This is a genomic window from Streptomyces mauvecolor (assembly GCF_039532965.1).
In the GTDB taxonomy this organism is placed as follows: domain Bacteria; phylum Actinomycetota; class Actinomycetes; order Streptomycetales; family Streptomycetaceae; genus Streptomyces; species Streptomyces violascens.
In genome coordinates this window covers 1-57506 of record NZ_BAAASQ010000028.1, presented here as the reverse complement: position 1 = coordinate 57506, position 57506 = coordinate 1, and the positions used below count along the sequence as shown (strand labels likewise).

Annotated in this window: 46 protein-coding genes, 1 tRNA gene and 2 pseudogenes (1 of these 49 running past the window's edge); 19 read left to right on the top strand and 30 right to left on the bottom strand. The window is 70.7% G+C overall.

Annotated features, from left to right (window positions below; genetic code table 11):
* A protein-coding gene (locus ABD346_RS31335; RefSeq protein WP_344379452.1) for a diaminobutyrate--2-oxoglutarate transaminase family protein crosses the window boundary here: on the bottom strand, nt 1-287 show its beginning. Its footprint begins 1123 nt before the window's first position; 287 of the gene's 1410 nt are visible here — the first part of the coding sequence; its start codon is at nt 285-287; the stop codon falls past the left edge of the window.
* A 356-nt stretch (nt 288-643) separates the two neighbouring features.
* On the opposite strand from ABD346_RS31335, the gene ABD346_RS31330 reads away from it, so the two are divergent.
* Together ABD346_RS31330 and ABD346_RS31325 are read left to right on the top strand one after the other, a co-directional pair.
* Nucleotides 644-1864: a trypsin-like serine peptidase gene (locus ABD346_RS31330; protein WP_344379450.1), complete on the top strand. Its 1221-nt coding sequence runs from the start codon at nt 644-646 to the stop codon at nt 1862-1864.
* Nucleotides 1865-2038: 174 nt separating this feature from the next.
* Nucleotides 2039-3208: a trypsin-like serine peptidase gene (locus ABD346_RS31325; RefSeq protein WP_344379449.1), complete on the top strand. Its 1170-nt coding sequence runs from the start codon at nt 2039-2041 to the stop codon at nt 3206-3208.
* A 130-nt stretch (nt 3209-3338) separates the two neighbouring features.
* Here ABD346_RS31325 and hflX read toward each other — a convergent pair whose 3' ends face one another.
* The 6 genes from hflX to miaA form a co-directional block, all read right to left on the bottom strand.
* Nucleotides 3339-4841, bottom strand: coding sequence for a GTPase HflX (hflX, locus tag ABD346_RS31320; RefSeq protein ID WP_344379448.1), 1503 nt, complete (start codon nt 4839-4841; stop codon nt 3339-3341).
* Between the two features lie 215 nt (nt 4842-5056).
* Nucleotides 5057-6526: a M1 family metallopeptidase gene (locus ABD346_RS31315; RefSeq protein WP_344379447.1), complete on the bottom strand. Its 1470-nt coding sequence runs from the start codon at nt 6524-6526 to the stop codon at nt 5057-5059.
* Nucleotides 6527-6601: 75 nt separating this feature from the next.
* The gene (locus ABD346_RS31310) at nt 6602-8686 is read right to left on the bottom strand and encodes a RelA/SpoT family protein (RefSeq protein WP_344379446.1); all 2085 of its coding nucleotides are present in this window, start codon (nt 8684-8686) and stop codon (nt 6602-6604) included.
* A 207-nt stretch (nt 8687-8893) separates the two neighbouring features.
* A complete protein-coding gene (gene dapF / locus ABD346_RS31305) occupies nt 8894-9757 on the bottom strand; it encodes a diaminopimelate epimerase (RefSeq protein ID WP_344379445.1) in 864 nt (287 codons plus the stop codon).
* A 77-nt stretch (nt 9758-9834) separates the two neighbouring features.
* Nucleotides 9835-10413: a hypothetical protein gene (locus tag ABD346_RS31300; protein ID WP_381229757.1), complete on the bottom strand. Its 579-nt coding sequence runs from the start codon at nt 10411-10413 to the stop codon at nt 9835-9837.
* Between the two features lie 107 nt (nt 10414-10520).
* Nucleotides 10521-11459: a tRNA (adenosine(37)-N6)-dimethylallyltransferase MiaA gene (miaA, locus tag ABD346_RS31295; protein WP_344379443.1), complete on the bottom strand. Its 939-nt coding sequence runs from the start codon at nt 11457-11459 to the stop codon at nt 10521-10523.
* Nucleotides 11460-11641: 182 nt separating this feature from the next.
* Between miaA and ABD346_RS31290 the strand changes: the two genes are divergently transcribed.
* The 3 genes from ABD346_RS31290 to ABD346_RS31280 all read left to right on the top strand — a co-directional run bounded on the left by ABD346_RS31290 (nt 11642) and on the right by ABD346_RS31280 (nt 13489).
* Nucleotides 11642-11926 carry a hypothetical protein gene (locus tag ABD346_RS31290; RefSeq protein ID WP_344379441.1) on the top strand — a complete coding sequence of 95 codons (285 nt, stop codon included), beginning with the start codon at nt 11642-11644 and terminating at the stop codon, nt 11924-11926.
* Nucleotides 11927-11946: 20 nt separating this feature from the next.
* Complete coding sequence (locus ABD346_RS31285) at nt 11947-12189, top strand: antitoxin (RefSeq protein ID WP_189969398.1); 243 nt, start codon at nt 11947-11949, stop codon at nt 12187-12189.
* Between the two features lie 76 nt (nt 12190-12265).
* The gene (locus tag ABD346_RS31280) at nt 12266-13489 is read left to right on the top strand and encodes an IS30 family transposase (protein ID WP_344379439.1); all 1224 of its coding nucleotides are present in this window, start codon (nt 12266-12268) and stop codon (nt 13487-13489) included.
* A 172-nt stretch (nt 13490-13661) separates the two neighbouring features.
* Here ABD346_RS31280 and ABD346_RS31275 read toward each other — a convergent pair whose 3' ends face one another.
* Nucleotides 13662-14363, bottom strand: coding sequence for a class III extradiol dioxygenase subunit B-like domain-containing protein (locus ABD346_RS31275; RefSeq protein WP_344379438.1), 702 nt, complete (start codon nt 14361-14363; stop codon nt 13662-13664).
* 72 nt (nt 14364-14435) lie between these two features.
* The gene (gene miaB, locus ABD346_RS31270) at nt 14436-15923 is read right to left on the bottom strand and encodes a tRNA (N6-isopentenyl adenosine(37)-C2)-methylthiotransferase MiaB (RefSeq protein WP_344379437.1); all 1488 of its coding nucleotides are present in this window, start codon (nt 15921-15923) and stop codon (nt 14436-14438) included.
* A gap of 69 nt (nt 15924-15992) precedes the next feature.
* On the opposite strand from miaB, the gene ABD346_RS31265 reads away from it, so the two are divergent.
* On the top strand, nt 15993-16988 hold the full coding sequence (locus ABD346_RS31265; protein WP_344379436.1) for a TAXI family TRAP transporter solute-binding subunit: 996 nt from the start codon (nt 15993-15995) through the stop codon (nt 16986-16988).
* A 93-nt stretch (nt 16989-17081) separates the two neighbouring features.
* On the opposite strand, the gene ABD346_RS31260 is transcribed toward ABD346_RS31265, so the two are convergent.
* Together ABD346_RS31260 and ABD346_RS31255 are read right to left on the bottom strand one after the other, a co-directional pair.
* Nucleotides 17082-18485 (bottom strand): sensor histidine kinase, encoded by a 1404-nt coding sequence (locus ABD346_RS31260; protein WP_344379435.1) that lies wholly within the window; start codon nt 18483-18485, stop codon nt 17082-17084.
* 15 nt (nt 18486-18500) lie between these two features.
* The gene (locus tag ABD346_RS31255; RefSeq protein ID WP_189969386.1) at nt 18501-19202 is read right to left on the bottom strand and encodes a response regulator transcription factor; all 702 of its coding nucleotides are present in this window, start codon (nt 19200-19202) and stop codon (nt 18501-18503) included.
* A gap of 294 nt (nt 19203-19496) precedes the next feature.
* Between ABD346_RS31255 and ABD346_RS31250 the strand changes: the two genes are divergently transcribed.
* The 8 genes from ABD346_RS31250 to ABD346_RS31220 all read left to right on the top strand — a co-directional run bounded on the left by ABD346_RS31250 (nt 19497) and on the right by ABD346_RS31220 (nt 26161).
* Complete coding sequence (locus tag ABD346_RS31250) at nt 19497-20282, top strand: amino acid ABC transporter ATP-binding protein (RefSeq protein WP_189969384.1); 786 nt, start codon at nt 19497-19499, stop codon at nt 20280-20282.
* 112 nt (nt 20283-20394) lie between these two features.
* Nucleotides 20395-21315, top strand: a complete 921-nt coding sequence (locus ABD346_RS31245; RefSeq protein WP_344379434.1) for a glutamate ABC transporter substrate-binding protein — start codon at nt 20395-20397, stop codon at nt 21313-21315.
* Nucleotides 21316-21408: 93 nt separating this feature from the next.
* Complete coding sequence (locus ABD346_RS31240; protein ID WP_344379433.1) at nt 21409-22056, top strand: amino acid ABC transporter permease; 648 nt, start codon at nt 21409-21411, stop codon at nt 22054-22056.
* Nucleotides 22053-22967: an amino acid ABC transporter permease gene (locus tag ABD346_RS31235; RefSeq protein WP_344379432.1), complete on the top strand. Its 915-nt coding sequence runs from the start codon at nt 22053-22055 to the stop codon at nt 22965-22967. The genes ABD346_RS31240 and ABD346_RS31235 overlap by 4 nt, the downstream gene beginning before the upstream one ends.
* A 143-nt stretch (nt 22968-23110) precedes the next feature.
* A complete protein-coding gene (locus ABD346_RS31230) occupies nt 23111-24787 on the top strand; it encodes an FAD-dependent monooxygenase (protein WP_344379431.1) in 1677 nt (558 codons plus the stop codon).
* Nucleotides 24788-25016: 229 nt separating this feature from the next.
* Entirely contained in the window at nt 25017-25103 is an 87-nt protein-coding gene (locus ABD346_RS38685) for a putative leader peptide (RefSeq protein ID WP_319285218.1), read from the top strand.
* A 126-nt stretch (nt 25104-25229) separates the two neighbouring features.
* Nucleotides 25230-25757, top strand: coding sequence for a cupin domain-containing protein (locus tag ABD346_RS31225; RefSeq protein WP_344379430.1), 528 nt, complete (start codon nt 25230-25232; stop codon nt 25755-25757).
* Nucleotides 25754-26161: a rhodanese-like domain-containing protein gene (locus ABD346_RS31220; RefSeq protein WP_344379429.1), complete on the top strand. Its 408-nt coding sequence runs from the start codon at nt 25754-25756 to the stop codon at nt 26159-26161. Before ABD346_RS31225 ends, ABD346_RS31220 begins: the two co-directional genes overlap by 4 nt.
* A gap of 8 nt (nt 26162-26169) precedes the next feature.
* On the opposite strand, the pseudogene recX reads toward ABD346_RS31220, so the two are convergent.
* The 4 genes and pseudogenes from recX to ABD346_RS31200 all read right to left on the bottom strand — a co-directional run.
* A pseudogene (gene recX, locus ABD346_RS31215) lies at nt 26170-26841 on the bottom strand (recombination regulator RecX); the annotation flags it as partial.
* Entirely contained in the window at nt 26796-27917 is a 1122-nt protein-coding gene (recA, locus tag ABD346_RS31210; RefSeq protein WP_189969370.1) for a recombinase RecA, read from the bottom strand. The pseudogene recX and the gene recA, both read right to left, overlap by 46 nt.
* A gap of 246 nt (nt 27918-28163) precedes the next feature.
* The gene (locus tag ABD346_RS31205) at nt 28164-29411 is read right to left on the bottom strand and encodes an AI-2E family transporter (RefSeq protein ID WP_344379428.1); all 1248 of its coding nucleotides are present in this window, start codon (nt 29409-29411) and stop codon (nt 28164-28166) included.
* A gap of 135 nt (nt 29412-29546) precedes the next feature.
* Nucleotides 29547-29741 carry a DUF3046 domain-containing protein gene (locus ABD346_RS31200; RefSeq protein ID WP_053726402.1) on the bottom strand — a complete coding sequence of 65 codons (195 nt, stop codon included), beginning with the start codon at nt 29739-29741 and terminating at the stop codon, nt 29547-29549.
* Nucleotides 29742-29821: 80 nt separating this feature from the next.
* Between ABD346_RS31200 and ABD346_RS31195 the strand changes: the two genes are divergently transcribed.
* Complete coding sequence (locus ABD346_RS31195) at nt 29822-30754, top strand: hypothetical protein (RefSeq protein ID WP_344379427.1); 933 nt, start codon at nt 29822-29824, stop codon at nt 30752-30754.
* Nucleotides 30755-30867: 113 nt separating this feature from the next.
* Here the strand turns inward: ABD346_RS31195 and ABD346_RS31190 are convergent, their stop codons facing one another.
* From ABD346_RS31190 to ABD346_RS31180, 3 genes are all read right to left on the bottom strand, one after another.
* Nucleotides 30868-31176, bottom strand: coding sequence for an AzlD domain-containing protein (locus ABD346_RS31190; RefSeq protein WP_344379426.1), 309 nt, complete (start codon nt 31174-31176; stop codon nt 30868-30870).
* Complete coding sequence (locus ABD346_RS31185; protein ID WP_344379425.1) at nt 31173-31982, bottom strand: AzlC family ABC transporter permease; 810 nt, start codon at nt 31980-31982, stop codon at nt 31173-31175. The genes ABD346_RS31190 and ABD346_RS31185 overlap by 4 nt, the downstream gene beginning before the upstream one ends.
* 189 nt (nt 31983-32171) lie before the next feature.
* Nucleotides 32172-32999 carry a helix-turn-helix transcriptional regulator gene (locus tag ABD346_RS31180; RefSeq protein ID WP_344379424.1) on the bottom strand — a complete coding sequence of 276 codons (828 nt, stop codon included), beginning with the start codon at nt 32997-32999 and terminating at the stop codon, nt 32172-32174.
* A gap of 56 nt (nt 33000-33055) precedes the next feature.
* Here ABD346_RS31180 and ABD346_RS31175 point away from each other — a divergent pair, with 56 nt between their 5' ends.
* From ABD346_RS31175 to ABD346_RS31165, 3 genes are all read left to right on the top strand, one after another.
* Nucleotides 33056-37681 (top strand): ATP-dependent helicase, encoded by a 4626-nt coding sequence (locus tag ABD346_RS31175; RefSeq protein WP_344379423.1) that lies wholly within the window; start codon nt 33056-33058, stop codon nt 37679-37681.
* Nucleotides 37682-37767: 86 nt separating this feature from the next.
* Nucleotides 37768-38535, top strand: a complete 768-nt coding sequence (locus ABD346_RS31170) for a DNA-formamidopyrimidine glycosylase family protein (protein ID WP_344379421.1) — start codon at nt 37768-37770, stop codon at nt 38533-38535.
* 63 nt (nt 38536-38598) lie between these two features.
* Nucleotides 38599-39363, top strand: coding sequence for an SDR family NAD(P)-dependent oxidoreductase (locus ABD346_RS31165; protein WP_344379420.1), 765 nt, complete (start codon nt 38599-38601; stop codon nt 39361-39363).
* Here the strand turns inward: ABD346_RS31165 and ABD346_RS31160 are convergent.
* The 10 genes and pseudogenes from ABD346_RS31160 to ABD346_RS31115 all read right to left on the bottom strand — a co-directional run bounded on the left by ABD346_RS31160 (nt 39311) and on the right by ABD346_RS31115 (nt 53339).
* Nucleotides 39311-39541, bottom strand: coding sequence for a hypothetical protein (locus ABD346_RS31160; protein ID WP_344379485.1), 231 nt, complete (start codon nt 39539-39541; stop codon nt 39311-39313). The genes ABD346_RS31165 and ABD346_RS31160 overlap by 53 nt on opposite strands.
* 166 nt (nt 39542-39707) lie before the next feature.
* A complete protein-coding gene (locus ABD346_RS31155) occupies nt 39708-40178 on the bottom strand; it encodes a Dps family protein (RefSeq protein WP_189969353.1) in 471 nt (156 codons plus the stop codon).
* Between the two features lie 197 nt (nt 40179-40375).
* The gene (locus ABD346_RS31150; protein WP_053726410.1) at nt 40376-40765 is read right to left on the bottom strand and encodes a helix-turn-helix domain-containing protein; all 390 of its coding nucleotides are present in this window, start codon (nt 40763-40765) and stop codon (nt 40376-40378) included.
* Between the two features lie 109 nt (nt 40766-40874).
* The gene (locus ABD346_RS31145) at nt 40875-41384 is read right to left on the bottom strand and encodes a CinA family protein (RefSeq protein WP_344379418.1); all 510 of its coding nucleotides are present in this window, start codon (nt 41382-41384) and stop codon (nt 40875-40877) included.
* The gene (gene pgsA, locus ABD346_RS31140; RefSeq protein ID WP_344379417.1) at nt 41381-42049 is read right to left on the bottom strand and encodes a CDP-diacylglycerol--glycerol-3-phosphate 3-phosphatidyltransferase; all 669 of its coding nucleotides are present in this window, start codon (nt 42047-42049) and stop codon (nt 41381-41383) included. Before pgsA ends, ABD346_RS31145 begins: the two co-directional genes overlap by 4 nt.
* On the bottom strand, nt 42046-43515 hold the full coding sequence (gene rimO / locus ABD346_RS31135; RefSeq protein ID WP_344379416.1) for a 30S ribosomal protein S12 methylthiotransferase RimO: 1470 nt from the start codon (nt 43513-43515) through the stop codon (nt 42046-42048). Before rimO ends, pgsA begins: the two co-directional genes overlap by 4 nt.
* Before the next feature lie 60 nt (nt 43516-43575).
* Nucleotides 43576-44406 (bottom strand): helix-turn-helix domain-containing protein, encoded by an 831-nt coding sequence (locus tag ABD346_RS31130; protein WP_344379415.1) that lies wholly within the window; start codon nt 44404-44406, stop codon nt 43576-43578.
* A gap of 289 nt (nt 44407-44695) precedes the next feature.
* On the bottom strand, nt 44696-47458 hold the full coding sequence (locus tag ABD346_RS31125) for a DNA translocase FtsK (RefSeq protein ID WP_344379414.1): 2763 nt from the start codon (nt 47456-47458) through the stop codon (nt 44696-44698).
* A 125-nt stretch (nt 47459-47583) separates the two neighbouring features.
* The gene (locus ABD346_RS31120) at nt 47584-48258 is read right to left on the bottom strand and encodes a response regulator (protein ID WP_344379412.1); all 675 of its coding nucleotides are present in this window, start codon (nt 48256-48258) and stop codon (nt 47584-47586) included.
* A 244-nt stretch (nt 48259-48502) separates the two neighbouring features.
* A pseudogene (locus ABD346_RS31115) lies at nt 48503-53339 on the bottom strand (HAMP domain-containing protein).
* Nucleotides 53340-53752: 413 nt separating this feature from the next.
* Between ABD346_RS31115 and ABD346_RS31110 the strand changes: the two are divergent.
* The gene (locus tag ABD346_RS31110; RefSeq protein ID WP_344379411.1) at nt 53753-56455 is read left to right on the top strand and encodes a SpoIIE family protein phosphatase; all 2703 of its coding nucleotides are present in this window, start codon (nt 53753-53755) and stop codon (nt 56453-56455) included.
* A 56-nt stretch (nt 56456-56511) separates the two neighbouring features.
* Here the strand turns inward: ABD346_RS31110 and ABD346_RS31105 are convergent.
* Nucleotides 56512-56584: transfer RNA gene (locus ABD346_RS31105), tRNA-Thr, on the bottom strand.
* Nucleotides 56585-56673: 89 nt separating this feature from the next.
* Nucleotides 56674-57351 carry a DegT/DnrJ/EryC1/StrS family aminotransferase gene (locus ABD346_RS31100; RefSeq protein WP_344379410.1) on the bottom strand — a complete coding sequence of 226 codons (678 nt, stop codon included), beginning with the start codon at nt 57349-57351 and terminating at the stop codon, nt 56674-56676.
* Nucleotides 57352-57506 lie beyond the last annotated feature (155 nt).

Here is a 57506-nt window from a genome sequence, read left to right as displayed (position 1 = left end):
GTCGCGAGGTCCAGGATGTGCAGCGGCGCCCCCGAGTCGAGGACCTTGCGGATCGCTTCGAGCACGACGGGGTGGTTGTGCCCGAGCGCCAGTGTGCCCGCCCCCGAGAGGCAGTCCAGATAGCGCCGCCCGTCCGCGCCCTCGATCGTCAGGCCGCGCGCCCGCACGGGCACGATGGGCAGCGAGCGGGCGTAGGTGCGGGCCGCCGACTCCCTCAGGGACTGTCGTCGCAGGATGCCCTCATGAGTGCTGAGCAGCGCCGTAGGAGCTGGTTCGGTCACGGCCACGACTGCTGGTCCTCCCGCTGTGACGGTTCCGTATCGCGTCCGTTGCGCGGCGCGTACTCCCACGCTGAACGCTGTCCTGATGTCCCCCGTACGTACCAACGACGCCGGCACCGCGGGAGCACGGCCTGACCGGAACTTCCTTGCCTCCAGGCAAGGTTCGCCTTACCGGCGTGGCCGTACGGTCCTGGCGGACGGGAACCGCGGCCCTGCCGCGTACCGTCCCCCTCGGCACCGGCATAGTGGGGGCCGCACTCGGGCACCGGCTCGCGGTGCTGCTGTTCACGCGTTTGTTCACGAGTTCAGAAGACGAAGAAGACGAAGACGCTTTGATGACGAAGTTCCAGGGGGAATCCGACATGCGACCCATACGCCCGTCCAGCGCCGAGCGCACGGGGAGGAGGGCTCGTCGCGGGGTCTCCCCCGTACTGGCCGCGCTCGGCCTCACGGCCGCTCTGGCGCTGACCGCCACCGCCTGCGGCCCCGGCGATTCCAGCGCCGACAGCAAGCCGACGGCATCGGCCACAGGCGACGCCGACAAGCTCCAGATCCCGGACGACGTCAAGAACCAGCTCAAGAAGCACGGCATCGACCTGGACAAGTGGAAGAACGGCGAGTGGAGGAACTGGGACAAGGCCACGTGGCTGCGTGAGGCCAAGGACTACGTCAACCCGATCATCCAGGACCTGTGGGACCCGGACCGGATGCGCAAGGCGGACAAGCCCCCGGAGAAGGCCGTCCCCAATGACATCTCGGGCGACAAGGGCGTCACGGACCCGACGCCGGCGCCCGTGAAGGCCGCCGCGGTGAAGGCTCCGTACCACCAGAGCCTGCCGGAGCTGGGCAAGCTGTTCTTCGACAGCCCCGAGGGTTCGATGGTGTGCTCCGCGACCGTGGTGAAGGACCCGGCGCACCCCGGCAAGTCCAACATGGTGTGGACCGCGGGCCACTGCGTGCACGCGGGCGCCAAGGGCGGCTGGTACCGCAACATCGCCTTCGTCCCCTCGTACAACAACTCCAACCTGCCGACGGCCCAGCTGCAGAAGGCCACCAAGGCGCAGATCGCTCCGTACGGCGTCTACTGGGCCGACTGGGCGCAGACGTCGCAGCAGTGGATCGAGGGCGGCGGCCCGACCGGTGGCACCGGCGCCCCGTACGACTTCGCGGTGCTGCATGTGACGCCGGAGAAGGGCTCGAACGGCAAGTCCCTGGAGGAGACCGTCGGCGGCGCGCTTCCGGTGGACTTCGACGCACCGGCCGTGCCGAAGATCAGCGCCATGACGGCCAACGGCTACCCGGCCGCGCCTCCTTACGACGGCCAGAAGCTGTACCAGTGCAAGGACAAGCCGGGCCGGCTGTCTCTTGAGGCGAACCTGCCGACGATGTACCGCATCGGCTGCACCATGACCGGCGGCTCCTCCGGCGGCGGCTGGATCGCCACGGGCTCGGACGGCAAGCCGTCGCTCATCTCCAACACCTCCATCGGCCCGGTCACGGCGGGCTGGCTGGCCGGGCCCCGGCTCGGCAAGGAGGCCAAGGGTGTCTACGACTCGGTGAGCACCAAGTACGCGGGCCGGTAAGCGCTTTGCGGGGGTCCTGTGAACGCCGGGGCCCCCGTTCGTACCCCCCGTGCCCAGCAGGCATAGTAGGGGGCTGCACGGTGGGCGGAGGTGCACAGGTCCGCCCACCGGAATGACAAGTACATGGCAATACCTGCTCTCGAACGGGCAGGCTCATCAGGGGGAATCGTTTTCATGCGATCCATACGTCCGTTGCTGGCCGCTTCCGGCCTCGCCGCGGCTCTCGCACTGACCGCCACCGCGTGCGGCCCGGGCGGCAGTGACGCGGACAGCAAGCCGTCGGCCTCCGGCTCCGCCCAGGCCAAGGGCGACTCCGCCGGTCCCGCCGACCTGGCCGACACCCTCAAGAAGCACGGGGTCGACCTCGACAAGTGGAAGAACGGCGGCTGGAAGAACTGGGACAAGGACAAGTGGCTCCGTGACGCCAAGGACTTCGTCAACCCGGTGATCGACGGCTTGTGGAAGCCGGACCGGATGAAGTCCGCCAAGGACCCGCAGAAGACCATGGCGGCCGGTGACGTCAACGGCGGTACGGGCATCTCGGACCCGGAGCCCGCGCCGGTCAAGGCCGTCCAGGAGAAGCTGCCTTACCACAACTTCGCCGCGCCGGTCGGCAAGGTGTTCTTCGACTCCCCCGAGGGCCCCATGGTCTGCTCGGGCACCGTCGTGAAGGACCCGGCCCACCCCGGCAGGTCCAACATGGTGTGGACCGCGGGACACTGCGTCCACCAGGGCGGCTCCGGCGGCTGGTACCGCAACATCGCCTTCGTCCCCTCGTACAACGACAAGGGCAAGTCGGAGGCGGCGCTGAACAACGCGCAGCCTCAGGAGATCGCGCCCTACGGCGTGTACTGGGCCGACTGGGTCTCGACCTCCGGCGAGTGGATCAAGGACGGCGGCCCGACCGGCGGCACCGGCGCCCCGTACGACTACGCGGTGCTTCATGTGAAGCCGGAGAAGGGCAGCAAGTCCCTCGAGGAGACGGTCGGCAACGCGCTGACGGTCAACTTCTCCGCCCCGCAGGCCAAGTCCGTCGCCACGATGGGTGCCTGGGGCTACCCGGCGGCGCCGCCGTACGACGGTCTGCAGATGTTCAAGTGCCTCGACCGTCCCGGCCAGCTCTCGATCAGCCCCGGCACGCCCCCGATGTACCGCATCGGCTGCACCATGACGGGCGGCTCCTCCGGCGGCGGCTGGTTCATGAACGGCCCCGACGGCAAGGCTCAGCTGGTCTCCAACACCTCGATCGGCCCGGTCACTTCGGGCTGGCTGGCCGGCCCGCAGCTCGGCGCCGGCGCGAAGGCCCTCTTCGACTCGATGAGCGCGAAGTACGGCGGCCAGTGACCCCGGAACACCGCGGCGCCTGAGCACCGGATACGACGTGAGACCCGTCCCCTCCTTCGAGGGGGCGGGCCTCACGTCTTTCAGTCTCGTGAACTACCGCCTGCCGAGCGGCAGTTCGCGGTCCGTACGCTCAGTGCGCGGCCGGCACATACGGAGCCAGCTCGGCTGCGAGCACCTCGTGCACCCGGGCCTTGAGCACGGTGCCCTCCGCGACGTGCTCCTCGGAGATCACCTCGCCCTCGGCGTGCGCCCGGGCGACCAGCTGGCCGTGCGTGTAGGGCACCAGCGCCTCGATCTCGATCGAGGGGCGCGGCAGTTCGGTGTCGATGAGCGCGAGCAGCTCCTCAATGCCTTCGCCGGTGCGGGCCGAGACCGCGATGGAGTGCCGCTCGATCCGCAGCAGCCGCTGCAGCACGAGCGGGTCCGCCGCGTCCGCCTTGTTGATCACCACGATCTCGGGCACGTCGACCGCGCCCACCTCGCGGATGACCTCGCGCACGGCGGCAAGCTGCTCCTCCGGCGCGGGGTGCGACCCGTCCACCACGTGCAGGATGAGATCGGAGTCGCCGACCTCCTCCATGGTGGAGCGGAACGCCTCGACGAGGTGGTGCGGCAGATGCCGGACGAACCCGACGGTGTCGGCCAGCGTGTACAACCGCCCGGTGGGTGTCTCGGCCCGGCGCACGGTCGGGTCGAGGGTGGCGAACAGCGAGTTCTCCACCAGCACGCCCGCGCCCGTGAGGCGGTTGAGCAGCGAGGACTTTCCGGCGTTGGTGTAACCCGCGATGGCGACCGAAGGCACCTTGTTGCGGCGCCGCTCCTGGCGCTTGATCTCGCGGCCGGTCTTCATCTCCGCGATCTCACGGCGCATCTTCGCCATCTTCTCGCGGATCCGCCGCCGGTCCGTCTCGATCTTGGTCTCACCGGGACCACGGGTGGCCATGCCGCCGCCACCGCTGGACCCGCCGCCGCCCATCTGACGCGACAGCGACTGACCCCAGCCGCGCAGGCGCGGCAGCATGTACTGCATCTGCGCCAGCGAGACCTGGGCCTTGCCCTCACGGGACTTGGCGTGCTGGGCGAAGATGTCGAGAATCAGCGCGGTCCGGTCGACCACCTTGACCTTGACGACGTCTTCGAGGTGGATCAGCTGGCCCGGGCTGAGCTCACCGTCGCAGACCACCGTGTCCGCGCCGGTCTCCAGGACGATGTCCCGCAGCTCCTGCGCCTTGCCGGAGCCGATGTAGGTGGCCGGGTCGGGCTTGTCACGGCGCTGGTAGACGCCGTCGAGCACCAGGGCGCCCGCCGTCTCGGCGAGGGCCGCGAGCTCCGCGAGCGAGTTCTCCGCGTCCTGCAGCGTCCCCGTGGTCCATACGCCGACCAGCACCACGCGCTCCAGGCGCAGCTGCCGGTACTCGACCTCGGTGACGTCCTCGAGCTCGGTGGAGAGGCCCGCCACGCGCCGCAGCGCGGCACGCTCGGAGCGGTCCAGCTGGTCGCCGTCCCGCGCTCCGTCGATCTCGTGGCTCCAGGCGACGTCCTCTTCCATCAGGGCATCGGCCCGAAGGCTCTCGGTGCGGTGCGTGTCCGCGAAGCTCTGCTCGTCCTGGGAAGGGGATGAAGAGGAGGTCATTGGATCCTTTACGTCGTTGGAATTCCGGACCGGACTCCCCGAGGGAATTCCGGCTGTGTCGGTCACAACGCGTAATGGGTCCGAATGATTCCCGCACGGAATCCGGCCCTGGCAGCGCCGCCGACGTGAACGATGGTCGCACGGTGCCTCCAGGGCCGTCACCCCGGTTTTCCGGCCCTGGGCCTGCCCCGGCCGGCCTGGGCCCCGGTGGCCGGTCAGGCGTGCTTCGTCGGTTTCTGGGTGTGCCAGTCCGGGTGGCCGGGCATCGGCGGCGTCTTCTCCCCGTACAGCCACGCGTTGAAGAAGCCGGACAGGTCACGCCCCGCGATCCGGGAGGCCAGGGCGGAGAAGTCGGCGGTCGTGGCGGTGGAGTCCCGGTGGTCCCGCACCCAGCGTCGCTCCAGGCGGTCGAAGGCCCGCGGACCGATCTCCTCGCGGAGGGCGTACAGGACGAGGGCGCTGCCGTCGTAGACGATCGGCCGGAAGATCCCGATCTTCTGCCCGGGGGCGGAGGCCCTGGGTGCGGCGGGCGGCCCGCCGGCGGCGCGCCAGCCGTCGGACAGCGCGTAGGCGGCCTTCATCCGCTGCTCCATGGACCGCTTCTTGCCCACTTCGTCGGCGTACCTCGCCTCGTACCACGTGGCGTGCCCCTCGTTCAGCCAGAGGTCCGCCCAGCCTCGGGGCGAGACGCTGTCGCCGAACCAGTGGTGCGCCAGCTCGTGCACCATGACCGAGTCCACGTACCAGTCGGTGAACTCCGGCCGCACGAACAACGACCGCTCGAACAGGGTCAGGGTCTGCGTCTCCAGCTCGAAACCGGTGTCGGCGCTGGCGATCAGCACTCCGTACGTCTCGAACGGGTACCGCCCGACCTGCCGCTCCATCCACGCGATGTGCCCGGGCGTCCTCTTCAGCCAGGGCTCCAGCGCGGCCTTGTCGGCGGCCGGGACCACGTCGCGGATGGGGAGCCCGTGCGGCCCCTCCCGGTGCAGCACCGCTGAGTGCCCGATGGACACCTGGGCCAGCTCGGTCGCCATGGGGTGCCTGCTGCGGTAGGTGGAGACGATGCTGGCGCCGCGGCGCTCCCGCTCGGTCGGCAGCCCGTTGGCGACCACCGTCACATCTGCCGGGGCGGCCACGTGGAAGGTGAAGAACGCCTTGTCGGAGGGGTGGTCGTTGCAGGGGAACACGCGGTGGGCGGCATCGGCCTGGTTGGCCATCACCAGGCCGTCGGTGGTACGCACCCAGCCGCCGTCGAGCGCCGCCTTCGGGTCGCTGGTGTGCCGCACGGTGATCCGCACGGGCTCGCCGGCGTGGACAGGGCTCTGCGGAGTGACCACCAGGTCCTCGTCGGCGGTGGCGAACTCCGCCGGCTGCCCGTTGACCTCGACCGTGTGCACCGTGCCCCGGGCGAAGTCGAGATTGATCCGGTCCAGATTGTCGGTGGCCGTGGCATCGATGGTGGTGACGGCCTCCATCGGCTTGCTGTTATCACCCAGATAGGTGAACCCGATGTCGTACGAGAGCACGTCGTACCCGGGGTTTCCCAGATGCGGGAACAGGGGATCCCCGATCCCCAGCGGCACCGGGGCGGGCAGGGCCGCGGCGACCACGGATGCCGCGGCCGCGGCAAGCAGCACGGCACGCAGTCGGCGGGAACGGGGGCGGCGGGGGGTGAGCGGCATGCCCTACGGCTACCAGCGTGATCGGCTCCGGGTCAGCCGACTCGCATGAGGGCCACTCGAACGAGGGTGTGTTGCTCACCCCGCGGCGGCCGGATGCTGCGCCCGGCTCACGTCGTACACCCCCGCGACGTCGCGCATGGCCCGCATCAGGGCGGGCAGCCCTGCGGCGTCCGGGAGTTGGAGCGTGTAGGTGTGGCGGACCCGCTGTTCGCTGGGGGGTTCCACCGTGGCCGAGACGATGGCCGCGTCGGCAGTGGCGATGGCTTCCGTGAGGTCGGCGAGCAGCCGGGGCCGGCCGAAGGCCTCGGCGACCAGGGTGACCCTGCACTCCGCGGCGTCCCCCCAGCGCACCTCCACCGGTGCGCGCCCCACGGCCTTCATCCGGGCGACGGCCGGACACTCCTGACGGTGCACGGTCACCGCCGCCCCGCGTACCGAGAACCCGGTGACCACATCGGGCGGCACGGGGGTGCAGCAGCCGGCGAGACGTACCGTCACATCGGGCAGGTCGGTCACCGCGTTGGCGGCAGCCCGCCGGTCGGCCGGGACGTTGACCTGCGGCCGGGGCGCCGCGGCCGGCACCTTGACGCCCTCCGGGTTGACCGCCAGCCAGCCGCTGATCGCGATCCGCGCGGCCGGGGTCCTGGCGTGGTCGAGCCAGTCGGAGGCGGGGCCGGAGGTGGCGTCCTGGGCCAGCAGGGGCTGCACGGTGTCGCCGTCGTTCAGGACCGTACTGAGCGTCGCCAGGCGGCCGTTGACGCGTGCGCCGATGCAGCTGTGGGCGTCGTCGCCGTACTGCGCGTACGCGGCGTCCACGCAGCTCGCGCCGGCCGGCAGGACCAGGGTGTGGCCGTCGGCGCAGAAGACCGTGATCTCGCTGTCCCCTGCCAGTTCCTCGCGCAGGGAGGACCAGAAGGTGTCGGGGTCGGGGGCGTTCTGCTGCCAGTCGAGGAGCCGGGAGAGCCAGCCGGGCCTGGTGGGGTCCTCGCGTTCGTCGCCCGCCTGCTGCGCACCGTCGCCGGGGCCGCCCGCATAGGGGTTGCCGAGGGCCACGACGCCGGCCTCGGCGACCTTGTGCATCTGGTGCGTACGGATGAGAACTTCGGCGACCTCGCCGCCCGGGCCGACGACCGCCGTGTGCAGCGACTGGTACAGGTTGAACTTGGGCGAGGCGATGAAGTCCTTGAACTCGGAGACGACCGGCGTGAAACAGGTGTGCAGTTCACCCAGGACCGCGTAGCAGTCGGCGTCCTCGGCGACCAGCACGAGCAGCCGGCCGAAGTCGCTTCCGCGCAGTTCGCCGCGCTTGAGCTGCACCCGGTGCACGGAGACGAAGTGGCGCGGCCGGATGAGGACTTCGGCGCTGATCCCGGCCTCGCGCAGCACCCCGCGCACGCCGTCGGCGATGCCGGTGAGCGGGTCGACGGTGCCGGAGTTGGCCGCGATGAGGATCCGGGTGCGCTCGTACTCCTCGGGGTGCAGGATCGCGAAGACCAGGTCCTCCAGTTCGGACTTGAGGGCCTGCACACCGAGGCGTTCGGCCAGCGGGATCAGAACGTCCCTGGTGACCTTGGCGATCCGGGCCTGTTTCTCGGGCCGCATCACGCCGAGGGTGCGCATGTTGTGCAGCCGGTCGGCGAGTTTGATCGACATCACGCGTACGTCGTCGCCGGTGGCGACCAGCATCTTGCGGAAGGTCTCCGGTTCGGCCGCGGCTCCGTAGTCGACCTTTTCCAGTTTGGTGACGCCGTCCACCAGATAGGTGACTTCCTCGCCGAATTCCGCTCGCACCTGATCGAGCGTCACTTCGGTGTCCTCGACGGTGTCGTGGAGGAGGGACGCGGTCAAGGTGGTGGTCTCGGCGCCCAGTTCGGCGAGGATCAGCGTCACGGCGAGCGGATGCGTGATGTAGGGCTCGCCACTCTTGCGGAACTGGCCGCGGTGGGACGTTTCGGCGAGGACGTACGCCCGGTGCAGCACGGCCAGATCGGCGTCGGGATGATGGGCCCGGTGCGCGTCGGCCACATGGCCGATGGCGTCGGGCAGCCGGTCCCGGGAGACCGGACCGAGCAGTGCCGCGCGGCCGAGCCGACGGAGGTCGATCCGGGGGCGGCCGCGTCGGCGGCTCTGAGCACCAGGATTTGTGGCCTCTGCACTCATGGGGCACCTCCGGCAGCATCGACCGGTGGTGGAGGGACCGGCGTGCCCCTCCGGACCGGTGCTTGATGCTACCGACCCCACCACGTGGCGCAGTCCCGCTCTCGCTCAGCGTGAAACGGATCACCCATTCGAGCGAAGGTTCAGGACACAGCTGTTTCGAGCCCGGACCGGGCCGATCATGGTCGGCGAACTTCTCCGGAGAGTGGCTCAGACGGCCAGCAGCGAGGGGTCGATGACGCCCTCGGCGACGATCACGGCGGGCCCGGTCATCTCGATCTCACCGTCCGGGTGCTCGGTGATGACCAGGGTGCCGCCGGGAAGGTCGACGGTGTACGTCGCCGGGGTGCCGGTGACCGCCGGGTCCACCCCGTCCCTGCGTGCGGCGGCGACGGCGACCGCGCAGGCGCCGGTGCCGCAGGAGCGGGTCTCGCCCGCGCCCCGCTCGTGCACCCGCATCGCGACGTGCGCGGGGCCGCGGTCCACGACGAACTCGATGTTCACACCGTCCGGGTAGACCTCCGCCGGGCTGAACGGGGGCACCGAGCGCAGCTCTCCCGCGTGCTCCAGGTCGGCCACGAACGCGACCGCGTGCGGGTTGCCCATGTTCACGTTGCGCGCGGGCCAGCTGCGGCCGTCCACACTGACCGTGACTCCGGCCTCGGGGAGCAGGGCGCGCCCCATGGAGACGGTGATCTCACCGCCCTTGGAGATGTGCACCTTCTTGATCCCGCCGCGGGTGGCGACGGCCAGGTCGCCCTCCTCGACGAGCCCCGCGCGCTCCAGGTAGCCGGCGAAGACGCGCACTCCGTTGCCGCACATCTCGGCGATCGAGCCGTCGCCGTTGCGGTAGTCCATGAACCATTCGGCCTCGCCGGCCATGGCCTTCGCCTCGGGGTGGGCCGCGCTGCGCACCACGTGGAGCAGGCCGTCGCCGCCGATTCCGGCCCGGCGGTCGCAGAGCCTGGCGACGGCGGACGCGGGCAGGTCGAGGGCGTTGTCCGGGTCGGGGACGATCACGAAGTCGTTCTCGGTCCCGTGGCCCTTGAGGAAGGCGATCGGCGAAGTGTTCACGCGCCAATCGTACGGGGACGCACCGACAGCGGGCCGGGACGGTGGTCCTGAACTGCGGTTCCTGATCCGGGACGGGCTCAGCGGAGCCGGGCCACGCGCCAGACCGCGAGCGCGACGAGCAGACCGGCGACACCCACGTACAGGGCGAGGACCCGCCAGTCCGGGCGCTCCCTGGAGCCCCGGGTGGGCAGCCCCGGCCAGGTGTGGCCGACGCGGCGCGCGGCCATCATGCCCCAGCCCGCGGCACAGCAGCTGATGAGGAGTCCGAGCATGGCCACGACCGGGCCGCCGTCGCCGAACTCGAAGGCCAGGGGGAAGGCGAACATGAGCGAGCCGAGCGCCGCGAGCATCACGATGGGGGCGAGCTGCCAGATCCTCAACCGGCGCTGGGGGCGCAGTTCGACCTCGACCTCACCGCCGTCGGAGACCGCTCCCACGGAGCCGTCCTCCGGCCCGTCGGGGCTCAGCCCCGAGGCGCCGAGCACCGCGGAACCCAGCGCGGACGAAGTCGCTTCCGCGGCGCGCACGGTGTCGTCCGCGCCTTCGGCGGATTCCGCTTGCGCGCAGTTCGGTGCCGCTGAACCGTGGTCCGTCGAGCCCTGGCGCGCGGTGTCGTCCCGCGATCCTTGCTCTCTGTCTCGAGGGCCGGCCTCCATCGCCACGCGCCCTCCCAACTCGGACTCCACTGGTCGATCGACGATTGATGATGGCACGCGCAAGAGTGGCGCAATGACCGGCGGAGCGTCCCGATGCCATCACGTGATCAGGCTGTAACCGCTCGTTCGACCAACGCCAGCGCCTGGTGCGGGAGTTCCCCACGGTGATCCATGGCGCCGCTCAACCAGTGGACGCGCCGGTCGCGTCGAAACCAGGAGTCCTGGCGGCGTGCGAAGCGCTTGGTGGCGCGCACGGTCTCGGCGCGCGCCTCGTCCTCGGTGCACTCGCCGGCGAACGCCGCGAGAACCTGCTGGTAGCCGAGCGCCCGTGAGGCGGTGCGCCCCTCACGCAGTCCGCTTTCCTCCAGGGCGCGCACTTCGTCGATCAGCCCCGCCTCCCACATCCGGTCGACGCGCAGGGTGATCCGCTCGTCGAGCTCGGGGCGGCCGACGTCGACGCCGATCTGCACGGTGTCGTACACCGACTCATGGGTGGGGAGATTGGCCGTGAACGGCCGGCCGGTGATCTCGATCACTTCGAGGGCGCGGACGATCCGGCGGCCGTTGCTGGGCAGGATCACGCGGGCCGCCTCGGGGTCGGCGGCCGCGAGGCGGACGTGCAGGGCGCCGGGGCCCTGCGCCTCCAGCTCGCTCTCCAGGCGGGCCCGCACCTCGGGGTCGGTGCCCGGGAAGTCGAGCACGTCGATCGCTCCGCGCACATAGAGTCCGGATCCGCCGACGAGGACGGGGGTGCGCCCCTCGGCGAGCAGCCGGTCGATCTCGGCCCGGGCGAGCTTTTGGTACGTGGCGACGTTGGCCGGTTCCGTCACGTCCCAGATGTCCAGAAGGTGGTGCGGGATTCCGCCGCGCTCGTCGAGCGTCAGCTTGGCGGTACCGATGTCCATCCCCCGGTAGAGCTGCATGGAGTCGGCGTTGACGACCTCGCCGCCCAGTTGCTGGGCGAGGAAGACGCCCAGATCGGACTTTCCGGCCGCTGTCGGGCCGACGACGGCGATGACCCGCGGTGCGGGAGCTGCACTTCTCACGGTCACAGTCTCGCAAACCTCCTCGGCCCTCCTCGAACGAGCTACGTGACGGGGCGCGGCTGGGTTCGTTGCCTGTTGCGAGGTTCCGAGCGCCGGTTTGTTGACCGGTGCCGCCGGGCGACGCAATGAGGCGCTCCGCTTGGCGCGGGATTTCGCCCACACGAGTACGCTATGGAGTAGATATGGGCGTTTTTTCAAGGTTTCGCCGTAAGGCCGATGTGGCTGTCGCGGAGTCGACCGAGGAAGTGAAGGCCGCCACGCCGACGGCGGAGCCGGAGGCCGAGGGTGACACCGGTACCTCGGCGGACCGCCCGGCCGCCGAGGCTTCCGAGGTGTCCGAGGCCGCGGAGGAGACAGAGGCGGCGGAGTCCGCGGAGTCCGGTGCCGCGGAGGGGGTCGAGATCCCCAAGCAGCAGTCGGCTGAGGAAGCGGCGGACAGCGAGGCCGGCGAAAGCGCCCGCAAGTAGTCCCCGAGGGAAGGTGCCCCATGGGTTTCCTGGACACTTTGAAAGCCAAGCTGGCCCCGGCCAAGGACAAGGTCTCGGACCTCGCGCAGCAGCACGGGGACAAGATCGACCACGGCCTGGACAAGGCCGCCAAGCTGGTCGACGAAAAGACCAAGGGCAAGTACAGCGACAAGATCCAGTCGGGTACGGGAAAGGCCAAGGAAGCCCTGGACCGCATCTCCCACAAGGACGGTGGCGGCACGCCGCCCGCGTCCACTTCCTGAACCACGCGCGCCGGAGGGCCGTGGAGCAGCCCTTGGGTTCTAGGAGTCGTTGCAACACCCCAGTTCAAGGGGTGCGATGGATTTCGAGATCCGTAGGGTCCGGACGGCTCAGGGGCCTGTGAAGCTGAGCCGGGAGCGGGCGGCATACTCCCGGCTCATGCAGCAGGGCTTCAGCAACGCCGAGGCATGCCGGGTCGTCGGCGTCAGTGATCGCACGGGCCGAAAGTGGCTCAACGGCCGCAGCGCTTACGGACGGCAGAAGGCGGCACCACCGATACGTGCGGTGGGGCCGCCTTCCGGCACGTCCAGGTACCTGCGCGAGGACGAGCGGATCCACATCGCCGACCGGCTGCGGGAGAAGGCCACCGTGCGGGCGATCGCCGCCGAACCGGGCCGCAGCCCGTCCACGGTCAGCCGGGAGATCCGCCGCAACCACACCATGGGCCTCCGCGGCCGGTGGCACTACCGCCCGCACGCCGCCCAGGCCCGTGCCGATGCCCGCCGACCCCGCCCTAAGCCCCGCAAGATCGACGAGAACCCCGAGCTGCGGGAGGCTGTCCAGGCAATGCTGGACGAGAAGTGGAGCCCGGAGCAGATATGCCAGGCTCTGCGGCGGAGGTTCCCCGACCGGCCGGAGATGCACGTGGTCCACGAGACCGTCTACCAAGCGCTCTACGTCCAAGGGCGGGGACAGCTGCGACGTGAACTCGCCGGCGCCCTGCGCAGCGGCCGTGCCCGCCGCAGGCCCCAGCGGCAGGCCGGCTTCCGTCAGCCGCGCTTCACCACACCCATGGTGATGATCAGCGAACGGCCTGCCGAAGTCGGGGACCGGGCGGTGCCCGGCCACTGGGAGGGCGATCTGATCATCGGCAAGGACGGGAAGTCCGCGATCGGGACCCTGGTCGAACGTGCCACGCGCTACGTGATGCTCCTACACCTGCCGGGCGACCACGGAGCCCAGGCCGTCCTCGACGCACTGACAGCCACCGTCCAGACCCTGCCCGCGCACCTCACGCGGTCCCTGACCTGGGACCAGGGCAGCGAGATGGCCCGGCATGCCGAGTTCACCCTCGCCACCGACATCCCGGTCTACTTCTGCGACCCAGCCAGCCCCTGGCAGCGCGGCTCGAACGAGAACACAAACGGCCTGCTGCGACAGTACTTTCCCAAAGGCACCGACCTGTCGGCCCACACCCCAGAGCGCCTGACCGCCGTCGCCGAACAGCTCAACCGACGCCCACGCAAAACGCTCGGCTGGGAAACCCCAGCCGAGCGCCTGCACAAACTGCTCACGGCCTAGACAACCAACCACGTGTTGCAACGACCGCTAGAAACCGCCCACTGCTCCACGGCCCTCCGCCGTGCCTCTTCCGGACTCCGGGTTCTTTGAACTCCGGGTTTCAGGAGAGCTCCGTGTTCCAGGAGATCTCCGGGTTTCAGGAGATCTCCGGGTTTCAGGAGATCTCCAGGTTTCAGGACCAGACGCCGACGAAGTAGCCGACTCCGTAAGGCGCGTCCTCGTAGAGGAGCCGCCCGGCAAGACCGGCGTCGCTGCCCGCGCCGGCGAGCACCTGCCAGGGCGCGCGTCCGGCCACCTTCAGCTCGTACGCCAGCCGGTCGTCCAGGCCCATCAGGGTGGCCGTGTCGGCGGCGCCGAGGGCGGCGGACGCGACCTCGTCGAAGCTCGCGGCGCGCTCGTCCAGGTAGCCGGGCGCCTTGAGGGTGCGGCAGGCGCTGCCATCGCCCATGACGAGCAGGGCGACCCGGGCGGCCCTGGCGGCGAGGTCCTCTCCCGTGCCGACGCAGGCTCCCGGTTCCAGCTGCTCGGCGACGGCGAGCCCCTCGACGGGGACGTCCGCCCAGCCGGCCCGCTCCAGGAGCCAGGCGCCGACCGTGAGCGACAACGGGAGCTGCTGTCCCCCGGGTTCGCCCGGCCCGAGGCGAACGGAGACGTCCACGCCGTACCCGGCGAACGAGCCGGCCGCCCCCTGCCGGAAGGTGCCTCCGTGCTCCGCCGAACCGACGACGACCAGGAGGTCGGGCCGGGACGCGGCGAGCACGCCGACGGCGTCGGCGCAGGCGTCGCGGGCCGCGTCCAGTTCCGGCGCGGCGCCGGAGGCGACCTCGGGCACCAGGAGGGGCGGGCAGGGGCAGACAGCGGCGGCTACGAGCATGATCCGCAGCCTAGCCCCGTTCCGGAGGCCCGGCCCTGCCGCCCGGATCCGGGCGGCAGGGACCGTGCGGGCTCAGAGGACCGAGCAGCCGCCCGTGGGCTCCGGCAGCGGTGCCGGGGCGCCGATCGACGGCAGGCCGAGCATCACACCGGCCGGCTTCTCGGCGGGCGCCGCGTTGCGCTTCTCCCAGGCGTCGCCGGCGCGGGTGCGGCGCACCGAGGTCGTCGGGCCCTCGGCGAGCAGGTGGTGCGGGGCCGCGTAGGTGATCTCGACGGTCACCACGTCGCCCGGGCGCACGTCCTGGTCCGGCTTGGTGAAGTGGACCAGGCGGTTGTCGGGGGCGCGGCCGGACAGACGCTGGGTGGAGCCGTCCTTGCGGCCCTCGCCCTCGGCGACCATGACCTCCAGAACGCGGCCGACCTGCTTCTTGTTCTCCTCCCAGGAGATCTCCTCCTGGAGGGCGGACAGGCGCATGTAGCGGTCCTGGACGACATCCTTGGGGATCTGTCCGTCCATGGTCGCCGCCGGAGTTCCGGGGCGCTTGGAGTACTGGAAAGTGAACGCGTTCGCGAAGCGGGCCTCGCGGACCGTGTGCATGGTCTGCTCGAAGTCCTCCTCGGTCTCGCCGGGGAAGCCCACGATGATGTCGGTGGAGATGGCGGCGTGCGGAATGGCGGCGCGCACCTTCTCGATGATCCCGAGGAAACGCTCCTGCCGGTACGAGCGGCGCATCGCCTTGAGCACCGTGTCCGAGCCGGACTGCAGCGGCATGTGGAGCTGCGGCATCACGTTCGGGGTCTCGGCCATGGCGGCGATCACGTCGTCCGTGAAGTCACGCGGGTGTGGCGAGGTGAAGCGGACCCGCTCCAGGCCCTCGATGTTCCCGCAGGCCCGCAGCAGCTTGCTGAAGGCCTCGCGGTCGCCGATGTCCGAACCGTAGGCGTTGACGTTCTGCCCGAGCAGCGTGATCTCGGAGACGCCCTCGCCGACCAGCGCCTCGATCTCGGCCAGGATGTCGCCGGGGCGGCGGTCCTTCTCCTTGCCGCGCAGCGCCGGGACGATGCAGAAGGTGCACGTGTTGTTGCAGCCCACCGAGATGGACACCCAGGCCGCGTACGCGGACTCGCGGCGGGTCGGCAGCGTGGACGGGAACGCCTCCAGGGATTCGGCGATCTCGACCTGCGCCTCCTCCTGGATGCGGGCGCGCTCCAGGAGCACCGGCAGCTTGCCGATGTTGTGCGTCCCGAAGACGACATCGACCCAGGGGGCCCGCTGCACGATGGTGTCGCGGTCCTTCTGGGCGAGGCAGCCACCCACGGCGATCTGCATGCCGGGCCGCTTCGTCTTCATCGGGGCGAGCCTGCCGAGATTGCCGTACAGCTTGTTGTCGGCGTTCTCCCGCACCGCGCAGGTGTTGAAGACGACGACATCGGCATCACCGTCGGCGCCCTCGGGCGCGCGGACATAACCGGCCCCCTCAAGGAGGCCGGACAGCCGCTCGGAGTCGTGGACGTTCATCTGGCACCCGTAGGTGCGCACCTCGTAGGTCTTCGCACTCATCTCGTACACCAGGGTACGGGGCCCGCCACCCCCTGGTCCTCGCGGGCGATGAACTGGCAGGATCCAGCCATGCTCCCCGCTCTGTCCCGGCCCGGCCGACGCCGCGTCCTGCAAGGGTCCGCGGCCGCCGTCGTGGCCGTCGGGCTGCTCCTGTGGTGGCTGGTGCCGTTCGGCAGCCGGTCGCCCGCGGGAAACATCGACTTCAGTACGGGCGTACGCACCGGGGTCTACCAGCGTTACGGCGAGCTGCTCCAGCAGGCGCTGACCACTGATCTGCCGGACGTCCACGTCAATCTCCGCACGAGCCAGGGGTCGCAGCAGAACCTCCAGCGCCTGGCCGACGGCATCTCCGACTTCACCATCGCCACGGCGGACTCCGTCGACAAGTTCCGCAAGGACCACAGGCCCGGCGCGGACCGGCTGCGCGGGTGTGCGCGGCTGTACGACGACTACGTGCAGCTGGTGGTGCCCCAGGACTCGCCCGTGCGCTCGGTCGCGGATCTGCGCGGCAAGCGGGTCGCCGTCGGACAGGACGGTTCCGGGGTCCGGCTGCTCGCCGACCGGCTCCTGCCGGCTGCCGGGCTGAACCCGCAGAAGGACATCACGCCCATCCCCGCGGGCATCGACACCATGCCCGACCTGCTGCGGAACAAGCAGATCGACGCGTTCTTCTGGTCCGGGGGGCTGCCGACCAACGCCGTCCTCAAGCTGTCCGAGGCGTACCCGATCCGCCTGGTCCCGCTCGCCGACCTGGTGTCGGCCCTGCACAAGGCGGACGGCAGCACCGGCTACTACCGGGCGGCGACCATGCCGGCCGACGCCTACCCGAAGGCACAGCGGGGTGTTCCGGTGCCGACGATCGCCGTGGCGAACCTGCTGGTCACCACGGACCGCACGAACGCGGCACTGACCGAGGGCTTCACCCGCACGGTGATAAACAGCCGCGACCGCATCGGCCGTGAGGTCCACGCGGCGCAGCTGGTGGATCTTCGGACGGCGATCTATACGGATCCGCTGCCGTTGCACGACGGGGCGCGCGACTACTACCGGTCGGTCAAGCCCTGACGGCTGACAGCGGTCAGAATCCGACCGCTGAACTTTGAAAACCGAAAGCCGAAGGCCGAAGGCCGAAAGCCAGAAGCTGTCAGCCGTCAGCCGTCAGGCCCCCGGTTGCGTCCGCGGCACGGTGACCGTCACGCGCAGGCCGTGCGGGGTGTGGTGGGCGTAGGCGATGGTTCCGCCGCCGGCCGCGAGCAGGGCGCGGGAGATGGAGAGGCCGAGGCCGGAGCCCTTGACGTTCTGGTGGCGGCCCGCCCGCCAGAAGCGGTCGCCGATGCGGCTCAGTTCCTCGTCGGTGAGGCCCGGGCCCCGGTCGGTCACCGTCACGGTGGCCCGAGGGCCGTCGACGGCGACGGTGACCAGCACGTCCTCGCCCTCGGGGGTGAACTTCAGCGCGTTGTCGATCACGGCGTCCAGCGCGCTGGACAGCGCCACCGGGTCCGCCCAGCCTGTGGTGGCGGCCGAGCCGTCCGCGATCAGCCGTACGCCCTGGTCCTCGGCGAGCGGCCGCCACGCGGCGACCCGCTCCGCCACGAGCGCCCCCACGTCGGTGAGCTGGAGGTCGGCCGCGGCATGCTCGGCCAGCGCCAGACCCAGGAGGTCGTCGAGCACCTGGGCGAGGCGCTTGCCCTCGGTGCGTACCGAGGCGATCTCCTCGTTCCCTTCGGGGAGTTCGAGCGCGAGGAGCTCGATGCGCAGCAGCAGGGCGGACAGCGGGTTGCGCAGTTGGTGCGAGGCGTCGGCGACGAAGGCGCGCTGCTGCTCGAGCACCTCTTCGACGTTGTCGGCCATCTCGTTGAACGAGTGGGCCAGCCTTCTGAGTTCCGGGGGCCCGCCGGCAGCGGCGACGCGTGATTTCATGCGGCCGGTCGCGATGTCGTGGGTGACGGCGTCCAGGACGCGTACGGGCCTGAGCACCCAGCCGGTCAGCCGGAAAGCGGCGCCGACCGCCAGCAGCATGGCCGCCAGTTCGCCGGCCGCGATGAGGAGCCAGCCGTGCAGGGTGCTCGAACGCATGCTGCCGGTGGGCGAGTCGGTGACCACGACCGCGATCACGTCGCCCTCGCGGACGACCGGTGAGGCCACCACGAGGCGGCCGCGCTGCCACGGCCACACCTGGGCCGGGTCGTGGCTGCGGCGGCCTGCGAGCGCCTCGTGGAAGGCCATGTAGCCCTCGCCCTTGGCGGGCACGGTCCAGCCCGTGGGGGCGCTGGCCATGGCGGTGCCGTTGCGGAAGAAGACGCCCGCCCTGATCCCGTACAGGGTCGAATAGCGGGTGAGTTCCTCCTCCAGGGTGGTCAGCCGTTCCGCGCTGTTGGTGTCGTTGCCGTCGGTGGCCGTGACGAACTGGGCAAGGGCCGCGAAGCGCGCGGTGTCGTCGATGCGGTCGACGACCACCCGCTGCTGCTGGGCGTGGGCCACGCTCAGCGCGAGCGGGAAGCCGAACGCGACCAGGACGAGCGCGAGCAGGAAGATGAGCAGCGGGAGAAGTCGGGTGCGCACCGGGCTTCTCGGGTCTCAGAGGGCGGCCGGCGCGACGAGCCGGTAGCCGACGCCGCGCACGGTCTCGATCAGTGCCGGCATGCGCAGCTTGGAGCGCAGGGAGGCGACGTGCACTTCGAGGGTGCGGCCGGTCCCTTCCCAACTGGTGCGCCACACCTCGCTGATGATCTGTTCCCGGCGGAAGACGACGCCCGGACGCTGGGCCAGGAGCGCGAGCAGGTCGAACTCCTTGCGGGTCAGCTGCACGCTCTCGCCGTCGACGCTGACCCGGCGGGTGGGAAGCTCGATCTGTACGCGGCCGAGGCTCAGCTCGGCCTCGGCCGATTCGGGCCGCGCACCCGGCGGCGGGCGCCGGATGACCGCGTGGATACGGGCGATGAGTTCGCCGGTGTCGTACGGCTTGACCACGTAGTCGTCGGCGCCCAGGTTCAGCCCGTGGATGCGCGAGCGTACGTCGGCGCGTGCCGTCACCATGATCACCGGGATGGAGGTGCGCTTGCGGATCTTGCCGCAGACCTCGTAGCCGTCCTGGTCGGGCAGCCCGAGGTCGAGCAGGACCACCCCGAAGGGTGGTTTGGCACAGCGGTCGTCAGGAAGAAGCGCCTGCAGCGCCTCTTCACCGTTGCGCGCGTGCTTCACCTCGAAACCGTGCTTGGACAGCACGGCGGACAGGGCGGCGGCGACGTGGTCGTCGTCCTCGACGAGCAGCAGTCTCATGGCCCCCCTCCCTGGATGTGCCCCGGCCCTTCGGGCCTTCGGCATGCGATGTTCATCGGCCGCATCACGGCATGTACCCCCGAATCCACGCCCATGGTCGCCACTCTGGTCAAGGGGGCGCCCGCCCCTGCGCACCATCCGTTACGGAGCCGGTATTGGGCCGGGGTGCACGCTCACCCAGAGTGCTTCCACGCAACCGGATCGTTATGCTCAAGTTCCGCTCAGATGTAATGACGCTGGTCACAACTCACCACTACGTTCCTCCCCAACCGAGGAGGACGGAGCAAGAAGCCGATGAGCGGAGTATCAGTGGCCAAGGGGACCGAGGACGCCGTACCCGCGTCGGGTGACCTGGTCGTGCTGAGCAACGTCAACAAGCACTTCGGCGCGCTGCATGTGCTCCAGGACATCGACCTGACCATCGCCCGTGGCGAGGTCGTCGTCGTCATCGGGCCCTCAGGGTCCGGGAAGTCCACGCTGTGCCGCACCATCAACCGCCTGGAGACGATCGATTCCGGGGCGATCTCGATCGACGGCAGGCCGCTGCCCCAGGAGGGCAGGGAGCTGGCGCGGCTGCGTGCCGATGTCGGCATGGTCTTCCAGTCGTTCAACCTCTTCGCGCACAAGACGGTGCTCGAGAACGTCATGCTGGGCCAGGTGAAGGTCCGCAAGGCCGACAAGCAGGCCGCCGAGCAGAAGGCCCGCGCCCTGCTCGACCGGGTCGGCGTGGGCACCCAGGCCGACAAGTACCCGGCGCAGCTCTCGGGCGGTCAGCAGCAACGCGTCGCGATCGCACGGGCGTTGGCGATGGACCCGAAGGTGATGCTCTTCGACGAGCCCACGTCGGCGCTCGACCCCGAGATGATCAACGAGGTCCTCGAAGTCATGCAGCAGCTGGCGCGGGACGGGATGACGATGGTCGTCGTCACCCACGAGATGGGCTTCGCCCGCTCCGCCGCGAACCGGGTCGTCTTCATGGCCGACGGCAGGATCGTCGAAGAGGCCACGCCGGACCAGTTCTTCAGCAACCCGCGCAGCGACCGGGCCAAGGACTTCCTGTCGAAGATCCTGCACCACTGACGAGAGCTGTCCGACAATCAACTGGCCTGTCCCGCCCGATGGTTGGCATCGGGCGGACACTTGTCGGCCGACCGATGACGACCAACGACCAACGACGCAAGGAATGTTCGCCATGATGCTCCGCAAGTCCGCCGCCGTCGCGGCGATCGCCGCGCTCGCCCTGACCGCGACCGCCTGTGGCGGCAAGTCCGGCTCCGCCGGTGACAAGCAGTCCGCCCAGCCGGGCTCCAGCGGCGCGCCGCAGCTCCCGACGTACACCGTCGCCTCGAATGTCACCCTTGACTCGCCGACCTTCAAGGCGGCAAAGGCGCGCGGCAAGCTGGTCATCGGTTCCAAGGCCGACCAGCCCTACCTCGGCTTCGAGGACCAGTCGACCAAGGAGCGCTCCGGCTTCGACGTCGAGATCGCCAAGATGGTCGCCGCCGACCTGGGCTTCAAGCCCGACCAGATCGAGTGGAAGACCGTCGACTCCGGTGTCCGCGAGACCGCGATCTCCAAGGGCCAGGTCGACTACTACGTCGGCACCTACACGATCAACGACAAGCGCAAGAAGCAGGTGGGCTTCGCGGGTCCGTACTACAAGGCCGGCGCCGACCTGCTCGTCCGCAAGGACGACACCTCGATCAACGGCAAGGACTCCGTCAAGGGCAAGAAGGTCTGCTCGATCGTCGGCTCCACGCCGCTCCAGGAGATCAAGAAGCCCGAGTACGGCGCGTCCGTCGTCGAGCTGTCGAAGTACTCGGACTGCGTGCAGCAGCTCCTGTCCAAGCAGGTCGACGCCGTCACCACCGATGACGCGATCCTCAAGGGCTACGCCGCCAAGAACTCCGGCAAGCTCCGCGTCGTCGGCAAGCCGTTCACCGAGGAGCCGTACGGCATCGGCATGAACAAGGACGACAAGACGCTGCGCGACTTCATCAACGCCTCGATCGAGAAGCACGAGCAGGACGGCACCTACAAGAAGATCTACGACGCCACGCTCGGCCTGTCCGGCTCCAACTACCAGGCCCCGCCGGCCGTCGTCCGCTACTGATCGACGCCGCTGACGCGCCCCGTACTTCGTACGGGGCGCCACGCCCCCGCACCGCCCGATCCCCCAGCCGCTGCCCGCCGACGCGGAGACCTCATGAACGTACTGCTCGACCATTTCGCGGAGTTCCGCGACGGCTTCATAGGCACTGTGGAGATCACCGCCGTCAGTTCGGTCATCGCCCTGGTCCTCGGACTGCTGCTCGCCGGTTTCCGGGTCTCCCCCGTGCCGCCGCTGCGCTTCTTCGGCACCGCCTGGGTGACGCTGCTGCGCAACACCCCGCTGACGCTGCTCTTCCTGGTCTTCTTCTTCGTCGTGCCGGAGATCTTCTTCCCCGGCATGAGCCCGTTCCTGCTCGGTTCGCTCGCGCTCGGCTTCTATACGGCGTCGTTCGTCTGCGAGGCCGTGAGGTCCGGCATCAGCACGGTGCCGCTGGGGCAGGCCGAGGCGGCCCGTTCGATCGGCATGAGCTTCACGCAGACGCTGCGCATGATCGTGCTGCCGCAGGCCACCCGAACGGTCATCCCGCCGCTGAGCTCGATCTTCATCGCGCTCACCAAGAACTCGGCGATCGCCGGCGCCTTCAGCGTCACCGAACTGTTCGGCTGGCAGAAGCTGCTGAGCGAGGACGGGTACGACATCGTTCCCGTCTTCATCTGGGTCGCGCTCGGCTATCTGATCGTCACCTTCGCGATGAGTGGTCTCTTCCGCCTTCTTGAGCGCCGCATGGAGGTCGCCCGATGAGTGCCAGCGTTCTCTACGACGCCCCCGGCCCCAAGGCCGTCGTACGCAACCGGATCTACGCCGTCGTCGGCTCCCTCGCGCTGATCGCGCTGATCGCCCTCGCGATCGTCCGTCTCGCGGACAAGGGCAACCTCGACTACGCGATGTGGGACATCTTCAACTACGCGGGCATCCGGCAGAACATCGCCGACGCGGTGCTCGCCACCCTCAAGGCGTTCGGCCTCGCCGCCGTCGGCTCGCTGGTGCTCGGTGTGGTGCTGGCGGTGGCCCGGCTCTCCGACCACAAGCCGGTCCGCTGGGCGGCCACCGCCTTCATCGAGCTGTTCCGTTCCATCCCGCTGCTCATCACGATCTACGCGGTCTGGGTCGGCTTCCTCACCGACTACTCGATGTGGGCGCTGGCCCTGGGCCTGTCGATCTACAACGGCTGTGTGCAGGCGGAGGTGCTCCGCGCGGGCGTCAACTCCGTGCCCAAGGGGCAGCGCGAGGCGGCGTACGCGCTGGGCATGAGCAAATCGCAGGTCATGATGAGCGTGCTCATGCCGCAGGCCGTCCGGGCGATGCTGCCGACGATCATCAGCCAGCTCGTCGTCACCCTCAAGGACACGTCGCTCGGCTTCATCATCCTGTACCCGGAGCTGCTCCAGACGGCGCGTCTGATCGCGAGCAACACCCAGGTCAACGGCCAGTACCCGTACGTCTCGACCATTGTGGTCATCGGCTCCATCTATGTGGCGATGTGTCTGCTGCTCTCGGCGCTCGCGACCTGGATCGAGAAGCGCGGGCGCCGGGCGAAGACCGGCATCACCATGGGGGCGGCCGCAGCCCCGATCACGGCCGCCGGACCGGGCGCGGTTCTCGCCGCCGAAGGGACCGATGGTTCCGACGTGGCTCCTGCTACGACGAACTGACGGCGCAGGAGGCGGTGACGTTCGCGTCGCTGCCTCCGTCACTTGACGCAAGCACGCGCAGTGGGTTGCATACGTTCTGTGATCGTGCACCGGGTTCCCCGCGCCACCTGCAAGCCGTCCCGACCCGCCTCGGGAGCCGCGCCGTGGACCCGGTGATCGTCGTCGGCGCCGGTCCGGTGGGACTGGCGCTGGCCCTCTCGCTGGCGGCCCAGGGCGTGCCGTCCGTCGTCCTCGACGAGGGCCCGGGCAAGGACGAGCCCCGCCCGGTCCGCACGGCCGTACTGCGCCCGGACATCGCCTCGTTCGTGACGGGCCTCGGCTGTACGACGGTGCGCGACGAGGGTGCGCGCTGGGTGGCCTGGCGGTCCATGAGGCGCGGTCAGCTGGTGCGCCGCGTCGGGTTCGGCGAGTCCCCTGCCGAAGTCCCCTCGCCGGTGCACATCCCGCAGCACGCCCTGACCCGAGGGCTGCGCGACGCCGTTGCCGCGTCCGGTCTCGTACGGGTCGTCCCGGACAGCCGCCTGGACACGCTGGAACAGGACGCGGAGGGCGTCTCCGTCCACACCTCGGGCCCCGGCGGGACTTGGTGGCGCGGCAGCTACGCGGTGGGCTGCGACGGCGCCCGCTCCACCGTCCGCAAGCTCCTCGACATCCGTTTCGCCGGACGTACGGCGGTGGAGCGCCAGGCGGTTGTGGCCCTGCGTACCGAACTCCCGTGGCCGGGCGAGGCGTTGCTGCACCGGCTGCCGCCCTGGCGGGCCAGTGGCGACGAGGTGACGGCCCGCCCCCTCCAGGACGGCGTCTGGCGGCTCGACTGGCTGCTTCCGCCGCGCGCCGAACTGGTCACGCCCGACGCCCTGTTGGGCCGCGTCCGGGACACCCTCGCAGGCTGGTGCGGTTCGACACCGCCGTACGAACTCCTCGACACCGGCGTCCACACCGTGCATCACCGCCTGGCCCGGCGCTGGCGGGTGCGCCGCGCGTTCCTCTCGGGGGACGCGGCGCATCTGCTGGGCGCGCTCGGCACGCAGGCCCTGGACGAGGGTCTGCGGGACGCCCAGAACCTCGCCTGGAAGCTGGCCCGGGCCTGGCATCACGGGGCGTCGGAGGTGCTCCTGGACAGCTATCAGACGGAACGGCGCTCGGCGGTGGCGGCCCGGCTGCGCACGGCCGACCAGTCGTTGCCCATTCTGCGCGGCGGTGCGGGGCTGCGCGGCTGGATCCCGGGGACCGCCCGCGGCCACGACGCCCTGGTGGCCGACGGCCATGTGGGTCGGGGACCGCTCGGCGCGCCCCCCGCGTACCCGCACTCCCCCCTCACACCTCCGTACACCGAGTCGCACATCCCGGTGGGCACGGGGCTGGGCGCACCGGCCGCCGATATCTGCGTCACGGCCCCCGACGGCGCGACCGTGTCCCTGCGGGACCGGCTCGGCAAGGGCAGGCTCCTGGTCGTGCTTGTCGCCCCGGGCACCGGCGTCTGGGACCGGCGCCACTGGCTCACGGCCGGGGTCATGCCCCGCCTGGCCGCCGCGGTGTCGGCGCTGCCGCTGGACGCAGAACTCCTGGTCGCCGAGGACTACCCCGGCGCTCCCGCCCACGCCGTCCTCCTCGTACGCCCCGACGGGCACCTGGCCGCCGCGTTCAACGGGGTGCAGCCCGCGCAGTTGTACGCCGCGGCGGAGGCGGTGCGGGGGGAGGCCGGGGGAGGCGAGCCGGGTGTGGGGGCTGGGAGTTCGGGTGCCGGGGGTGCGGATGCGGGGGTCGCGGGGGCGGGGGCTGCGGCGGGGGTTGCGGGGGGCCGAGGGGCGGACGGCTGACATCAAGTGATGTCTGTCAGCTGTTGTCCGACGTTGGCTGCCTGAAATCCGTCGGCCGAAATCTGTCAGCCGTGATCCGTCGGCCATCCGTGATCCGTCGGCTGGCGGCTGACGCCGGGTGTCCGCGCGTCGTCGGCGACCTACCGGCCGCCGTCCGTGAACCGCCAGCCGTGATCCGCCATCTGAACACCGATTGACCGACGCAGGCGCACATGGTCTACTCCGGAACGTGACCGACACCAATGTGCGCCTGTGGCGGAGGGTCCATATGGACCTCGTCCGCTATGCGGGCTGCGTGTGTCGTCCGTCCTGCTGATTCGCCTTTCCCTTTGCGCCGTACCGCCGCGCCCTTGAGGCGCGGTCTGCCGTACGCGCGCCTTCGCGAACTCTCTCAGGACGGTCCCCCGTGTCTCTCTCAGTAAGCACATCTGTCACTGCCTCCGTGCCCGCTCCCGCCTCCTCGCCCGGATCCGGCTCCGCGCCGACCGAGGCGGACCTGCTCGACTTCGCCCTCCGTACCGCCGCGGACTCCGCGCTGGTCGCCTCGCTGCCCCTCGACGCCGAGGGGCGCACCTGGATTCGGCTCGACGGGCCGGGCGGCAGCGAGGCCTGGCTCATCGGCTGGCCGCCCGGCACGGGTACGGGCTGGCACGATCACGGCGGTTCCCACGGCGCCTTCGCCACCGCGGCCGGCGCGCTGCGTGAGGACTCGCTGGCAGCCCGCCTGCCCACCGAGGGCTGGAGGACCCTGGAACTCGCCGAAGACATCGACCGTTCAAGGCAGTTGAGGCCGGGAAGTGGCCGGGCCTTCGGGCCGCATCATGTGCACGAGGTACGGAACGAGTCCGGGGCCGAGCATGCGATCTCGGTGCATGCCTACTATCCGCCGCTGCCTCTGATCCGGCGTTACAGCCGGTCGGGCGCGGTGCTCCGTATCGAGCAGGTCGAGCGTCCGGAGGACTGGCAGTGAGCGCGGAACGTACGCGACCGGTGGGGATCGACGACCTCCTCGACCAGGCCAGGGCCGGTCTGGACCGGGTGACGGCCGAGGAGGCCTTCGCCGAGGCCACCGGCGGGGCGCTCCTGGTGGACATCCGGTATGCGGCGCTTCGTGACAGGGACGGACTGATTCCTGGCGCCCTGGTGGTCGAGCGCAACGAGCTGGAGTGGCGGCTCGATCCGCAGGGCAGCCATCGCGCCGCCGAGGCGACCGGCCACGATCTGCGGGTGGTGGTGATCTGCAATGAGGGGTACGCGTCGTCCCTCGCGGCAGTGTCGCTGCGGCAGCTGGGACTGCACCGGGCGACCGATCTGGTCGGCGGCTTCCAGGCGTGGCGCACGGCGGGGCTGCCGGTCACGGCCCCCGCCGGCTGACCGGCTGCTCACATCTCGTACAGGTCGTCCGCGTTTTCGCCCTCCTGCTCCAGTGCCTGGCGGACCACTCTGAGGGCCATGCCCTCCGGGTAGCCCTTGCGGGCGAGCATGCCGGCGAGGCGGCGGATCCGGCGGTCGCGGTCGAGGCCGCGGGTGGAGCGGAGTTTGCGCGCCACGAGTTCGCGCGCGGTCTCCTCCTCCTGGTCGGAGTCGAGCTGGCCGACGGCCTCGTCGATGACCGTGGAGTCCACGCCCTTGGTGCGCAGTTCGCGTGCCAGCGCGCGGCGGGCGAGCCCGCGCCCGTGGTGGCGGGACTCCACCCATGCGTCGGCGAACGCCGCGTCGTTGATCAGTCCGACTTCCTCGAAGCGGGAGAGGACCTCTTCGGAGACCTCGTCGGGGATCTCCCGCTTCTTGAGGGCGTCGGCGAGCTGTTTGCGGGTCCGGGGCGTCCCGGTGAGCAGGCGCAGGCAGATGGCCCGCGCCCGCTCAGCCGGGTCCTGCGGCGGCGGCTCCTTCTCGGCCCTCGACGAGTCGGTGCCGTCGCCCGCTCCATTGGGGCCGCCCCGCCGGGAGCGGGCCCGCTCGGGGCCCCGCTCCTCGGGGTCGGCCCATTCGGTCCTGCGGGTCACCGCTAGCTCTTGGCAGCGGCGGCCTTGGCCGTCTTGGCCTTGGTGGCCGGGGCCGGAACCGCGGCTGCGTCAGCCGCCGGGGCGGTCTCGGCGGCGTCCTTGCCGGGCTCGGCCGTCGGCTCCTCCGGACGGACACCGACGCCCAGCTTCTCCTTGATCTTCTTCTCGATCTCGTTGGCGAGGTCGGGGTTGTCCTTCAGGAAGTTGCGGGCGTTCTCCTTGCCCTGGCCCAGCTGGTCGCCCTCGTACGTGTACCAGGCGCCCGCCTTGCGGACGAAGCCGTGCTCGACGCCCATGTCGATCAGGCCGCCCTCGCGGCTGATGCCCTGGCCGTACAGGATGTCGAACTCGGCCTGCTTGAAGGGCGGCGCGACCTTGTTCTTGACGACCTTGACGCGGGTGCGGTTGCCGACCGCGTCCGTGCCGTCCTTGAGCGTCTCGATCCGGCGGATGTCGAGACGTACCGAGGCGTAGAACTTCAGCGCGCGGCCACCGGTCGTGGTCTCCGGCGAGCCGAACATCACTCCGATCTTCTCGCGGAGCTGGTTGATGAAGATCGCGGTGGTCTTCGACTGGTTGAGCGCGCTGGTGATCTTCCGGAGTGCCTGGCTCATCAGGCGGGCCTGCAGACCCACGTGCGAGTCACCCATCTCGCCCTCGATTTCCGCGCGCGGCACCAGGGCCGCCACGGAGTCGATGACGATCAGGTCGAGCGCGCCGGAGCGGACCAGCATGTCGACGATCTCCAGCGCCTGCTCGCCGTTGTCCGGCTGCGACAGGATCAGGTTGTCGATGTCGACGCCGAGCTTCTTCGCGTACTCGGGGTCGAGGGCGTGCTCGGCGTCCACGAAGGCCACCGCGCCGCCGGCCTTCTGGGCGTTGGCCACCGCGTGCAGCGTCAGGGTCGTCTTGCCGGAGGACTCCGGGCCGTACACCTCCACCACACGGCCGCGCGGCAGGCCGCCGACGCCGAGCGCCACGTCGAGCGCGGTCGACCCGGTGGGGATGACCTCGATGGGCTCATTCGGCCGCTCGCCCAGGCGCATCACCGCGCCCTTGCCGAATTGCCGTTCAATCTGTGCGAGTGCGGCGTCGAGCGCCTTCTCGCGGTCAGTTCCTGCCATGGGTTCCACCCGATTTGCTTGAGTCGATCGCTTCACGTCAAAGACGCTAACCCCTGCCACTGACAATGGGCCCCGACGTCCTTCCAGCCTGTGGATAACTCCACCGGAAACGCGGTGGAACCCGTGCAAACACAGGGCCGGACTCCCATGAGAATGGATGTTCGATTTTGCTGTCAAGCGCACCACACGCGGCGGAGCGCTTCGTTCCCGCCCGCCCGACAATCACGGCAAATAGGAAATTCCAGCCTACGGCGTCGTCTCGGGCACCACCGCGGAGCCCTGGCCGCGCGGCTGGTGCCTGCCGTGCACGCGCGGGTCGTCCGTCACGTCGTACCGCTTCACGTAGGCGCCGAGGAACGCCTGCAGGGTCGCGACCGCCGGGATGGCGATGAGGGCGCCGACCGCGCCCATGAGAGCGGTGCCCGCGATCACCGAGCCGAAGGCGACGGCGGGATGGATGTCCACGGTCCTCGCGGTGAGCTTGGGCTGCAGCATGTAGTTCTCGAACTGCTGGTAGATCACCACGAATCCGAGCACCCACACCGCGTACCAGGGGTCCACGGTGAAGGCGATCAGCATGGGGAGAGCGCCCGCCAGGTAGGTGCCGATGGTGGGGATGAACTGGGAGACCAGGCCCACCCAGACCGCCAGCGCCGGGGCGTACGGAACGCCGAGGATCTGCAGCAGGATGTAGTGCGCGATGCCGGAGATGAGCGCCATGAGGCCGCGCGAGTAGAGGTAGCCGCCGGTCTTGTCGACCGCGATCTCCCAGGCCCGCAGCACCTCCGCCTGCCGGGCCGGCGGCAGCACGGAGCAGATCGCCCGGCGCAGCCGTGGCCCGTCGGCGGCGAAGTAGAACGAGAACAGGAAGATCGTCAGCAGCCGGAAGAGGCCGCCGAGTACGGTCGCGGAGACGTCGAGCACGCCGGTCGCGCTGTTCTGGACGTACTTCTGCAGCCAGTCGGAGTGCAGCAGGCTGTCGCGCACCTCGACCCGCGAGAGCTCCGTGTGGAACGTGTGGTTGACCCAGTTGATCACCGAGTCGAGGTACTTGGGGAACTGCTCGACCATGTCGACGATCTGCCCCGCCAGCATCGAGCCGAGCAGCACGACGAAGCCGATCGTCGCGATCGTCAGGGCGAGGAACACCAGGAACGTGGCCATGCCCCGGCGCATTCCGCGGGCAGCCATCCGGCCGACGGCCGGCTCCATGGCGAGCGCGATGAAGAACGCGATCAGGATGTTGATCAGCAGACCGATGAGCTGGTGGAAGGCCCAGCTGCCCAGCTGGAAACAGGCGTACAGGGCGAGCACGAGCACCACGGCACGCGGCAGCCAGCGGGGCATGCGTGCGGCGGCGAGCCCCAGAGGGCTCGCCGGGGGTTCGCCGGAGGCGGGCGATTCGCCGCGCGGGACGCCCGCGGGGCCGGCTTCGCGGTCGCCCGCCCGGTCTGCTGCGCGGTCGTCGGTGTTGATCTCATCAGTCGGTGCCACGGAGCAAGTGTCGCCCACTTGTCCGACAGCGAGCCGCCGAACCTGTTCCGGCCGCCCGGCGGGGCCGCCCCGTCATCCGGAACCTCGCCCTTCACTCGAAGGCGGCCACCCCGTGCACCCCCGGAGGGACCGCCGTCACCGCCTGTCCGCGGGCACGTCCATGGCGGCACAGACCGCCCGCCAGACGTCCTTCGCCTCCCAGCCCGCGTCGAGGGCCTCGTGCACGGTGCGCCCGCCCAGTTCCGTCATCACATGGTCACGCGCGAAGGAGTCCGCGTACCCGGCGCCGAAGTGGTCGGCCATCCGCTCCCAGAAAATCGTCAACCGCATGACTCAAGTATCCCGCCCCTGAGAGTGCAGCCCCGGCGGTCGGGCTTGCCCGCGGCTCTGTGGGCCCTACCGTCTGAAACATGGCTGGTTCCGGAGCATCCCCCCACTCCCCCGACTCACCACTGGCGCGCGCCGCGCACTTCATCTGGCTGACAGCCAGGGTGCTCGAACAGCGCCGGTTCGCCTACCACTTCCTCGGCAAGGACGCCGACGCCGTCGAGGCGGCACTCTCCGCCTATCAGGGTGACGACGGCGGCTACGGCCATGCCCTCGAACCCGATCTGCGCGGTCCCGTCAGCCAGCCCCTGCACACCGCGCACGCGCTGCGGATCCTGGACTCGGTCGGCCGGCTCGGCGGGCAGCGCGTGGAGCGGATGTGCCGCTATCTGACGGACATCTCCACCAAGGACGGCGCCCTGCCCGCGCTGCACCCCTCGCAGCGCGGCTATCCGGCGGCGCCGTTCGTCCCGATCGTCGACGACCCGCCCAGCGCCCTGCTGACCACCGGCCCCGTGGTGGGGCTGCTGCACCGCAACCAGGTGTGGCACGCGTGGCTCTTCCGGGCGACCGACTTCTGCTGGGCCACGGTCGACTCGCTGGAGACGTCGCATCCGTACGAGGTCGAGGCGGCGGTCGCCTTCCTGGACGGCGCCCCCGACCGTTCCCGGGCCGAGGCGGCCGCGGACCGGCTCGGCCGGCTCGTCCGGGAGCAGGGCCTCGCGGTGCTCGACCCGGCGCGGATCGCCGACTACCCGGTTTCCGAGGGATACGCCCCGGGCGAGCGTCACTTTCCGCACCACTACGCGGCCGTGCCCGAGTCGCTGGCCCGCCGGTGGTTCACCGACGAGGAGATGCAGCGCTCGCTCGATCACCTGGAGGCCGAGCAGCAGGAGGACGGCGGCTGGCCGATCCACTGGCGGGCGTGGGCGCCCGGCACGGCCCTGGAGTGCCGCCCCATGGTGACGATCGAGGCGCTGCGCACACTGCGCGCCCACGGCCGCACGATCGGGTGACCCTGGCGGCCGCCCGTCCGTACGGACGGGCGGCGTCTCCGGCAGGGCCGGGCGGACGAGGCGGCCGCCGGGACGCCTCGGCGTACCGGCCGCCCCGCCCCGGCACCTGCCGCTCAGCCGCCCAGGGCCCGTACACCCGCCGTGACGAGTACGGCGGCGCCGACGATCACCAGGAACGGGGCGCGCAGCACCAGCGCGACGGCCGCCGCCGCGAGCCCGGCCGCCCGGGCGTCGAGCAGCACCTGGTGGCCGGTGCCGAAGGTCTGCTGGGCGGTGAGCGCGGCCAGCAGTGCCACCGGCAGCAGCGCGGCAAGGCGCTTGACCAGCGGTCGCTCCAGGGCGCCTGCCGGGACCAGCAGCCCGAGGAGCTTGACGAGGTAGCAGCCGACGGCGGTGGCCGCGATGGCGATCCAGACGTTCAACGCGCTTGTCCCTTCGCGGAGTTCCCGATTCCTTCGGATGCACCCGGGGCGGCGGCGTGGGTGCGAGCCCCCGCGTCCGCCCCTGTCTCCCCCGGTGTGCTCCGCCCCTTCAGGAAGAGCACGACGGGCGCGGCCAGGGCTGCGACCAGGACGGGCGCGCCCGCGGGCAGCACCGGCAGCATGGCCAGGACGAGGACGACGGCGAGGGCGGCCGTGATGCGCTCGGTGGAGCTCTTGAGCATCGGCGCGAGGAGCGCGAGGAAGACGGCCGGGCTGGCGGCGTCGAGCCCCCAGGCGTCGGTGTCGCCCAGGGCTTGCGCGCCGAGCGCTCCGGCGAGCGTGGTCAGGTTCCACAGCACGTAGAGGGTGAGGCCGGTGACGGTGAAGCCGATCCGCGCGGCCCGCCGGGTGGGCTGGGCGAGGGTGACCGCGGTGGTCTCGTCGATCACCCACTGGGCGGCCAGGGGGCGCAACGCCCTCGGCAGTGCCAGAAGTTGGGACAGGCGCAGCCCGTAGAAGGCGTTGCGGGTGCCGAGGAAGAAGGCGCCGGCCGCCGCGGTGAACGGGTTTCCGCCGGCCGCGAGCGCGCCGACGAGCGCGAACTGCGAGGCTCCGGTGAAGACGAGCAGGCTGAGCGCGCACGTCTGCAGGAGGCCGAGTCCCGATCCGGCCGAGGTCACTCCGAAGGCGAAGCCGGAGAGCCCGACGGCCACGCCGACGCCCAGGGCGTCGCGGACGACGGCCGCATCGGGTTTGCCCCCGGTCTCGGGGCGTATCTCTGGGGGTGCTGTCTGTTCTGCTGCCACGCCGTGGACGTTAGAAGAAGGCGGCGCTTCGGTTCTTGTACGTTCTTGCACGACCGGCGTTCTTGCACGACCGGCGGTCTCGCACGCCCGGCGTTCTTGTCGGCTGACGGTCTCGCGCACCTGCCTTCACGCACGCTCACGCCTGCCTTCACGCACGCTCACGCCTGCTTTCACGCCCGCCCGCGCCGCCTACGTTCCTGCGCGCTCGCGGCGATATGCGCCGGGCGTGACGCCGACGATCCGGGTGAAGTGGCGATTGAGGTGCGGCTGGTCGGTGAAGCCCACGGCGACGGCGGCCTCGGCGGGCGGGGTTCCGCCGTCCAGGAGACGGGCTGCCCGGCGTACGCGCTCGCCCGTCAGCCAGGCGTGGGGCGGCAGGCCGTACTCCGCCTTGAAGGCGCGCAGCAGCGCGAACGTGCTGGTGTCGAGCTCCTTGGCCAGCTGCTCCAGGGACGGCGGGGCCGCGAGCCGCTCCACCAGCAGGAATCTCGCCGCGGCCGCGGCGCGCGCGCCCGCCGAGCGGGCCGTCCGCTCGGGCAGGGCGTGGCCGTGGCGGCGAAGGAGCCGGGCGACGGCGATGCGGAACACGCTGTCGGCTGCGAGTGCGTTGCCCTGCTCAGCCGCCCGGTGCACGTCCTGGATGAGCAGTGCGGTGTCCGGGTCCTCGACGATGGTCTCGGCGAATCCGGCGGTGCCGCGCAGCGTGGTGGTTTCCGCGGCGATGTCGGCGACGAGCTGCGCCGAGGGGTAGAGCGTGGCGTACGTCCAGCCCTCGGGGACTCCGGCGTGGGCGGCGTGCGGGACTTCGGGGTTGATCATGACGACGGTGCCGGGGTGGGCCGGGATCGTCCCGCCGGGCATGATCACGTTCTCGATGCCGCTGCGTACGGCTCCGAAGACGAACCCCTCGTGAGCGTGGCGCGGGAAGGAGTGGCTCACATAGCGGGCCCGGAGCAGATCGAGGCCGGGCAGCTCGGAGTACTGCCAGTGCCGCGCCCATTCCTCGACCCCGTCCACAGCTTCATTCTCGCAGGTCCGGGCCGTTGTCAGTGGGTGGGTGCACGATGGGGACCATGGCAAGGACAGCGCTGGACTCCTTCTCGCCCGCGACGCGCGGCTGGTTCACGGGGGCCTTCACCGCGCCCACCGCGGCGCAGGAGGGCGCCTGGCGGGCGATCGCGGAGGGTTCGGACGTCCTGGTCGTCGCCCCGACCGGGTCCGGCAAGACCCTCGCCGCGTTCCTCGCCGCGCTCGACCGGCTGGCGGCCTCGCCTGTGCCCGCCGAGCCGAAGAAGCGCTGCCGGGTGCTGTACGTGTCTCCGCTCAAGGCCCTCGCGGTCGATGTGGAGCGCAATCTGCGCTCGCCGCTGACCGGGATCCGCCAGGAGTCGGTGCGGCTCGGGCTGCCCGAGCCGGAGGTGCGGGTCGGCATCCGGTCCGGGGACACCCCGCCCGCCGAGCGCCGGGCTCTCACCACCCGGCCGCCGGACATCCTGATCACCACGCCCGAGTCGCTGTTCCTGATGCTCACGTCCGCCGCGCGCGAGGCGCTCGCGGGCATCGAGACGGTGATCCTGGACGAGGTGCACGCGGTCGCGGGCACCAAGCGGGGTGCCCATCTGGCGCTGTCCCTTGAGCGGTTGGACGAGCTGCTCCCGAAGCCGGCCCGCCGGATCGGCCTGTCGGCGACGGTACGACCGGTGGACGAGGTGGCGCGCTATCTGTCCCCGCAGCGCAAGGTCGAGATCGTCCAGCCGCCCTCCGCCAAGGAGTTCGACCTGTCGGTGGTCGTGCCGGTGGAGGACCTGGGCGAGCTGGCCGGCTCCCCGGCGGCCGAGGCCCAGGAGGGGGCCGAGAAGCCGTCGATCTGGCCCCATGTCGAGGAGCGCATCGTCGACCTGGTTCAGGCACACCGCTCGACCATCGTGTTCGCCAACTCCCGCCGCCTTGCGGAGCGGTTGTGCAACCGGCTCAACGAGATCGCGTACGAGCGTGCCATGGGCGCGCCGCTTCCCGAGGCTCATTCCCCGGCGGATCTGATGGGAGGTTCGGGCGCCGCGGCGGGCGCCCCCGCGCTGCTCGCCAAGGCGCACCACGGCTCGGTTTCCAAGGAGCAGCGGGCGCTCGTGGAGGAGGACCTGAAGGCGGGCCGTCTTCCGGCGGTGGTGGCCACGTCCAGTCTTGAACTGGGCATCGACATGGGCGCGGTGGATCTGGTCGTCCAGGTCGAGTCGCCGCCGTCGGTGGCGTCCGGACTGCAGCGGGTGGGTCGGGCGGGCCACCAGGTGGGCGCGGTCTCCACGGGGGTGGTCTTCCCCAAGTACCGCGGCGACCTGGTCCAGTCGGCGGTGGTCACCGAGCGGATGCGCACGGGGGCGATCGAGTCGCTGCGCATTCCGTCCAATCCGCTGGATGTGCTGGCCCAGCAGCTGGTCGCGATGACCGCGCTCGACACGTGGCAGGTGGACGACCTGATGGCGCTGGTGCGCCGGGCCGCTCCCTTTGCCGCGCTTCCCGAGTCGGCGTTCACGGCGGTTCTCGACATGCTGGCGGGCCGCTATCCGTCCGACGCCTTCGCGGAGCTGCGGCCGCGGGTGGTGTGGGACCGGGTGGCGGGCACGGTCACCGGCCGCCCCGGCGCGCAGCGGCTCGCGGTCACCTCGGGCGGCACCATTCCCGACCGCGGCCTGTTCGGCGTCTTCCTGGCCGGGGCCGACCCGAAGAAGGGCGGCGGCCGGGTCGGCGAGCTCGACGAGGAGATGGTGTACGAGTCACGGGTGGGCGATGTGTTCACCCTGGGCACCACCTCCTGGCGGATCGAGGACATCACGCGCGACCGGGTCCTGGTCTCGCCCGCGCCCGGGGTGCCCGGCCGGCTGCCGTTCTGGAAGGGCGACCAGCTGGGCCGCCCGCTCGAACTGGGCCGCGCGCTCGGCGCGTTCCTGCGCGAGGTCGGCTCGCTCACCCCCGACGACGCCCGGCTGCGCCTGCTGAGCGCGGGTCTCGACGCCTGGGCCGCGGACAATGTGATCGGCTATCTCGACGAGCAGCGCCGCGCCTGCGGTCACGTCCCGGACGACCGGACGATCCTGGTCGAGCGTTTCCGGGACGAGCTCGGAGACTGGCGCGTGGTCATCCACTCCCCCTTCGGCGCCCAGGTGCACGCCCCCTGGGCGCTCGCGCTCGGCGCCCGGCTTGCCGAGCGGTACGGCATGGACGCCCAGGTCATGCATGCCGACGACGGCATCGTGCTGCGGCTGCCCGACGCCGACCTGATGGGTCTGGACCTCCTCGACCAGGACCCGGCGCACCTCGACTCGACGTACGACAGCGAACAGGCCCCCGTGGGGGCGGCGGACACGGTGTTCGACAAGGGCGAGATCGAGCAGATCGTCACCGACCAGGTGGGCAGTTCCGCGCTGTTCGCCTCCCGGTTCCGCGAGTGTGCCGCCCGCGCCCTGCTGCTGCCCCGGCGCAGCCCGGGCAAGCGCACCCCGCTGTGGCAGCAGCGCCAGCGGGCGGCTCAACTGCTCCAGGTGGCAAGCGAGTTCGGGTCGTTCCCGATCGTCCTCGAAGCGGTCCGCGAATGCCTCCAGGACGTTTTCGACGTCCCCGGCCTGACCGAGCTGATGGGGGATCTGGAAGCCCGCAGGGTGCGTCTGGTCGAGGTCACCACACCGGAGCCGTCCCCGTTCGCCCGCTCCCTCCTGTTCGGCTATGTCGCGCAGTTCCTGTACGAGGGCGACTCCCCGCTCGCCGAACGGCGGGCCGCCGCGCTCTCCCTCGACTCGCGCCTGCTTGCCGAGCTGCTCGGCCAGGCCGAGCTGCGCGAGCTGCTGGACGCCGAGGTCCTGACGGAGCTGGAGCAGGAGCTCCAGTGGCTCACCGAGGACCGCCGCATCAAGGACGCCGAGGGCGTCGCCGACCTGCTGCGGGTCCTCGGGCCGCTCACCGACGCCGAGCTGGCGGCCCGGGGCGCCGAGCCCGGCTGGGCCCCGGAACTGGGCGCCGCGCGCCGCGCCATCCGGGTCCGCGTCTCCGGCACCGATCACTGGGCGGCGATCGAGGACGCGGGGCGGCTGCGGGACGCGCTGGGCACCGCGCTGCCGGTCGGTGTCCCCGAGGCCTTCACCGAGCCGGTGAAGGACCCCCTCGGCGACCTGCTGTCCCGGTACGCGCGCACGCACGGCCCGTTCACCTCGGCCACCGCCGCGGCCCGGTTCGGCCTCGGCACGGCGGTCACGGACGGCGCGCTGCAACGCCTCGCGGCTTCGGGCCGGGTCGTCCAGGGCGAGTTCCATCCGGCGGGCATCGGCCAGGAGTGGTGCGACGCGACGATCCTGCGCAGGCTGCGGCGCCGCTCCCTGGCCGCGCTGCGCCAGGAGCTGGAGCCGGTGCCGCCCGCCGCGCTCGCCACCTTCCTCCCCCAGTGGCAGCATCTGGGCAGCAACGGCCTGCGGGGCATCGACGGGCTGGCCCGCGCCGTGGAGCAGTTGCAGGGCGCCGCCGTCCCGGCCTCCGCCCTGGAGAAGCTGATCCTGCCGTCCCGGGTCTCCGACTACAGCCCGGGCCTCCTCGACGAGCTCACCACGACCGGCGAGGTCGTCTGGGCCGGGGCGGGCGCACTGCCCGGCAAGGACGGCTGGATCTCCCTGTACGTGGCCGACGCGGCCCCGCTGCTCCTGCCGCCCCCGCATCCGCTCGAACTGACCGCGCTCCACGAGTCGGTGCTCACCGCGCTGGCCCCCGGCTACGGCCTGTTCTTCCGCCAGCTCGCCGACCAGGTCCGCGCCACCACCCACCCGGAGGCGACCGATCCCCAACTCGCCGACACGGTATGGGACTTGGCCTGGTCCGGGCGGCTCACCAACGACACGCTCGCGCCGCTGCGTTCCCTGCTCGGCTCCGGGCGCACCGCGGGTTCCACCGCCCACCGCGCCAAGCGGCCCGTCCCGCGCGGCCGTTACGGCACCCTGACCGCCGCGGCCCGTCCTGCCTCGCGCACCGGGCCGCCGACGGTCTCGGGCCGCTGGTCGCTGCTCCCGCCCCGCGAGCCCGATCCGACCCATCGCGCCCACGCCCTGGCCCGCACCCTCCTGGACCGGCACGGCGTGGTCACCCGGGGCGCGGTGCAGGCCGAGGGCGTCGAGGGCGGTTTCTCGGCGACGTACCGGATCCTGGCGGCGTTCGAGGACAGCGGGCAGGCCCGGCGCGGCTATGTGGTCGAGGGGCTCGGCGCGGCCCAGTTCGCGATGGACGGCGCGGTGGACCGGCTGCGGGCGGCCGCGACCGCCCGGGACCGGGGCGCCGACGCGCACACCGCCCCGCAGGCCGTCGTCCTGGCGGCTGCCGACCCGGCCAATGCGTACGGTGCGGCGCTGCCGTGGCCCGAGCCGCCGGGCGGGGCCGGCCACAAGCCGGGCCGCAAGGCGGGCTCCATGGTCGTGCTGGTCGACGGCGAGCTCGTGCTGTATCTGGAGCGCGGCGGCAAGTCCCTGCTCGCCTGGGCGACCGGGCCGGACGATCCGGCGCTGACCGCGGCCTGCGGGGCCCTGGCGCGGGCGGCGCGGGCGGGCCGGCTCGGCACGATCACCGTGGAGCGGGCCAACGGCGACCCCGCCCTCACGTCCTCGCTGGCCCGCGCCCTCGAGACGGCGGGCTTCGTTCCGACCCCGAGGGGGCTGCGCCTGAGACCCTGACGCGCCTGCGAGCGAAGGCACGGCAGCCGTCCTGCCCGCACCGCCCGGGCGAGGCCAACCGTCCCCGACCCCGGCAGAATGGACTCATGCCCGAAGGTGACACCGTCTACCAGGCCGCGCGGCGGCTGCACGCGGCACTGGCCGGGCAGGTCCTGACCCGGTCCGATCTGCGGGTGCCGCGGTTCGCCACGGCGGATCTCACCGGGCGGGCCGTCCTCGATGTGACCCCGCGCGGCAAGCATCTGCTGACCCGGATCGAGGGTGGGCTCACCCTGCACTCCCACCTGCGGATGGACGGGTCCTGGCGGATCTACGAGCCCGGCGAGCGCTGGGGCGGCGGGCCCGCTCACCAGATCCGGGCGATCCTCGGGAACGCCGGGCACACGGCCGTCGGCTACCGGCTGCCCGTGCTCGAACTGCTCCGCACCCGGGACGAGTCCAAGGCGGTCGGCCACCTGGGTCCCGATCTCCTCGGCCCCGGCTGGGACGCCGATTCGGCTCTGCGCAACCTCCTCCAGGACCCGGCCCGCACCATCGGCGACGCCCTGCTCGACCAGCGCAACCTCGCCGGGGTGGGCAACGTGTACAAGTCGGAGATCTGCTTCGCGATCCGGGCCGTCCCCTGGCTGCCGATCGGCGAACTCCCCTCCCCCGAGCGTCTCGTGGCCGTCGCGAAGCAGCTCCTGGAAGCCAACAAGGACCGCCCGGTCCGCCAGGCATACGTCTACGGCCGGGCCGGCCGGCCGTGCCCGCGCTGCCGGACCCCCATCCGCACCGCCACCCAGCGCGACCCCTCGGGCCGCGAGCGGCCCACCTACTGGTGCCCCAAGTGCCAGCCCTCGCCCGCCCTTTGACGTCCCGTCCATGACCTCTCCCGGATATTGACGGCCTGTCAGATCCAGTCGTACCGTCCCGGCATGCCCCTCACGGCGTACGACCTCAGCGACCGCACGGCCTTCGTCACCGGCGCAGCGAGCGGGATCGGCCGCGCCAGTGCCCTCCTCCTCGCGGAGGCCGGTGCCGCGGTGCACTGCGCGGACCGCGACGAGATGGGCCTGGCCGAGACCCGGGCGCTGATCGCCAAGGCGGGCGGCACCGCCCATGTCCACCCGCTGGACGTCTCGGACCGCGCGCAGGTGAAGGCGGCCCTGGAAGCCGCAGGACCCGTCCACGTCGTGGCGGCGATCGCGGGCATCATGCACACCAGCTCGGTCCTGGAGACCGAGGACGCCGACCTCGACCGGGTGCTGTCCGTCAACTTCCGGGGCGTGCTCCACGCCTGCCAGGAGGCGGCCCGCACGATGATCGCGCGCGGCATCCGGGGCTCCATCGTCACCATGGCCTCGGGCGCCGTGGACTCCTCACGGCCCGGCCTGTTCTGCTACAGCGTCTCGAAGGTCGCGGTCGTCCAGCTCACCAGGACGCTCGCCGCGGAGCTCGGCCCGCACGGAATTCGTGTGAACGCCATCGCCCCCGGCTGGGTCCGCACCGCCATGACGGGCCGGCACGCCGCCGAGCAGCAGGAGCAGATCGAGTCGATGATGCTGCGGCTCTCCCCGCTCGCCCGGCTCGGCGAGCCCGAGGACATCGCGCACGCGGTACTGCATCTCGCCGCGGACGCCTCGGGATTCACGACGGGTCAGATCCTCCGTCCCAACGGGGGCGTCTCGATGCCCTGGTAGAGCCCGACCGCGCGCTCGGCCCAGGTGTCACATGGACCGGCAGCAGGCTCAGCCCCCAGCCGCCCGCGACCATCGCGCCCTCGACGAACCCCGTCCGACCGGGCACCAGCACCATGCGCAGCACGGCCCACCACCACAGCGCCGCAACGACCAGCGCGGGCACCCAACGCACCGCCACCGCCATGGGCCGCCTCCTCGGGCCGACGCTAGACCGTCGGACATCCCGTGGGGAGGGCGCACGGGCGCAGGCCGGGCGCGCTCCCGGTCCCCCGCGGTTCACCGCGTACGACCGGGTCCGTTCATCGTGTATCCGTGCGCGGCGGCGCATGGTGGCGTGCGGCGGTTCAGACGGTCTCCGCCTGGAACATCCACGCGTGCTTCTCGAGGTCGGCCGTGAGCCCGATGAGGATGTCCTGGCTGATCGGGTCCGGGTCGGCGGTCGCCTCGATGCGCTCGCGCATCCGGCCGATCACGATGCCGAGCGCGTCGACCAGGACCTTCACGGCCTCGGCGTCCTTGATCCAGCCGTCCGGAACGGTGTCGATCGCGCTCGACTTCGCCACCGTGGCGGAGCGCCCGTCCGGGCTGACGCCGACGGCGGAGGCCCGCTCGGCCACCGTGTCCGAGTGCAGCCGCGCGGTGTCGACGACCTCGTCGAGCTGGAGGTGCACGGACCGGAACCGCGGGCCGACCACGTTCCAGTGCACCTGCTTGGACACCAGCGAGAGGTCCACGAGATCCACCAGCGCGCCCTGCAGCGCGTCGCCGACCACCTTGAGGTCGGCGTCGGACAGCGGGCTCTTGATGTAGGACATGCATTTCCTCCACTCCGGACGGAACGTCCGCGCCGGCTCGAGAGGAACGCTCGTACGGGCCATGCGGACGTTTGCGCGATCTCCTACCACCCTGCCACAGAAGCCCTAAAACGGTCACGGCGGAAAAGGGCTGAGCCCCGGCTGGTCACCTGGTGACCGACCGGGGCTCAGTACAAGCCTGGGCGCGAGCCTGACTATCAGGCCGCGACGACGTCCACCGCTTCCGCGGGCGCCTTGATCGTCACCCGCTCCGTCGGCACACCAGTCACCGACGTCACGGAGATCGAATTGAGCATCGGACGTACCGGCGCACGCACCGGCACCGGGTCACTCGCTGCCGCAGAGGCAGCGAGCTCGGCGAGTGCCAGCTCGTCGCTCACTTCCCGCATGAGCTCGGACATCCGTACGTCAAGCGCGTCGCAGATCGCGGAGAGCAGCTCGGAGGAAGCCTCCTTCTGCCCCCGCTCCACCTCGGAGAGATAGCCGAGTGAGACTCGGGCGGACGAGGAGACTTCGCGCAGAGTACGGCCCTGGCGCTGGCGCTGCCGACGCAGCACGTCACCCAGCAGGCGACGGAGCAGAATCATCGGTGGCTCCCTCCTCGGACCGCGTAGCCGCATCCTTCACGCCCCACCGTACCGCCTCGCGCCGCGGCCGTGCGGGGAGCGATGTCGTGTTCACTCAGGGCTGCAAACATCAAATCCCCCCGTTCTGTTCCGTATCCTGTGCCCGCCCATCCTTGCGGAGTTCACTGGAGAGCAGTTCGAGCACGCTGCGTACACTCTCCATACGAATTTCCGCCCGGTCGCCGTTCAACCGCAATGCGACGGTTTTCTTGGCTCCCGCCGGACCAACGGCCGAAACGTATACCGTCCCGACCGGTTGGCCGTCCTGTGGTTCGGGGCCGGCGACGCCCGTGGTCGCGATCCCCCAGCTCGACCCGAGCACCTCGCGCACCCCCGCCGCCATCTGCAGCGCGACGTCGGGATCGACCGCTCCGCGCTCGGCCAGAAGGGTCCCGTCCACCCCCAGGACGTCCCGCTTCAGCTCGGTCGCGTACGCCGTCACCGAACCGCGGAAAACGCGCGAGGCACCGGGCACCGACGTCAGCTCGGCGGCCACCAGCCCGCCCGTCAGCGACTCCGCCACCGCAAGCGTCTGGTCACGCTCCGTGAGCAGGTGCAGAACCCGGGCCGCCTCGCTCACAACGCGGATCCCCCCGCGGCGCGCTGCGCGGCAAGTCCCTTGCGCCTCAGCACAATCGCCTGACGCACATAGTCGAGCCCCGTGACGACCGTGAGCACCACCGCGACGGCCATCACCCAGAAGCGCAGGGTGGCCAGCGGACCCGTCAGCGCGAGCACATACATTCCGGTCGCGGTGCCCTGGGCGAGGGTTTTGAGCTTTCCACCGCGGCTGGCCGGAATCACTCCGTGCCTGATGACCCAGAAACGCATGAGCGTGATCCCGAGTTCCCGGAACAGGATGACTCCGGTGACCCACCACGGCAGATCACCGAGCAGCGAGAGGCCGATCAGCCCGGCTCCCATGATCGCCTTGTCGGCGATCGGGTCGGCGATCTTCCCGAAGTCGGTGACCAGGTTGTACGTGCGTGCCAGGTGCCCGTCGAAGATGTCAGTGATCATGGCGACGGCGAAGGCCACCCAGGCCCAGGCCCGCATCGCCGGGTCGTACCCGCCGTCCGCGAACAGCAGCATGACGAAGCCCGGCACGAGCACGAGCCGGATCATCGTGAGGATGTTGGCGATGTTCCAGAGGCTGGCCTGGTTGACGGCCGCAGCGCCCAGCTTGCCGCCGGGCGCCGGCGTCCGGCCGGTACCGCCCGCCGCCGATGCCGGGACTCCGGTCATCTGCCCGCCTCCTCAACCCCGTCAAGCAGTTCGACCACCAGGTCGACACCTTCGGTACCGACCACCTTGGCCTCGACGATACGGCCGGGCGCAAGGCCGGCGCTCTCGGTGAAGATCACCTGTCCGTCGGTCTCGGGCGCCTGGTGCTCGGCGCGGCCGACCGCCCCGTCCTCGTCGTCGACGGTCTCGACCAGGACGCGCACGGTGTCGCCGATGCGCTCCTCGGCGCGCTGCGCGGTGAGCTCCTCGGCGAGCCTCGACAGGTGCGCGAGCCGCTCGGCGATGGTGTCCGCATCCAGCTTGCCCTCGTAGCCGACCGCTTCGGTGCCCTCCTCGTCGGAGTAGCCGAAGACGCCGATGGCGTCGAGGCGGGCGGCCGTGAGGAAGCGTTCCAGCTCCTTGAAGTCCTCCTCGGTCTCACCGGGGAAGCCGACGATGAAGTTGGACCGCACACCGGCCGTCGGCGCCTTGGCGCGGATCGTGTCGAGCAGTTCGAGGAACCGCTCGGTGTCGCCGAAGCGCCGCATCGCGCGCAGCACGCCGGGCGCCGAGTGCTGGAAGGAGAGGTCGAAGTACGGCACGACGTTCTCGGTCGACGTCAGTACGTCGATGAGGCCCGGCCGCATCTCGGCGGGCTGGAGGTAGCTGACCCGTACCCGCTCGATGCCGTCGACCGCGGCGAGCTCCGGGAGCAGCGTTTCGAGCAGCCGGATGTCGCCGAGGTCCTTGCCGTACGAGGTGTTGTTCTCGGAGACCAGCATGACCTCCTTGACACCCTGCTCGGCCAGCCAGCGGGTCTCGCCGAGCACGTCGCTGGGGCGGCGGGAGATGAACGAGCCGCGGAAGGACGGGATGGCGCAGAACGAGCAGCGACGGTCGCAGCCGGAGGCCAGCTTCACCGAGGCGACCGGGCTGGTGTCGAGGCGGCGCCGCAGCGGTGCGCGCGGCCCGGAGGCGGGCGCGAGACCGTCGGGGAGGTCCTCGGGGGCGGTGTCCTGGGCGTGCCCGGGCAGCGCCACGTCGGGGGCCGCCTGCCGCTCGGCCGGGCTGATCGGCAGCAGCTTGCGCCGGTCGCGCGGGGTGTGCGAGGCGTGGATGCCGCCGTTGAGGATGGTCTGGAGGCGGTCGGAGATGTCGGCGTAGTCGTCGAAGCCGAGCACGCCGTCGGCCTCGGGCAGCGCCTCGGCGAGGTCCTTGCCGTACCGCTCGGCCATGCAGCCGACGGCGACGACGGCCTGGGTCCTGCCGTGATCCTTGAGATCGTTGGCTTCGAGGAGGGCGTCGACGGAGTCCTTCTTGGCGGCTTCGACGAATCCGCAGGTGTTGACGACGGCGACGTCAGCGTCCGATGCGTCCTCGACGAGCTCCCAGCCGTCCGCTGCCAAGCGGCCTGCGAGCTCCTCCGAGTCCACCTCGTTACGGGCGCAGCCAAGAGTGACAAGGGCGACGGTGCGGCGTTCGGGCATGGACTCAAGACTACTTTGTCCTGGCCCACGCCCCCGCCGCGAGGGTCGTGGGCCCGGGCGTCAGCCGGCCTGGGGGTCGCCCTTGGTGTAGCTCAGGCGCTCGACCTGGCCGTCCTCGAACTTGCTGTCGATCTTCTTGCCGTTGACGTAGAGCTCGATCGCCCCGGCGTTGCCGAGGACGAGGTCGACCTGCTGGCCGTCCTGGAACGTCTGGGCTTCGCCCTTCTGGAGCAGGCCGTCGAAGAGCATCTTGCCGTTGTGGTCCTTGGCCGAGATCCAGCTCTTGTCGTTGGTCGCGGTGACCTTGACGGTGACCTTGTCGCCCGGAACCGCGGCGATGGCACTGTCGGACGGGGTCGGGGGGGGCTTGGCGGCGGGGGGCTTGGGCGGGAGGGCGCTGGCCGACGGCAGCTTCTGCTGCGCGGGGCCCTCGGCGACGGAGGTGCCGCCCTTGCCCTTGTCGCCGCCGCTGAACATGGTGAAGCCGACGAAGCCGACGACCACGACGATCGCGGCGACCATGGCGGCGGTCCAGTTGGGCCGGCGCGGCTCGGGCCGGATCCGCTCCGCCTCGAACAGGGGGGCTGCGGGAGTGGGCGCGGGACGGCCGCCGTGAGCGGCGTCGTACCGCGCGACCAGCGGGGCGGGGTCCAGGTGGACGGCCTGGGCGAACGTGCGGATGTGGCCGCGCGCGTACACGTCCCCGCCGCACCGGGAGAAGTCGTCCTGCTCGATCGCGTGCACGATGGGGATGCGCACCCGCGTGGTGGAACTGACCTCGTCGACTGTCAGTCCGGCGGCGATACGGGCCTGCTGAAGTGCGCGGCCGATCGAAGGCCCGTCGTCTTCGATCGGAGGCCGGTCGTCTTCGGGAGAGTTGCCGATGGACACGGGGGCGCCTTTCGAGCGTGAGCCACCTGCTGGGTGTTCAGTCTAGGGGGGGTACGAAAGAGTGGGGCAACCGGGAGAGCGGAGTTTGTACGCCATCGGTATGGCCACGCCCCTGACTGCGGAACACTGACCACACTTGCTTCCCCGTCCCCCTCAACTTGACGTACGGCCAAGGGAAACGGTTGCTCGGCCATCCCGTACGAGTGCTGTTTGGGCCGGTCGGCTGTCAGCCGACAGGTGGTGTCCGCTGATAGCCCATCCATCTACCCCAATTCGCCCCCCGGCAAACTCAGGGGGCCTCGCCCCGGATCACCGCCAGCACGCCGTCGAGTTCGTCCGGCTTGACCAGAACGTCCCGCGCCTTGGAGCCCTCGCTGGGCCCGACGATGTTGCGCGACTCCATCAGGTCCATCAGCCGGCCCGCCTTGGCGAAGCCGACGCGGAGCTTGCGCTGGAGCATCGACGTCGAGCCGAACTGGGTGGAGACCACGAGTTCGGCCGCCTGGCAGAGCAGGTCCAGGTCGTCGCCGATCTCCTCGTCGATCTCCTTCTTCTGCTTGGTGCCGACGGTGACGTCGTCCCGGAAGACCGGGGCCATCTGGTCCTTGCAGTGCTGGACGACGGCCGCGATCTCGCCCTCGGTGACGAAGGCGCCCTGCAGCCGGGTCGGCTTGTTCGCGCCCATCGGCAGGAACAGGCCGTCGCCCTTGCCGATCAGCTTCTCGGCGCCCGGCTGGTCGAGGATGACCCGGCTGTCGGCGAGCGAGGAGGTCGCGAACGCGAGCCGCGAGGGCACGTTCGCCTTGATCAGGCCGGTGACGACGTCGACCGAGGGCCGCTGGGTGGCGAGCACGAGGTGGATGCCGGCGGCGCGGGCCAGCTGGGTGATGCGGACGATCGCGTCCTCCACGTCGCGCGGCGCGACCATCATCAGGTCGGCGAGCTCGTCGACGATCACCAGGAGGTACGGATACGGCGTCAGCTCGCGCTCGCTGCCCTCGGGCAGCTTCACCTTGCCGTTGCGGATCGCCTCGTTGAAGTCGTCGATGTGGCGGAAACCGAACGCCGCGAGGTCGTCGTAGCGCAGGTCCATCTCGCGCACGACCCACTGGAGCGCCTCGGCGGCCCGCTTGGGGTTGGTGATGATCGGCGTGATGAGGTGCGGAATGCCCTCGTACGCCGTCAGCTCCACGCGCTTGGGGTCGACGAGCACCATGCGCACGTCCTCGGGCGTGGCCCGCACCATCACCGAGGTGATGAGGCAGTTGATGCAGGAGGACTTTCCGGAACCGGTGGCTCCGGCGACCAGGACGTGCGGCATCTTGGCGAGGTTGGCCATGACGTAGCCGCCCTCGACGTCCTTGCCGAGCGCCACCAGCATCGGATGGTCGTCCTCGGCCGCGTCCGCGAGGCGCAGCACATCGCCGAGGTTGACCATCTCGCGGTCGGTGTTGGGGATTTCGATGCCGACGGCCGATTTCCCCGGAATCGGCGAGATGATCCGCACGTCGGGGCTGGCGACGGCGTACGCGATGTTCTTGGCGAGGGCGGTGATCCGCTCGACCTTCACGGCCGGCCCGAGCTCGACCTCGTACCGCGTGACCGTCGGGCCGCGGGTGAACCCGGTGACGGTGGCGTCGACCTTGAACTCCATGAAGACGTTCTGCAGCGAGGCGACGACGGCGTCGTTGGCGGCGCTGCGGGTCTTGCCGGGGCCGCCCTTCTCCAGGAGGTCCAGGGAAGGCAGCGCGTAGGTGATGTCCCCGGCGAGCTGGAGCTGCTCGGCGCGCGGGGGCAGCGGCTCGGTGGCCGAGGGTGCGGACTTCGTGAGGTCCGGTACGACGGGCAGGGCGCCCGGCGTGGCCTTCGGCGCGCTGGGCTCGGCCGGGACCTCGGGCTCGGCGGGCCGGGCGACCGGAAGCCCGGTGGCCTGCTCGCGCTCCCGCTCGACGGAGACGCCCTGCGTGAGGTCGGCGACGACGGGCGAGGGAGGAAGGCCGTTCAGCACGGCGCCGTCCAGCGCAGCGGCCGCGGCGGCGGCCACGTCGACCGGGTCGAGGCCGTTCTCGAACGACGGTTGCACCGAGGCACGCCGGGGCTTGCGGCGTCGCGAGAGCGCCTCCTCCTCGGCCCGCTCGGGGACCTGCTCGACGGGGGCGGCGGAGCGTCGCCGGGTGCGCGGCGCGGGCCCGACCTCGCGCCACTCGTCGTCGTACGGCTCCTCGTCGCCCTCCTCGTCCGGGAGCGGTTCGACGACGCCGAGCTTGACGCCGAGGAGCCGCAGCCGCTGCGGGATGGCGTTGACCGGGGTCGCGGTGACCACGAGCAGTCCGAAGACGGTGAGCAGCACGAGCATCGGCACGGCGAGCACGTCGCCGAGCGTGAATTCGAGCGGCTTGGACGAGGCCCAGCCGATCAGGCCGCCCGCGTCCTGCATGGCGTCGGTGCCGTCGTTGCGGCCGGGTGAGCCGCACGCGATGTGGACCTGGCCGAGCACGCCGAGGACGAGCGCGGACAGGCCGATGACGATGCGCCCGTTGGCCTCGGGCTTCTCGGGGTAGAGGATGAGCCGGATCGCGATGGCGCCGAGCAGCAGCGGCACCACGACGTCGAGCCGGCCGAACGCGCCGGTCACCAGCATCTGTACGAGGTCGCCGACGGGGCCGCGCAGGTTCGACCAGGTGCCGGCGGCGACGATCAGCGCGAGGCCGAGGAGCAGCAGCGCGACGCCGTCCTTGCGGTGGGCCGGGTCGAGCCCCTTGGCGCCGCGTCCTATGCCGCGGAACATCGCGCCGACGCCGTGGGCCGCGCCGAGCCAGACGGCGCGCACGAGCTTGTACACGCCGCCCGTCGGGGAGGGCGCCGCTTTGGGGGCGGGCCTGGGTGCCGCCGCCTTCTTCGCGGGCGCCTTCTTGGCGGCGGTCTTCTTCGCGGGCGCCTGGGGGGCCGCGGCTTTCTTCGCGGGCGCAGCCTTCTTCGCCGGGGTACGGCCGGTGCGCTTCGCGGTGCCCGCCGTGCCCTGGGAACCCTTGCCGGACGTACGTGAGGCCATGGGCTTGAGGTTACCTGGGTCGGCGGCGGTGGACACGTGTGCCTACGGCTTCACCCGTCCGTGTCGCATGCCTCAAAGGAATCTGACGTCACGCCAGTTGGACGCGGCGTCAGATTCCTTGGCCGTCAGTTCTGCGAAGGGAGCGTGGGCGCGCCGCCGGTGCCGGGCTCAAGGGCGTCCAACGCCCGCCGCAGACCGGTGAGCTTGCGTTCCAGGTGAGCGGCCGTGGCGACCGCCGCGGCGTCGGCGGAGTCGTCGTCGAGCTGCTTGGAGAGCGCCTCGGCCTGCTCCTCAACTGCCGCGAGCCGCGCGGACAGTTCGGCGAGCAGACCCGCCGACTCCTTGGCCGCGCCGCCGTGGGTGCCGCCTTCCAACTGGAGCCGCAGCAGGGCCGCCTGCTCACGCAGCTGGCAGTTCTTCATGTACAGCTCGACGAACACCGACACCTTGGCGCGCAGCACCCAGGGGTCGAACGGCTTCGAGATGTAGTCCACCGCACCCGCCGCGTAGCCGCGGAAGGTGTGGTGGGGGCCGTGGTTGATGGCCGTGAGGAAGATGATCGGGATGTCGCGCGTCCGCTCACGCCTCTTGATGTGCGCGGCGGTTTCGAACCCGTCCATTCCGGGCATTTGGACGTCCAGCAGAATGACCGCGAAATCGTCCGTAAGCAGCGCTTTGAGCGCTTCCTCCCCTGACGATGCCCGCACCAGTGTCTGATCGAGCGCAGAGAGGATGGCCTCCAGCGCCAGCAGATTCTCCGGCCGGTCATCGACCAGGAGGATCTTGGCCTTCTGCACCATGGCCCGTCCTCCTCGCCCCGGCAGTGCACCGGGCGCCGCCCCAGGGGACGACTCCCTTGCGTCGCCCGTCCTTGTGCCGGTCATGGTAGCCGCACCCCGCCTGTCGCCACACCCTGTCACCGCGATGTCACTGTGCACGTAGCAGAAACGCAGTGGGAGACCAGAAGGTTCCCCGAATACCGCCGCCTCACACGCCTTCGGCCACAGTCAGTCAGCAGCGCCCGGTCATTCGTACAGCAGACGATCACTTCCCTCGCATCCACTGCTCCATGACGGAGAGCAGATGGTCCGGATCGACCGGCTTCGTCACATAGTCGGAGGCGCCGGACTCGATGGCCTTCTCGCGGTCGCCCTTCATCGCCTTCGCGGTGAGCGCGACGATCGGCAGACCGGCGAACTGCGGCATCCGGCGAATCGCCGAGGTCGTCGCATAGCCGTCCATCTCGGGCATCATGATGTCCATCAGGACGACCGCGGTGTCCTCGTGCTGTTCGAGGACCTCGATGCCCTCCCGCCCGTTCTCCGCGTACAGCACCGAAAGCCCGTGCTGCTCAAGGACGCTGGTGAGCGCGAAGACATTGCGTACGTCGTCGTCGACGATCAGGACCTTCTCGCCGGCGAACTGGAACGTCCGCGCGGGGGCCCGCTCCGGCTCGGCCGCCTCCCAGCTCTCCCCGGTGGCGACGGACTGCCCGGGCATCGCGGCCTCCTTCTGCCCCTCCGCGCCGAGCACCTTGCGGCGCCGCCGGAAGAGACCGGCCGTGCCCGGCTGGGAGGCACCCTGCCCGGTCTGCGCCCCGCCGTTGTGCTGCGCGAGCTCGGGGCGGGCGGCCTCGATGGCGAGGCCGGCCGCGCCTTCCATGCCGCCGGGGGCGAGCTGCGGATAGCCCTGCGGGGGCAACTCGCTCAGGTGCAGCGGGAGGTAGAGCGTAAAGGTGGAGCCGCGGCCCGGCTCGCTCGCCGCGTGGATCTCGCCGCCGAGCAGCCGCGCGATCTCACGGCTGATGGAGAGGCCGAGGCCGGTGCCGCCGTACTTGCGGCTGGTCGTGCCGTCCGCCTGCTTGAACGCTTCGAAGATGACCCGCATCTTGCCGGCCGCGATCCCGATGCCGGTGTCGGTGACCGAGAACGCGATCAGGTCGGCGTCGGCGTCGCGCAGCGAGCCCGCCTCCAGGAGCTGCTCGCGGATGGCGTGCGGGACGTCGGAGCCGGCCGGGCGGATGACGAGCTCGACGGCGCCGCTGTCGGTGAACTTCACCGCGTTGGACAGCAGGTTGCGCAGCACCTGCAGCAGCCGCTGCTCGTCGGTGTGGAGCGTCGCGGGCAGCTCGGGCGAGACCCGTACCGAGAAGTCGAGGCCCTTCTCCGCGGTGAGCGGGCGGAACGTCGCCTCCACGTAGTCGACCAGCTGGACGAGCGCGATCCGGGTCGGCGAGACGTCCATCTTGCCCGCCTCGACCTTGGAGAGGTCGAGGATGTCGTTGATCAGCTGGAGCAGATCGGAACCCGCCCCGTGGATCGTCTCGGCGAACTCGACCTGCTTCGGCGAGAGGTTGCCCTCCGCGTTGTCCGCGAGCAACTTGGCCAGGATGAGCAGCGAGTTGAGCGGCGTACGCAGCTCGTGCGACATGTTCGCGAGGAACTCGGACTTGTAGCGCATGGAGACGGCGAGCTGTTCGGCGCGCTCCTCCAGGACCTGCCGGGCCTCCTCGATCTCGGTGTTCTTCACCTCGATGTCGCGGTTCTGCTGGGCGAGCAGCTCGGCCTTCTCCTCCAGCTCCGCGTTGGAGGCCTGAAGAGCCCGCTGCCGGTTCTCCAACTCGGCCGACCGCTCTCGCAGTTGCTCGGTGAGCTCCTGCGACTGCTTGAGCAGCACCTCGGTCTTGGAGTTGACCGAGATCGTGTTGACGCTGGTCGCGATCATCTCGGCGATCTGGTTGAGGAAGTCCTTCTGGATGTGCGTGAACGGCTGGAACGAGGCCAGCTCGATCACCCCGAGCACCTTCCCCTCGAACAGCACCGGCAGCACGATCACATGCGCGGGCGGTGCCTCGCCGAGCCCGGAGGAGATCTTGAGGTAGCCCGGCGGCACGTTCTCCACCAGGATCGTCCGCTTCTCCTCGGCGGCCGTGCCGATCAGCGTCTCACCGGGCCGGAAGGAGGTCGGCATGGAGCCGGCCGAGTACCCGTAACTCCCGCGCATCCGCAGCTCGTACGAGCCGTCGCCCTCCGCGCTGACTTCCGGGGCGCCGCCCGTGGGCATCGCCAGGAAGAACGCGCCGTGCTGCGCGGAGACGACCGGCGTCAGCTCGGTCATGATCAGCGAGGCCACGTCGTCGAGGTCGCGGCGGCCCTGCATCAGGCCGGAGATGCGGGCCAGGTTGCCCTTGAGCCAGTCCTGCTCCTTGTTGGCGACGGTGGTGTCGCGCAGGTTGGCGATCATGGTGTTGATGTTGTCCTGGAGGGCCTGGATCTCGCCCGCCGCGTCCACGTCGATCTTCAGGTTGAGGTCGCCGCGGGTCACCGCGGTCGCCACGGCCGCGATCGCGCGGACCTGCCGGGTCAGGTTCCCGGCCATCTCGTTCACCGATTCGGTCAGATCGCGCCAGGTCCCGTCGACGTCGCGCACCCGGGCGTGACCGCCCAACTGGCCCTCGGTGCCCACCTCGCGGGCCACCCGGGTGACCTCCTGGCCGAACGAGGACAGCTGGTCGACCATCGTGTTGATGGTGTTCTTCAGCTCCTGGATCTCGCCGCGCGCATCGATGTCGATCTTCTTGGTGAGATCGCCCTGTGCGATGGCCGTGGTGACGGTGGCGATCTGCCGCACCTGTCCGGTGAGGTTGTCGGCCATGGAGTTCACCGATTCGGTGAGGTCCTTCCACGTACCGGAGACGCCGGGCACCCGGGCCTGCCCGCCCAGGATGCCGTCCGTGCCCACCTCGCGGGCCACCTTGGTGACCTGCTCGGCGAACGAGGAAAGGGTCGTCACCATCGTGTTGACGGTGTCGGCGAGTTCGGCGACCTCGCCGCGCGCCTCGACCGTCACCTTCTTGGTGAGGTCTCCATTGGCGACCGCCGCCGAGACCCGGGAGATGTTGCGCACCTGGGTCGTCAGGTTCGCAGCCATCAGGTTGACGTTGTCGCTGAGGTCCTTCCAGATGCCGGTGACCCCGCGCACCCGGGCCTGACCGCCCAGGATGCCCTCCGTACCCACCTCACGGGCCACGCGCGTGACCTCGTCGGCGAAGTTGGACAGCTGGTCGACCATCGTGTTGACGGTCGTCACCAGCTCCAGGATCTCGCCCTTGGAGTCGACCGTGATCTTCTTGGAGAGGTCGCCCTCGGCGACCGCCGTCGTCACCTCGGCGATGTTGCGCACCTGTGAAGTCAGGTTGTTGGCCATGAAGTTGACGGACTGGGTGAGGTCCTTCCAGGTGCCGGACACGCCCTGCACCTCGGCCTGACCGCCCAGAATGCCCTCGGTGCCCACCTCGCGGGCCACCCGGGTGACCTGCTCGGCGAAGTTGGACAGCTGGTCGACCATCGTGTTGAGGGTGTTCTTCAGCTCCAGGATCTCGCCGCGGGCGTCCACGTCGATCTTCTGCGACAGGTCACCCCGGGCGACCGCCGTGGCGACCTGGGCGATGTTGCGCACCTGGGCCGTGAGGTTGCCGGCCATGCCGTTCACGGAGTCGGTCAGGTCGCGCCACACCCCGGCGACGCCGGGCACCTGGGCCTGGCCGCCGAGCCGGCCGTCGGTGCCGACCTCGCGGGCGACACGGGTGACCTGCTCGGCGAAGGCGGAGAGCTGGTCGACCATCGTGTTGATGGTGTTCTTCAGCTCCAGCATCTCGCCGCGGGCATCCACGTCGATCTTCTGCGACAGGTCACCCCGGGCGACCGCCGTGGTCACCTGGGCGATCTGACGGACCTGTGAAGTCAGGTTTCCCGCCATGAAGTTGACGGAGTCGGTGAGTTCCTTCCAGGTGCCCGAGACGCCGTCGACGCGCGCCTGGCCGCCGAGCCGGCCCTCGGTGCCCACGTCCCGCGCCATCCGCGTGACCTGGTCGGCGAACGACGACAGCTGCGCCACCATCGTGTTGACGGTGTTCTTCAACTCCAGCATCTCGCCCGCGACATCGACGGTGACCTTCTGCGACAGGTCGCCGTTGGCGACCGCCGTCGTCACCTGCGATGTCCCGCACCTGCCCGGTGAGGTTGCGGAACGCGGTGTTGACGGAATCCGTCAGGTCCTTCCACGTCCCGGCAGCACCGGGTACTTCCGCCTGACCGCCGAGCCGGCCCTCGATGCCGACCTCGCGCGCGACTCGCGTCACCTCGGAGCCGAACGACTGGAGCTGGTCCACCATCGTGTTGACGGTGTTCTTCAGCTCCAGCATCTCGCCGGCCACATCCACGGTGACCTTGCGCGACAGATCGCCCTTGGCGACAGCGGTGGTGACGAGAGCAATGTCACGCACCTGTGCCGTCAGCCGGTACGCCATCGTGTTGACCGAATCCGTCAGATCCTTCCAGGAACCGGACATACCGCGCACCTGGGCCTGACCGCCGAGCTTGCCCTCCGTGCCGACCTCGAGGGCGACCCGCGTCACCTCATCGGTGAAGGCGGACAGCTGGTCGACCAGGTTGTTGACGGTCCGCCCGACCTTGAGGAACTCCCCGCGCAACGGCCGCTCCGCACCGTCACTGCCGTGCGACCGCAGGTCCATCCGCTGTTCCAGATCACCCTCGGCCACCGCCGAGAGCACCCGCCCGACCTCCGAGACCGGCCTCGCGAGATCGTCCACCAGCGCGTTGGAAGCGTCGATCGCGGCCGCCCAGGAGCCCTCACAGGCCCCGTTCTCCAGCCGCTCGGTCAGCTTTCCCTCGCGCCCGACCATCCTGCGCACCCGGGCGATCTCGCCGGTCAGATGCAGATTTCGGTCCGCGACCTCGTTGAAGACGGCCGCGATCTCCGTCATCACCCCGTCGCCGGACACCGTCAGGCGTTTGCGGAAATTCCCGTCCCGCATCGACGCGAGGGCCGCGAGCAGCCGCTGCAGCGCCGCCGTGTCCACCTCGGTCGTACCGTTGCTCCCTCGCTTATGGCTCCGGGCCTGTTGAGTCCGGGACTGATCGTCTTTCGCGCGCGTGCTTACGCCCCGCGCTGCTGCGCCAGACTCCACCGTGTCCCTCCCGCAAGGGTTGACCGCACTGCCCGGGCTGTCTCCGGAAGCATGCCCAGTGTTTCACCATGGCCGAACCAGGCCATAACAGTTCGGCAGCTTCGCATATCCGTCCCCGCCCACGGAGGGCGGAAACACTGGTGACCGGCATCCGCTCGGACAGCGAAGGTAAGTAACCTGGCTTCCGGCTGTCCAACCGCCCCGGTCCGCCCGGCATGGGGGCGGTTCGTACCCTTCTGCTCGGTAAAGCTTGGGGGAGGGCGGCACAAAGGACGACCACGGGACACCGGAGGGGGCGGGCCGACATGGGACTGTTGATTCCCGGAGAGCACGTTCCGGAGCCCCGGCAAGGAAATCCGGGCGACGAGACGCGTACGAGGAGTTCTGTGATCACCGCGCGGGCGGCAGCCAGCTTCGACCCTGTCGGGCGGTCGGTCGCGACCGCCCGCGCCTTCGTCCGGGACACCCTCCAGGGGTGGGGCTACGCGGATGTCGTGGACGACGCCGTGGTCCTGACCAGCGAGCTCGTCACCAACGCGGTCGTCCACGCCGGCACCAAGGCGGACGTCCTGTGCCTGCGCTCCGACGACGGCGTACGCGTCGAAGTGGCCGACCGCTACCCCGAACGTGAGGTTCCGCTCCTCGGCTCCCCCGCCGACGTCGCCGGACCCGACCGCGAGAACGGCCGCGGCCTGCTGCTCTGCGCCGCCCTCGCCTCCCGCTGGGGGGTCGAGTACACGCCAACCAGAAAAAATGTCTGGTTCCAGCTCGACCTCCCCAACCGCCCCGTGGGCACCCGCTCCGCCGGCCCGGCCCTGCCGACCGCCCTGCTCCCCGTCACCGACGGCAGAGTCCGGGTAGCTGTCGTCCAGATCGACCGCACCGGCGCCGTCCGCGCCTGGAACGAGGACGCCGAGGAACTCTTCGGCTACCCCGCCGAGCAGGTCACCGGCAAGGCGCTCACCGACTTCGCGGCCTGGCCGCACACCCCCGGCACCTCGACCGGAATCGTCGAAGCCCTCCAACTCTCGCGCTGGGAAGGCACCTACGGGATAAGGGGCGCCGACGGCCGCGTCGTTCCGGTGTACGCCTCCCACCTCAGGGTCCGCGACACCGAGGGCGAGCCGTCCACGGTCTGCCTTCTCGTGCGCGACGACGAGCGCGCGGTCCTGCAGACCCCGGTCCGCCAGCCCGCGACCGACCCGGTCGCCCTGGGCGAGAGCCGCAACGTCGACCCGTTCGAGGTCTTCATCGGCTCCCCCGCCCCCGACGACCTCGACGGCCTGCTCCAGCGCACCGTGGAGCGCGCCCGCGACATGCTGGACGGCGACTCCGCCTTCCTGCTGCTCGCCACCGACGACGAGACCGAGCTGGAAGTACGGGCCACCACCGGCCTCCCCTCGGCCCGCCAGCGCTTCGCCCGGGTCCCCGTCGAGGCCGGCACCGGACGGTACGGCTCGGCCCGGATGCCCGCCGTCCACGAGGACCTCGCGGCCGTTCCCGGCGCCGTACCGCTGCTCGAAAGCACCGGCATGCGCTCGGTCGTCACCGTTCCGCTCAAGGTCGAGGGCCGCCTCACCGGCTCGCTCGGCGTCGCCGCCGAATCCCCCGGCCGCTATTCCAACGAGGAGGCCCTGCGTCTCCAGTTCGCCGCCGACCGCATCGCGCTCGCCGTCGAATCGGCCCGCCTGGGCGAGCTGGAACGGCTGCGCAGAGGCTCGCTGAGCTTCCTCGTCGAGGCCTCCGACCTCCTGGCCGGCACCCTGGACCGCGACCAGACACTGGCCCTCATGGCCCAGATGACCGTCCCCACCCTGGCCACCTGGTGCGCCGTCTACACGATCGCCGACCAGGCCTCGGACCCGTACCTCTCCTACGTGCTCCACGAGGACGAGGAACGCATCGACGGCCTCAAGGCCCTCCTCTCCAGGATCAACCCGCCGGAGCCGGTGCCCACCCCCGGCGCCCGCGTGTGGTCCGCCCCCGGGGAAGCCGCCCACCAGGCCGCCCTCCGCGTCTCGATGCGCGACCTCGGCCGCTCCGGCAGCCCCCACACGGGCGGCGGCCTCGGCACCACGCTGTCGACGGCGGCCACGGTCGGCGGCGAGACCGTCGTACTGCCGCTCGTCGCCCGCAACCGCGTCATCGGCATGCTGACACTCGGCAAACCGTCGGACGACCACTTCCGTCAGGAGATCCTCGAACTCGCCGAGGACCTCTCGCGCCGGGCCGCGCTCGCCCTCGACAACGCGCGCCTGTACTCCGAGCGCATGGCCATCAGCCGCTCCCTCCAGCGCTCCCTGCTGCCGCCCGGCCTGCCGCAGATCCCGGGCGTCGAGGTCGAAGTGATCTACCGCGCGGCCGGCGAGGGCAACGAGGTCGGCGGCGACTTCTACGACCTCTTCCCCATCCGGGACGGCGCGTACGGCTTCGCCATCGGCGACGTCTGCGGTACGGGCCCGGAGGCCGCCGCGGTCACCGGCCTCGCCCGGCACGCCCTGCGTCTGCTCGCCCGCGAGGGCTTCGGCGGCCCCGCGGTCCTGGAGCGCCTGAACGCGGCGATCCTCGACGAGGGAGCCCGCAGCCGTTTCCTGACGCTCCTCTATGGCGAGTTGTGGCCCCAGGAGGACGGCAGCGCCATCCTGAAGATCGTCTGCGCCGGCCACCCGCTCCCCCTGCGCCTGCGCCAGGACGGCTCGGTCGAACCGGCCGCGGACCCGCAGCCCCTGCTCGGCGTGATGGAGGACCTGGAGCTGTACGAGCAGACGATCACCCTCGACCCGGGCGACGTCCTGCTCTGCGTGACGGACGGCATCACCGAGCGCCGCGAGGGCACCCGCATGCTCGGCGACGACGGCCTCACCGACGTCCTCGCCTCGTGTACAGGTCTGACGGCGGGCGCGGTCGCTGCCCGCGTACTCCGAGCCGTCGAGCGCTTCGCCGCCGAACCGGCCTCCGACGACATGGCGATCCTGTCCATGCGCATCCCGGAGCAGGCCAAGCGATAACCGCGAGGGGGTACGCGAAAGGCCCCGCCCAATGGGCGGGGCCTTTCGGATTGTTGAGCCCCCATGCGGAATCGAACCGCAGACCTTCTCCTTACCATGGAGACGCTCTACCGACTGAGCTATAGGGGCCGGTTGTTGTTTCGGGGTTTCCCCCTCACCAACGAGATAAAGCATACCCCGAATCAGACGGTGTTCCGAACCACGGTCACCGGTTCCGGCTATGCGGGTTGCAGCAGACCGCCGAGCGCGTTGCAGACGGACACCAACCGCCGCAATTCCGCCTCGGTAAGCCCGTCGAGCGAAGGCAACGCGAGCGTCTCGTCGGCAGCCCGCTCGGTCTCACCAAGCATCCACCCGTCCCGCCGGAACTCCCGCATCCGGTGTACGGGAATGGGCACGGGCACCTCACACTCGACCCCGCGCCGCCGCAGCAGCCGTGCGAACGCATCCCGGTCGGGCCGCCCGTTGCCGGGCACGCGCACGACGTACCGCTGATAGCGATGCCCCTCGGCCGGCGTGGGCGTCTCCACGCCGGCGAGCCGCCGCCCCAAGTACCCGGCGCGCTCCCGCCGTTGAGCCACGTCCCCGCCGAGACCCTCGCGGTCCTCCTCCTCAAGGAGCAACACTCCGTTCTTGGCGGCCAGTTGAGCAAACCGCGGCACATCGGCCGGATGCCCGAAACGGTGGACGAGTACGACAGCGGCGGTCCTGGAAGTGATGACCCGGCCGACGGCGTCCGGGGCCAGGCAGTAGGTCAGCGGATCGATGTCGGCGAACACCGGCACGGCCCCGGTGGCGACGACGGCCCTGGCCAGCTCGCCGGTGTCGTAGGCCGGCACGATCACCTCGTCACCGGTCGTGACACCGGCAGACTTGAGCGCTCCTGTCATCCTCATGACAGCGGATCGTCCTCTTGCCACATGAACGCCAGGTAAGCGGGCACAAAAAAACGCTGGCCCCCGAACCGAAGTTCAGGGACCAGCGTTGAATATTTGTTCGGCGGCGTCCTACTCTCCCACAGGGTCCCCCCTGCAGTACCATCGGCGCTGAA

What these genes read in the sequence shown, in the direction of transcription:
- ABD346_RS31330 (WP_344379450.1), top strand. Translation starts at nt 644, where the DNA reads ATGCGACCCATACGCCCGTCCAGCGCCGAGCGCACGGGGAGGAGGGCT.
- ABD346_RS31325 (WP_344379449.1), top strand. Translation starts at nt 2,039, where the DNA reads ATGCGATCCATACGTCCGTTGCTGGCCGCTTCCGGCCTCGCCGCGGCT.
- hflX (WP_344379448.1), bottom strand. Translation starts at nt 4,841, where the DNA reads ATGACCTCCTCTTCATCCCCTTCCCAGGACGAGCAGAGCTTCGCGGAC.
- ABD346_RS31315 (WP_344379447.1), bottom strand. Translation starts at nt 6,526, where the DNA reads ATGCCGCTCACCCCCCGCCGCCCCCGTTCCCGCCGACTGCGTGCCGTG.
- ABD346_RS31310 (WP_344379446.1), bottom strand. Translation starts at nt 8,686, where the DNA reads ATGAGTGCAGAGGCCACAAATCCTGGTGCTCAGAGCCGCCGACGCGGC.
- ABD346_RS31300 (WP_381229757.1), bottom strand. Translation starts at nt 10,413, where the DNA reads ATGGAGGCCGGCCCTCGAGACAGAGAGCAAGGATCGCGGGACGACACC.
- ABD346_RS31290 (WP_344379441.1), top strand. Translation starts at nt 11,642, where the DNA reads ATGGGCGTTTTTTCAAGGTTTCGCCGTAAGGCCGATGTGGCTGTCGCG.
- ABD346_RS31285 (WP_189969398.1), top strand. Translation starts at nt 11,947, where the DNA reads ATGGGTTTCCTGGACACTTTGAAAGCCAAGCTGGCCCCGGCCAAGGAC.
- ABD346_RS31280 (WP_344379439.1), top strand. Translation starts at nt 12,266, where the DNA reads ATGGATTTCGAGATCCGTAGGGTCCGGACGGCTCAGGGGCCTGTGAAG.
- ABD346_RS31275 (WP_344379438.1), bottom strand. Translation starts at nt 14,363, where the DNA reads ATGCTCGTAGCCGCCGCTGTCTGCCCCTGCCCGCCCCTCCTGGTGCCC.
- miaB (WP_344379437.1), bottom strand. Translation starts at nt 15,923, where the DNA reads ATGAGTGCGAAGACCTACGAGGTGCGCACCTACGGGTGCCAGATGAAC.
- ABD346_RS31265 (WP_344379436.1), top strand. Translation starts at nt 15,993, where the DNA reads ATGCTCCCCGCTCTGTCCCGGCCCGGCCGACGCCGCGTCCTGCAAGGG.
- ABD346_RS31255 (WP_189969386.1), bottom strand. Translation starts at nt 19,202, where the DNA reads ATGAGACTGCTGCTCGTCGAGGACGACGACCACGTCGCCGCCGCCCTG.
- ABD346_RS31250 (WP_189969384.1), top strand. Translation starts at nt 19,497, where the DNA reads ATGAGCGGAGTATCAGTGGCCAAGGGGACCGAGGACGCCGTACCCGCG.
- ABD346_RS31245 (WP_344379434.1), top strand. Translation starts at nt 20,395, where the DNA reads ATGATGCTCCGCAAGTCCGCCGCCGTCGCGGCGATCGCCGCGCTCGCC.
- ABD346_RS31240 (WP_344379433.1), top strand. Translation starts at nt 21,409, where the DNA reads ATGAACGTACTGCTCGACCATTTCGCGGAGTTCCGCGACGGCTTCATA.
- ABD346_RS31235 (WP_344379432.1), top strand. Translation starts at nt 22,053, where the DNA reads ATGAGTGCCAGCGTTCTCTACGACGCCCCCGGCCCCAAGGCCGTCGTA.
- recA (WP_189969370.1), bottom strand. Translation starts at nt 27,917, where the DNA reads ATGGCAGGAACTGACCGCGAGAAGGCGCTCGACGCCGCACTCGCACAG.
- ABD346_RS31200 (WP_053726402.1), bottom strand. Translation starts at nt 29,741, where the DNA reads ATGCGGTTGACGATTTTCTGGGAGCGGATGGCCGACCACTTCGGCGCC.
- ABD346_RS31195 (WP_344379427.1), top strand. Translation starts at nt 29,822, where the DNA reads ATGGCTGGTTCCGGAGCATCCCCCCACTCCCCCGACTCACCACTGGCG.
- ABD346_RS31175 (WP_344379423.1), top strand. Translation starts at nt 33,056, where the DNA reads ATGGCAAGGACAGCGCTGGACTCCTTCTCGCCCGCGACGCGCGGCTGG.
- ABD346_RS31170 (WP_344379421.1), top strand. Translation starts at nt 37,768, where the DNA reads ATGCCCGAAGGTGACACCGTCTACCAGGCCGCGCGGCGGCTGCACGCG.
- ABD346_RS31165 (WP_344379420.1), top strand. Translation starts at nt 38,599, where the DNA reads ATGCCCCTCACGGCGTACGACCTCAGCGACCGCACGGCCTTCGTCACC.
- ABD346_RS31155 (WP_189969353.1), bottom strand. Translation starts at nt 40,178, where the DNA reads ATGTCCTACATCAAGAGCCCGCTGTCCGACGCCGACCTCAAGGTGGTC.
- ABD346_RS31150 (WP_053726410.1), bottom strand. Translation starts at nt 40,765, where the DNA reads ATGATTCTGCTCCGTCGCCTGCTGGGTGACGTGCTGCGTCGGCAGCGC.
- pgsA (WP_344379417.1), bottom strand. Translation starts at nt 42,049, where the DNA reads ATGACCGGAGTCCCGGCATCGGCGGCGGGCGGTACCGGCCGGACGCCG.
- rimO (WP_344379416.1), bottom strand. Translation starts at nt 43,515, where the DNA reads ATGCCCGAACGCCGCACCGTCGCCCTTGTCACTCTTGGCTGCGCCCGT.
- ABD346_RS31125 (WP_344379414.1), bottom strand. Translation starts at nt 47,458, where the DNA reads ATGGCCTCACGTACGTCCGGCAAGGGTTCCCAGGGCACGGCGGGCACC.
- ABD346_RS31120 (WP_344379412.1), bottom strand. Translation starts at nt 48,258, where the DNA reads ATGGTGCAGAAGGCCAAGATCCTCCTGGTCGATGACCGGCCGGAGAAT.
- ABD346_RS31110 (WP_344379411.1), top strand. Translation starts at nt 53,753, where the DNA reads ATGGGACTGTTGATTCCCGGAGAGCACGTTCCGGAGCCCCGGCAAGGA.
- ABD346_RS31100 (WP_344379410.1), bottom strand. Translation starts at nt 57,351, where the DNA reads ATGAGGATGACAGGAGCGCTCAAGTCTGCCGGTGTCACGACCGGTGAC.